The 57,671-nt window shown below is 36.7% G+C and carries 51 protein-coding genes and 1 riboswitch; of the genes, 47 read left to right on the forward strand and 4 right to left on the reverse strand.

Annotated features, from left to right (window positions below; translation table 11 throughout):
• From K332_RS0114325 to K332_RS0114335, 3 genes are all read left to right on the forward strand, one after another.
• A partial coding sequence (locus tag K332_RS0114325; RefSeq protein ID WP_211237421.1) for a hypothetical protein occupies nt 1–223 on the forward strand: 223 nt, incomplete at its 5' end.
• Nucleotides 223–423 carry a hypothetical protein gene (locus K332_RS0114330; protein ID WP_026908079.1) on the forward strand — a complete coding sequence of 67 codons (201 nt, stop codon included), beginning with the start codon at nt 223–225 and terminating at the stop codon, nt 421–423. The genes K332_RS0114325 and K332_RS0114330, both read left to right, overlap by 1 nt.
• Before the next feature lie 226 nt (nt 424–649).
• Nucleotides 650–2,152, forward strand: coding sequence for a class I adenylate-forming enzyme family protein (locus tag K332_RS0114335; RefSeq protein WP_026908080.1), 1,503 nt, complete (start codon nt 650–652; stop codon nt 2,150–2,152).
• Nucleotides 2,153–2,278: 126 nt separating this feature from the next.
• Here K332_RS0114335 and K332_RS0114340 read toward each other — a convergent pair whose 3' ends face one another.
• Nucleotides 2,279–3,109: a MerR family transcriptional regulator gene (locus tag K332_RS0114340; RefSeq protein ID WP_026908081.1), complete on the reverse strand. Its 831-nt coding sequence runs from the start codon at nt 3,107–3,109 to the stop codon at nt 2,279–2,281.
• A gap of 167 nt (nt 3,110–3,276) precedes the next feature.
• Here K332_RS0114340 and norA point away from each other — a divergent pair, with 167 nt between their 5' ends.
• Nucleotides 3,277–4,461, forward strand: coding sequence for a multidrug efflux MFS transporter NorA (norA, locus tag K332_RS0114345; protein ID WP_026908082.1), 1,185 nt, complete (start codon nt 3,277–3,279; stop codon nt 4,459–4,461).
• A gap of 293 nt (nt 4,462–4,754) precedes the next feature.
• Here the strand turns inward: norA and K332_RS0114350 are convergent, their stop codons facing one another.
• Complete coding sequence (locus K332_RS0114350) at nt 4,755–5,189, reverse strand: Hsp20/alpha crystallin family protein (RefSeq protein ID WP_026908083.1); 435 nt, start codon at nt 5,187–5,189, stop codon at nt 4,755–4,757.
• Nucleotides 5,190–5,275: 86 nt separating this feature from the next.
• On the opposite strand from K332_RS0114350, the gene K332_RS22610 reads away from it, so the two are divergent.
• The 18 genes from K332_RS22610 (at nt 5,276) to K332_RS0114440 (ending at nt 25,195) form a co-directional block, all read left to right on the forward strand.
• Complete coding sequence (locus K332_RS22610; protein ID WP_051359477.1) at nt 5,276–5,890, forward strand: DUF2179 domain-containing protein; 615 nt, start codon at nt 5,276–5,278, stop codon at nt 5,888–5,890.
• A gap of 121 nt (nt 5,891–6,011) precedes the next feature.
• Nucleotides 6,012–6,111: riboswitch (purine riboswitch) on the forward strand.
• Nucleotides 6,112–6,325: 214 nt separating this feature from the next.
• Complete coding sequence (gene purE / locus K332_RS0114360) at nt 6,326–6,817, forward strand: 5-(carboxyamino)imidazole ribonucleotide mutase (protein ID WP_026908084.1); 492 nt, start codon at nt 6,326–6,328, stop codon at nt 6,815–6,817.
• Nucleotides 6,804–7,925, forward strand: coding sequence for a 5-(carboxyamino)imidazole ribonucleotide synthase (gene purK, locus K332_RS0114365; protein WP_026908085.1), 1,122 nt, complete (start codon nt 6,804–6,806; stop codon nt 7,923–7,925). Before purE ends, purK begins: the two co-directional genes overlap by 14 nt.
• Complete coding sequence (purB, locus tag K332_RS0114370; RefSeq protein WP_026908086.1) at nt 7,922–9,217, forward strand: adenylosuccinate lyase; 1,296 nt, start codon at nt 7,922–7,924, stop codon at nt 9,215–9,217. The genes purK and purB overlap by 4 nt, the downstream gene beginning before the upstream one ends.
• A gap of 11 nt (nt 9,218–9,228) precedes the next feature.
• Complete coding sequence (purC, locus tag K332_RS0114375; RefSeq protein ID WP_026908087.1) at nt 9,229–9,942, forward strand: phosphoribosylaminoimidazolesuccinocarboxamide synthase; 714 nt, start codon at nt 9,229–9,231, stop codon at nt 9,940–9,942.
• Nucleotides 9,939–10,190: a phosphoribosylformylglycinamidine synthase subunit PurS gene (purS, locus tag K332_RS0114380; protein WP_026908088.1), complete on the forward strand. Its 252-nt coding sequence runs from the start codon at nt 9,939–9,941 to the stop codon at nt 10,188–10,190. Before purC ends, purS begins: the two co-directional genes overlap by 4 nt.
• On the forward strand, nt 10,187–10,873 hold the full coding sequence (gene purQ, locus K332_RS0114385) for a phosphoribosylformylglycinamidine synthase subunit PurQ (protein WP_026908089.1): 687 nt from the start codon (nt 10,187–10,189) through the stop codon (nt 10,871–10,873). The genes purS and purQ overlap by 4 nt, the downstream gene beginning before the upstream one ends.
• A complete protein-coding gene (gene purL / locus K332_RS0114390) occupies nt 10,857–13,076 on the forward strand; it encodes a phosphoribosylformylglycinamidine synthase subunit PurL (RefSeq protein ID WP_026908090.1) in 2,220 nt (739 codons plus the stop codon). The genes purQ and purL overlap by 17 nt, the downstream gene beginning before the upstream one ends.
• Entirely contained in the window at nt 13,061–14,470 is a 1,410-nt protein-coding gene (purF, locus tag K332_RS0114395; protein WP_026908091.1) for an amidophosphoribosyltransferase, read from the forward strand. The genes purL and purF overlap by 16 nt, the downstream gene beginning before the upstream one ends.
• Before the next feature lie 13 nt (nt 14,471–14,483).
• Nucleotides 14,484–15,506, forward strand: a complete 1,023-nt coding sequence (purM, locus tag K332_RS0114400; RefSeq protein ID WP_026908092.1) for a phosphoribosylformylglycinamidine cyclo-ligase — start codon at nt 14,484–14,486, stop codon at nt 15,504–15,506.
• Complete coding sequence (gene purN, locus K332_RS0114405) at nt 15,499–16,074, forward strand: phosphoribosylglycinamide formyltransferase (protein WP_026908093.1); 576 nt, start codon at nt 15,499–15,501, stop codon at nt 16,072–16,074. Before purM ends, purN begins: the two co-directional genes overlap by 8 nt.
• A 39-nt stretch (nt 16,075–16,113) precedes the next feature.
• The gene (gene purH, locus K332_RS0114410; protein ID WP_026908094.1) at nt 16,114–17,646 is read left to right on the forward strand and encodes a bifunctional phosphoribosylaminoimidazolecarboxamide formyltransferase/IMP cyclohydrolase; all 1,533 of its coding nucleotides are present in this window, start codon (nt 16,114–16,116) and stop codon (nt 17,644–17,646) included.
• Nucleotides 17,647–17,660: 14 nt separating this feature from the next.
• Nucleotides 17,661–18,920, forward strand: a complete 1,260-nt coding sequence (gene purD, locus K332_RS0114415) for a phosphoribosylamine--glycine ligase (RefSeq protein WP_026908095.1) — start codon at nt 17,661–17,663, stop codon at nt 18,918–18,920.
• A 178-nt stretch (nt 18,921–19,098) separates the two neighbouring features.
• Nucleotides 19,099–20,832: an adenine deaminase C-terminal domain-containing protein gene (locus K332_RS0114420; RefSeq protein ID WP_026908096.1), complete on the forward strand. Its 1,734-nt coding sequence runs from the start codon at nt 19,099–19,101 to the stop codon at nt 20,830–20,832.
• Between the two features lie 153 nt (nt 20,833–20,985).
• Nucleotides 20,986–22,041 (forward strand): DUF3048 domain-containing protein, encoded by a 1,056-nt coding sequence (locus K332_RS0114425; RefSeq protein ID WP_026908097.1) that lies wholly within the window; start codon nt 20,986–20,988, stop codon nt 22,039–22,041.
• 18 nt (nt 22,042–22,059) lie between these two features.
• Complete coding sequence (locus tag K332_RS0114430) at nt 22,060–22,356, forward strand: YerC/YecD family TrpR-related protein (protein WP_026908098.1); 297 nt, start codon at nt 22,060–22,062, stop codon at nt 22,354–22,356.
• 711 nt (nt 22,357–23,067) lie between these two features.
• Nucleotides 23,068–23,682, forward strand: coding sequence for a transglutaminase-like domain-containing protein (locus K332_RS0114435; RefSeq protein WP_026908099.1), 615 nt, complete (start codon nt 23,068–23,070; stop codon nt 23,680–23,682).
• Between the two features lie 319 nt (nt 23,683–24,001).
• Entirely contained in the window at nt 24,002–25,195 is a 1,194-nt protein-coding gene (locus K332_RS0114440; RefSeq protein ID WP_026908100.1) for a class I SAM-dependent rRNA methyltransferase, read from the forward strand.
• A 268-nt stretch (nt 25,196–25,463) separates the two neighbouring features.
• Here the strand turns inward: K332_RS0114440 and K332_RS0114445 are convergent, their stop codons facing one another.
• Nucleotides 25,464–26,342, reverse strand: a complete 879-nt coding sequence (locus tag K332_RS0114445) for a DUF3307 domain-containing protein (RefSeq protein ID WP_026908101.1) — start codon at nt 26,340–26,342, stop codon at nt 25,464–25,466.
• Between the two features lie 54 nt (nt 26,343–26,396).
• Nucleotides 26,397–27,269, reverse strand: coding sequence for a hypothetical protein (locus tag K332_RS0114450; RefSeq protein WP_026908102.1), 873 nt, complete (start codon nt 27,267–27,269; stop codon nt 26,397–26,399).
• 638 nt (nt 27,270–27,907) lie between these two features.
• On the opposite strand from K332_RS0114450, the gene pcrB reads away from it, so the two are divergent.
• From pcrB to K332_RS22630, 25 genes are all read left to right on the forward strand, one after another.
• Complete coding sequence (gene pcrB / locus K332_RS0114455) at nt 27,908–28,582, forward strand: heptaprenylglyceryl phosphate synthase (protein ID WP_425414463.1); 675 nt, start codon at nt 27,908–27,910, stop codon at nt 28,580–28,582.
• A gap of 28 nt (nt 28,583–28,610) precedes the next feature.
• On the forward strand, nt 28,611–30,896 hold the full coding sequence (pcrA, locus tag K332_RS0114460; RefSeq protein WP_026908104.1) for a DNA helicase PcrA: 2,286 nt from the start codon (nt 28,611–28,613) through the stop codon (nt 30,894–30,896).
• A gap of 15 nt (nt 30,897–30,911) precedes the next feature.
• A complete protein-coding gene (gene ligA, locus K332_RS0114465) occupies nt 30,912–32,918 on the forward strand; it encodes an NAD-dependent DNA ligase LigA (RefSeq protein WP_026908105.1) in 2,007 nt (668 codons plus the stop codon).
• A gap of 13 nt (nt 32,919–32,931) precedes the next feature.
• On the forward strand, nt 32,932–34,050 hold the full coding sequence (locus tag K332_RS0114470) for a CamS family sex pheromone protein (RefSeq protein WP_026908106.1): 1,119 nt from the start codon (nt 32,932–32,934) through the stop codon (nt 34,048–34,050).
• A 257-nt stretch (nt 34,051–34,307) separates the two neighbouring features.
• Nucleotides 34,308–35,855 (forward strand): L-glutamate gamma-semialdehyde dehydrogenase, encoded by a 1,548-nt coding sequence (gene pruA / locus K332_RS0114475; RefSeq protein WP_026908107.1) that lies wholly within the window; start codon nt 34,308–34,310, stop codon nt 35,853–35,855.
• A 299-nt stretch (nt 35,856–36,154) separates the two neighbouring features.
• On the forward strand, nt 36,155–37,420 hold the full coding sequence (locus K332_RS0114480) for a helix-turn-helix domain-containing protein (RefSeq protein WP_026908108.1): 1,266 nt from the start codon (nt 36,155–36,157) through the stop codon (nt 37,418–37,420).
• A 13-nt stretch (nt 37,421–37,433) separates the two neighbouring features.
• Nucleotides 37,434–37,583: a hypothetical protein gene (locus tag K332_RS24005; protein ID WP_156914209.1), complete on the forward strand. Its 150-nt coding sequence runs from the start codon at nt 37,434–37,436 to the stop codon at nt 37,581–37,583.
• 248 nt (nt 37,584–37,831) lie between these two features.
• Nucleotides 37,832–38,122: an Asp-tRNA(Asn)/Glu-tRNA(Gln) amidotransferase subunit GatC gene (gatC, locus tag K332_RS0114490; RefSeq protein WP_026908109.1), complete on the forward strand. Its 291-nt coding sequence runs from the start codon at nt 37,832–37,834 to the stop codon at nt 38,120–38,122.
• A 21-nt stretch (nt 38,123–38,143) separates the two neighbouring features.
• Nucleotides 38,144–39,610, forward strand: a complete 1,467-nt coding sequence (gatA, locus tag K332_RS0114495) for an Asp-tRNA(Asn)/Glu-tRNA(Gln) amidotransferase subunit GatA (protein WP_026908110.1) — start codon at nt 38,144–38,146, stop codon at nt 39,608–39,610.
• Entirely contained in the window at nt 39,610–41,040 is a 1,431-nt protein-coding gene (gene gatB, locus K332_RS0114500) for an Asp-tRNA(Asn)/Glu-tRNA(Gln) amidotransferase subunit GatB (protein WP_026908111.1), read from the forward strand. The genes gatA and gatB overlap by 1 nt, the downstream gene beginning before the upstream one ends.
• A 480-nt stretch (nt 41,041–41,520) precedes the next feature.
• Complete coding sequence (locus K332_RS0114505) at nt 41,521–42,435, forward strand: diacylglycerol kinase (protein WP_026908112.1); 915 nt, start codon at nt 41,521–41,523, stop codon at nt 42,433–42,435.
• A gap of 67 nt (nt 42,436–42,502) precedes the next feature.
• On the forward strand, nt 42,503–43,888 hold the full coding sequence (gene rlmD / locus K332_RS0114510; protein ID WP_026908113.1) for a 23S rRNA (uracil(1939)-C(5))-methyltransferase RlmD: 1,386 nt from the start codon (nt 42,503–42,505) through the stop codon (nt 43,886–43,888).
• A gap of 1,132 nt (nt 43,889–45,020) precedes the next feature.
• Nucleotides 45,021–45,422, forward strand: a complete 402-nt coding sequence (locus tag K332_RS22615; RefSeq protein ID WP_036689032.1) for a hypothetical protein — start codon at nt 45,021–45,023, stop codon at nt 45,420–45,422.
• A 136-nt stretch (nt 45,423–45,558) separates the two neighbouring features.
• A complete protein-coding gene (locus K332_RS0114520; RefSeq protein WP_026908114.1) occupies nt 45,559–46,095 on the forward strand; it encodes a GNAT family N-acetyltransferase in 537 nt (178 codons plus the stop codon).
• Nucleotides 46,096–46,424: 329 nt separating this feature from the next.
• Nucleotides 46,425–47,066, forward strand: a complete 642-nt coding sequence (locus tag K332_RS0114525) for a Vat family streptogramin A O-acetyltransferase (protein ID WP_026908115.1) — start codon at nt 46,425–46,427, stop codon at nt 47,064–47,066.
• Nucleotides 47,067–48,102: 1,036 nt separating this feature from the next.
• Nucleotides 48,103–48,705, forward strand: coding sequence for a TetR/AcrR family transcriptional regulator (locus K332_RS0114540; RefSeq protein ID WP_026908117.1), 603 nt, complete (start codon nt 48,103–48,105; stop codon nt 48,703–48,705).
• Nucleotides 48,706–48,725: 20 nt separating this feature from the next.
• Nucleotides 48,726–49,412 carry a YqeB family protein gene (locus K332_RS0114545; protein ID WP_026908118.1) on the forward strand — a complete coding sequence of 229 codons (687 nt, stop codon included), beginning with the start codon at nt 48,726–48,728 and terminating at the stop codon, nt 49,410–49,412.
• A 1,467-nt stretch (nt 49,413–50,879) separates the two neighbouring features.
• Complete coding sequence (locus K332_RS0114555) at nt 50,880–51,836, forward strand: tRNA dihydrouridine synthase (RefSeq protein ID WP_026908119.1); 957 nt, start codon at nt 50,880–50,882, stop codon at nt 51,834–51,836.
• A 301-nt stretch (nt 51,837–52,137) separates the two neighbouring features.
• The gene (locus K332_RS0114560) at nt 52,138–52,623 is read left to right on the forward strand and encodes a hypothetical protein (protein ID WP_026908120.1); all 486 of its coding nucleotides are present in this window, start codon (nt 52,138–52,140) and stop codon (nt 52,621–52,623) included.
• Between the two features lie 26 nt (nt 52,624–52,649).
• Nucleotides 52,650–53,264 carry a hypothetical protein gene (locus K332_RS0114565; protein WP_026908121.1) on the forward strand — a complete coding sequence of 205 codons (615 nt, stop codon included), beginning with the start codon at nt 52,650–52,652 and terminating at the stop codon, nt 53,262–53,264.
• A gap of 253 nt (nt 53,265–53,517) precedes the next feature.
• Nucleotides 53,518–54,420: a WD40/YVTN/BNR-like repeat-containing protein gene (locus tag K332_RS0114570; RefSeq protein WP_026908122.1), complete on the forward strand. Its 903-nt coding sequence runs from the start codon at nt 53,518–53,520 to the stop codon at nt 54,418–54,420.
• Nucleotides 54,410–55,264: a hypothetical protein gene (locus tag K332_RS0114575; protein WP_036689035.1), complete on the forward strand. Its 855-nt coding sequence runs from the start codon at nt 54,410–54,412 to the stop codon at nt 55,262–55,264. The genes K332_RS0114570 and K332_RS0114575 overlap by 11 nt, the downstream gene beginning before the upstream one ends.
• Nucleotides 55,265–55,310: 46 nt before the next feature.
• Nucleotides 55,311–55,691, forward strand: a complete 381-nt coding sequence (locus tag K332_RS24515) for a hypothetical protein (RefSeq protein ID WP_245604704.1) — start codon at nt 55,311–55,313, stop codon at nt 55,689–55,691.
• A gap of 514 nt (nt 55,692–56,205) precedes the next feature.
• Complete coding sequence (locus K332_RS22625) at nt 56,206–56,961, forward strand: hypothetical protein (RefSeq protein WP_051359478.1); 756 nt, start codon at nt 56,206–56,208, stop codon at nt 56,959–56,961.
• A gap of 29 nt (nt 56,962–56,990) precedes the next feature.
• Nucleotides 56,991–57,260 (forward strand): cupin domain-containing protein, encoded by a 270-nt coding sequence (locus K332_RS22630; RefSeq protein WP_051359479.1) that lies wholly within the window; start codon nt 56,991–56,993, stop codon nt 57,258–57,260.
• Nucleotides 57,261–57,671 lie beyond the last annotated feature (411 nt).

Genomic DNA, 57,671 nt, shown 5'->3' on the forward strand with positions numbered 1-57,671 from the left:
AGAAAAGGAAATATCAGCCGTAATGCGCGAATATCAGCCAAGAAAAGGAAATATCAGCCAAAACGCGCGAACATCAGCCAAGAAAAGGAAATATCAGCCAAACCGCGCGGATATCAGCCAAGAAAAGGAAATATCAGCCAAACCGCGCGAATATCAGCCAAGAAAAAGAAATATCAGCCATAATGCGCGGATATCGGCTGAGAAAAGGAAATATCAGCCGTAATGCGCGAATATCAGCCAAGAAAAGGAAATATCAGCCAAAACGCGCGAACATCAGCCAAGAAAAGGAAATATCAGCCAAACCGCGCGGATATCAGCCAAGAAAAGGAAATATCAGCCAAACCGCGCGAATATCAGCCAAGAAAAAGAAATATCAGCCATAATGCGCGGATATCGGCTGAGAAAAGGAAATATCAGCCGTAATGCGCGAATATCAGCCAAGAAAAGGAAATATCAGCCGTAACGCGCGAATATCAGCCGAAAAAAGGAAATATCAGCCAAAACGCTCGAACATCAGCCAAAAAAGAAACTACCAGTCATAACTGCCAAAAACCCTCATTTCCATTATTCCTACTCACGACAAATTATTTCTGTAACCCTCATGTAACTCTCCTCCACTAAACTATTCCTAGAAAGTGGAGGGATTGGGATGCATGCAAATATGGACTGGTTACAGAGTAGGGTCAATATATCTCCAGAAAGAATAGCGGTGGTTGATTCTGTAACAGGTGATTCTTGGACTTATAAAGAGCTTGATGAAAGAGCAAATAGAATAGCACATTTCTTTATGATAAAAGGTGTAGAAAAGGGTGATCGTGTTGCGATTTTGGCACCGAATCATATTGGGTATTTGGATTTCTTTTTCGCTTGTATGCGAATAGGAGCGATATTCATTCCGCTAAATTGGCGGTTAAGTAAGGATGAGTTGGCCTATGTGTTACAGGATTCTGAGCCGAAGATAATAGGAGTAGCACCTTCTTTTTTAGATAGAATGAATCAGATGGAACTGGGAGCAGTGATTATTACTATTAGTAGTAATGAGTATGAGAAGGGATTAGATTTTGAAAGACATCAAATAAAAATAAAGCTAGACGAGTCAGAGCCACTTGCTATGATTTATACCGGAGGAACGACAGGCCGTCCAAAGGGAGTAGTTCTTTCTCATAGATCCATTCTTTGGAATGCATTGAATACGATTGTTAGCTGGGACTTAGGGGCAGATGATGTAACCCTAATTACTACTCCGATGTTCCATACCGGTGGATTGAATGTCTACACATTGCCAATTCTTCTTGCGGGTGGAAAGGTTGTTCTTTCCCCTGAATTTAAACCGGAAAAGGCTGTAGAGGATTTAATTAAATATAAATGCACGGTGGTTCTATTTGTTCCAACCATGTACCATATGATCATTCAGACAAAAGAGTTTCAGCAGGCGATATTCCCTGATATAAAGGTCTTTGTTTCCGGTGGGGCACCATGCCCACATAAAATATATGATGCCTTCCGTGAAAAGGGTATTGCATTTAAAGAAGGCTATGGACTAACTGAAGCGGGGCCAAATAATTTTTACATTGACCCGGAAGATACAGCCCGAAAAATTGGTTCAGTAGGCAAGCCGATGATATTTAATGATATAAAAATAGTTAAGGCCAATGGAGAAAGTGCCAAAGAAAATGAAGTGGGAGAGCTTGTGCTACGTGGCTATCATGCATTCGAGTATTACTGGAATAAACCAAAAGAAACCGCTGAAGTCATAAAGGATGGTTGGGTCCATACTGGGGATCTTGCTAAACAAGATGAGGATGGTTATGTCTATATTGTTGGACGCAAGAAAGATATGATAATAACTGGTGGAGAAAATGTATATCCATTAGAGATTGAGCATTGGCTCGAAACGCATGATTTAATTGACGAAGCAGTTGTTGTTGGTTTACCGGATGAGAAGTGGGGAGAAATAGTAACAGGGTTTGTCTCATTGAAGGGTGAACTGACTGAAGAAGAATTAAAGAATTATTGTAACCAGAAGCTCACCCGATATAAAGTTCCAAAGAAGTTTTATTTCTTGTCTGTACTACCAAAAACCCATGTTGGAAAAATTGATAAAGCAACCTTAAGAGAAAAATATTCCATTGAGGAAAGCACTAGTTTTTGAAGAAATACTAATCCGACTTAAAAGCCATTTTCAAGTATATAAAAATTACTTAAAATAATTCAACATAAAGCTCGCTCATTAATTTCATGGGCGAGTTTTATGTGCATAAAGACGTTGAATAAATGACTAAGCCCGATGATAAACAGGAATCATAATTTTTGTGACAAATTCTTCTTCATGGTTTCTCACAATCGTATCGTAAATATATTCCTCAAAAACATAATCTCCTAAGACTAAATGTAATCGATTCATTTCCGAAAAGATTCGTTCATAGGTTTGATGTATCGTTTTATCATCGCCAACATGATAACCAATTAGGCATTCACCCTGTACGGCCTGGAAATATGGATATCCTTCTTTGGGAGTTGGTTGCTCAATATATAAATAGCTATAATTAGTAAATTCGCCCTTTAATACTTGCTCCCTCTTCGTGATAACACCTATAGGATATCCCGAATCAAGATTAGAGGTATACAATTGGTCAATGAAGTCTGATACGGCCTCTACAAATTCTTCATTTGAAAAGTTTTTTATGTCTCTACTTAAGTAAAGGGTTGCTTCTGGTAATTGAGCTAGTCTAATTTCATTAAAATCAGTACCTAGAGCCTCTTCCATTATTTCAATTTTCGCTTCAATAATTCTTTCTTTCATTTCTATTTCTTGACGCTTCTTCGCAATCTCTTCTTTCTTCTTATACATTAAATTTAAAAAGCCTTCTGGTGATTTGTTCTGTGTGTATTGTTTGATGTCTTTTAGGGACATATCGAGATCTTTGAGAACATCAATCACATTATATAGTTCCAATTGGTGGATGGAATAATAGCGGTATCCTTTTTCATTTTTTACGACTGGTGAGAGCAGGCCAATTTGGTCATAATAAATTAATGTCTGTTTATTAACATTACAAAGCTTTGCAAACTCTCCAGTACTCAAATACTTCTCTTTTTTTTCGTTCAAAATTGATCACCGTCCTTGACTATATAGTTACTATATACATTAGGATAGTGAATTGTAAATATATTATTTAAGTCTTGGTAATTTCAAGTGGTTATGATTTATAATACATTTTTAAATAGATAGCTACATGTTTCATATGGTTTTTTAGGATGTAAGGAGAATGGAAAATGAAAACATATAATGTCACCTTATGGTTATTATTAATGAATTTATTTATTGCCTTTTTAGGTATTGGTTTAATCATTCCAGTAATGCCAACATTGATGAATGAATTAGGTATTACGGGGAAAACAGTGGGTAATTTAACCGCAGCATTTGCGATTGCGCAATTAATAACTTCTCCATTTGCAGGGAAAGCTGTAGATAAATTTGGAAGAAAGATCATGATTGTCGTCGGTTTGTTTATTTTTGGTTTTTCAGAATTCTTATTTGGATTGGGTAATGAAATTGAGGTTTTATTTATTTCTCGTATCCTAGGTGGTATTAGTGCAGCTTTTATTATGCCAGCAGTTACAGCATTTATTGTTGATATTACAACAAAGGAAACTCGCCCTAAAGCATTAGGGTTTATGTCAGCTGCTATTAGTACAGGATTTATTATTGGCCCAGGAATTGGTGGATTTTTAGCTGAGTTTGGTACTCGGGTACCATTTTTCTTTGCTGGAGGACTTGGTGTAGTTGCTGCTATCCTTTCTATTATTTTATTAACGGAGCCAAATCGGGTAGAAGAACAAGTGGAACAAGATTCTAAGACTCAAGTCGGGATAAAACGTATTTTTGCACCGATGTATTTCATTCCACTTATTTTAATTTTTATAACATCATTTGGCTTAGCAGCCTTTGATTCATTTTTTGGTTTATTTGTCGATCATAAATTTCAATTTTCACCAGGGGATATTGCAATAGTTATAACTGGAGGTGCTATTGTTGGTGCCGTGGCCCAAGTTGTGTTGTTTGATCGTTTAACTAGAATGTTAGGAGAAATTAAACTAATACAATACAGTATCCTGATATCCGCAATACTCGTCTTTATGATGACTGTGGTTCAATCCTATTTATCCATATTACTTGTTACATTTGTAGTTTTTGTTGGTTTTGATTTATTCCGACCAGCTGTCACATCCTATCTTTCCAATATTGCTGGAAACGAACAAGGATTTATTGGAGGAATGAACTCCATGTTTACTAGTTTAGGTAATATTTTTGGCCCAATTGTTGGCGGCGTATTATTTGATATCGATATTGATTATCCATATTACTTCGCCACCCTTGTATTGGCTTTCGGGATAGTCTTATCTCTGTTTTGGAAACAACCGGTATATGGTAAGGTTAAAGAAGCTAATCAAGTATAGAAATCATGTTACTATGGAAAAACAGCACAAGTTCCAAATTAGGTACTTGTGCTGTCTTTGATTTGAGTTGTTTTTGTGAAATATTTAGCTTTTAACTTTCGCAGTTGATGGAATATGCGACGTAACTAATAATCTTTGGTAGAGCACCATACCCGCTCCGGAAATATACTGCTCTTTCCATGGGTGGCTGCCTGAGACCGTGCCCGTGGAAAGCGGAGTATTCTGCTGGAGCGCCTGATATATGCCACCTTCTTACCTATATAATCGATTATAAAGATAAAAAGGTGGCAAACTTATTCATCCTCCAGTAGCTCAACAGAAACTCGATTTTTTCGACTAGAACTAGAAATAAAGCGATGCAACTGTATATATAGTAGTCCATGGTTGTAAGTAGCTTTAATCTTATCAGACCGAACCGGGAATGGTAACGTAACTTTACGCTCGAAAACACCTTGCAAAATTTCTTCCTTTACAACAGTACCAACACTATGTCCAATATCAATTGTGCCACGTAGCTCCATTGTTGCATAATCTACATAAATATCAATCTTCTCTAAATCATTTATACCTGGTATATTTGCAATACACAGAATTTCATTGTCCGTTTGATAAAGATTAATTTGGGGAATAGTTGGTTTTAGGATGCCTTCAAATTGATCCCAAAACTGCTCACCAAAGAAGTGGTCCATATTCCGTTTCCAATCTGACATTTGCTGAAATGGATCCATTTTTAACACCTCATTTTATTAAGTATTTATTTATACTATATGCAAATTCTAAAAAATGGGTGAATGCCCACAAAGGAGGTTGTATTTTGCTTGAAAACGCAGTTGTAATGGTCGTCATTATATTACTTGTTAATGTTGTGTATGTATCAATGTTCACCATCCGTATGATATTAACCTTGAAAGGCCGTAGATTTGTCGCTGCCTTTGTAAGTATGTTTGAGATAGTCGTATATATCTTTGGTTTAGGATTAGTATTGGACAACTTAAATGAAATACAGAACGTAATTGCTTATGCGTTAGGGTATGGGATTGGGGTTGTTGTAGGTTCAATGATTGAAGAAAAACTGGCACTCGGTTACATAACGGTTAATGTGATATCCGGGAATCCGGACTTAAGCTTTACTCGGCAATTACGTGATAAGGGGTATGGGGTTACAAGTTGGTCTGCCTACGGGATGGATGGGGATCGTCTTGCCATGCAAATCTTAACACCTAGAAAATATGAATTGAAACTGTATGAAGATATAAAAACAATTGATCCAAAGGCTTTCATCATTTCATATGAGCCTAAGCAAATTCATGGAGGATTCTGGGTGAAACAAGTACGAAAAGGTCGATTGTTTAATCCGAAGAAAAAACCAGATGGTTCCTCTGATAACAACCCAACTAATAATACAACTTTTAGCGATAAAAGCGAATGATAGTTGGAGGTTTACACATTAAGTTGTATTACTGCGATTAAAGCCGAACGTTTTAAGAGGAAATATAAAAAATATTCGATTTTACGATTGACCCCTAGAATGAATTTTGTTATGCTAAAATCAATAATTGAATACGGATCCTCATATATTTCTTGGGATATGGCCTTGAAGTCTCTACCCGGTACCGTAAATGCCGGACTATGAGGGAAGATGAATCATTAGTAGTTAGGAAAGTATAATAACTTTCTGTACGCTTAGAATACTGGCGCATTCACTAAAGAATGAAGTCGAATACCGGTATTTCTAAACTTATGATATTTTTGGTGACCAAATATTGGGTCTATCCATCTTCTCTCTATACGTAGAGAGAAGATGGATAGACCCTTTTTAATTATTAGGATAAGTAATTCTTTTCCATGGAAGGAAGAAAGTGTAATGGCTTTAGTTGGCGTAATTATGGGAAGCATCTCTGATTGGGAAACAATGAAGCATACATGCAGTATCTTAGAGGAATTAAACATTAAGTATGAAAAAGATGTCATATCAGCACACCGAACTCCAGATGAAATGTTTACATACGCAAAAACAGCACGTAAACGTGGACTAAAAGTAATTGTTGCTGGGGCGGGAGGAGCGGCCCATCTGCCAGGAATGATTGCTTCTCAAACAACACTTCCAGTTATAGGTGTTCCAGTTCAAAGTCATGCACTTAATGGACTTGATTCACTTCTTTCGATTGTACAAATGCCCGGAGGAGTACCTACCGCAACGGTATCAATTGGCAAGGCTGGTGCAATTAATGCAGGATTACTAGCTGCACAAGTTCTAGGAGCTTTTGATGAAAATATAACTAACAATCTAGAAAACTATCGAACAGAAATGAAGGAGAAAGTGAGAGAAATGGGGGAAGACCTTGCAAAACAGTAGGGTGATTTTACCACCTCAAACAATTGGAATTATCGGCGGTGGCCAGCTTGGTCGTATGATGGCGATGGCAGCAAAATATATGGGTTATAACGTTATTGTTCTAGACCCAACACCAAATTGTCCAACAGCACAAGTGGCAGATGAGCAAATAATTGCAGCGTATGAGGACATGAACGCTATGGAAGAATTAGTCGACAAGTCTGATGTAATTACGTACGAATTTGAGAATGTTGATGTAGAAGCGGCAACAACTATCGATAATTTTGGGAAACTACCACAAGGTACCTATGTACTTGAGGTAACTCAGAATCGGGAAAATGAGAAACAGTTAATGAAAGAGCTTAACTTACCAATACCTGATTTTTCCATTGTCCATAGTGGTGAAGAATGCCAAGAAAAATTGAAGGAAGTAACATTTCCTGTTGTCGTTAAAACTTGTCGAGGTGGGTATGACGGTAAAGGACAATTCAAACTTGAATCTAAGGTAGATATTCCAGGTGCAATTCAATTTGTAGAAAAGAATAAGCACTGCATTATAGAGTCTTGGTTGACCTTTGATAAAGAAATCTCAGTGATTTTCACAAGAACAGCAACGGGTGAAATTGAATTCTTTCCAATTGCGGAAAATGTGCATCAGAATCATATTCTATTTCGTACAACAGTACCCGCAAATGTGCCTATCGAAGTTCAAGAAAAGGCATTTGAAGCAGCATGTTTACTAGCAGATAAAATGAATATTGTCGGAACGTTTGCGATTGAAATGTTTGTCGTAGGTAACGAAATCTACCTAAATGAAATGGCGCCCCGTCCTCATAATTCGGGTCATTACACAATAGAGGCATGTAATATTTCGCAATTTGCTCAGCATATAAGGGCAATCTGTGGATTACCGTTGATTCCTGTAGAACTGCTTGAGCCGGCAACAATGATTAACATCTTAGGTGAAACTATGGAACCGACCTTGAAGGCAATGCCGATAATAAATCAAGGCTTTATTCATTTATATGGTAAAGAAGAAGCTAAACCAAAACGGAAAATGGGCCATATCACTTTTATTGGCGAAAACATAGAGGAACAAGTGGAAAAACTTGAGGAGGCGAAGCAGTGATAGGACGATATACGAGAGAAGAAATGGGAAGTATTTGGACAGAAGAAAACAAATTCAAGTCCTGGTTAGAAGTAGAAATCCTTGCCTGTGAAGCCTGGAGTGAACTAGGTGTTATTCCGAAAGAAGCAGTAAAACAGCTACGAATGAACGCTTCGTTTGATATAGACCGAATTTATGAAATAGAAGAAGATACAAAACATGATGTAGTGGCATTTACTCGTGCTGTTTCAGAATCACTAGGTGAAGAGCGTAAATGGGTTCATTACGGTTTAACTTCTACAGATGTTGTTGACACGGCACTATCGTATCTTCTAAAACAGGCAAATGAAATCATTCGTAAAGACCTACATAGTATGATTGGCATCCTTAAAGATAAAGCAATCGAGCATAAGCATACTGTAATGATGGGGAGAACGCATGGAGTACATGCAGAGCCAACAACATTTGGATTAAAGCTTGCATTATGGTATGAGGAAATGAAACGAAACTTAGAACGTTTTGAATTAGCTGCTAAAACCATAGAGTTTGGAAAGCTATCCGGTGCAGTTGGAACGTATGCGAATATAGATCCATTTGTGGAACAATATGTTTGTGAAAACCTTGGTTTAACACCAGCACCGGTATCTACACAAACATTACAACGGGACCGTCATGCAGCATATATTTCAACACTTGCATTGATTGCATCGTCCATAGAAAAATTCGCAACTGAAGTTCGTGGATTACAAAAAACAGAGACTCGTGAAGTAGAGGAGTCTTTTGCTAAAGGCCAAAAAGGTTCATCAGCAATGCCTCATAAACGCAACCCAATTGGATCGGAAAATATGACTGGAATGGCAAGAGTTATTCGTGGTTATATGGTGACAGCCTATGAAAATGTGTCACTTTGGCATGAACGTGATATTTCCCATTCATCAGCAGAAAGAGTTATTTTACCGGATGCTACCATTGCTATTAATTATATGCTGAATCGTTTCGGAAACATCGTAAAGAACTTAACCGTTTTTCCTGAAAATATGAAGCGCAATATGGACAAAACATATGGTGTTATTTTCTCACAGCGAGTGCTTCTTGCACTAATTGATAACGGAATGAGCCGTGAAGAAGCTTATGATTTGGTTCAGCCTAAAGCAATGAAAGCATGGGAAACAGAAACTCATTTCAAAGAGCTTGTAAAAAATGATAATCATATTACTGTATTATTATCGGAAGAGGAAATAGAAGATTGCTTTGATTATACGTACCATTTAAAAAACGTTGATGCAATTTTTGAGCGCATCGGCTTAAACTGAGGTGTTAAAGCATGAAGGCAGAGCTATTATACGAAGGGAAAGCAAAGAAAGTTTATCGTTCTTCCACAGATTCTGAGAAGCTAGTTTTATCTTATAAAAATGATGCGACAGCTTTTAACGGAAAGAAAAAGGAAAGTTTTCTTGGAAAAGGAAAATTAAACAATGAAATATCTTCCTTGATTTTCCCGTATCTTCATGAACGTGGAATCAAGAGTCATTTTGTAAAAAGGCTAAATGAAACAGAACAGTTAGTAATGGAAACAAAAATTATTCCACTAGAGGTCGTTGTTCGAAATTTGGCAACAGGAAGCATTACAAAACGATTAGGATTCAAGGAAAAAACTCCTTTTACTCCTGCGCTAGTGGAGCTATTCTATAAAGATGATAAGTTAGACGATCCTTTGATTAATGATGACCATGCGCTGCTTTTGACGGATATAACCTTGAAGGAATTGCGAGAGATAAAGGTAAAAGCATTAGAGATTAATACGGTATTACGTGAATTCTTTTATACTAGCAATCTTAAACTAGTAGATTTTAAGCTAGAGTTTGGTCGATTACCGGATGGGAAAATTGTATTATCTGATGAAATTTCCCCGGATACTTGCCGTTTATGGGACTTAGAAACGAATGCCAAAATGGATAAGGATGTTTTTCGCCAAGGCACTGGGGATTTAGTAACCGTTTATCAACAAATACTACAGCGACTGGAGGCAAGGATATGAGGAAAGTGACCGTATTTATTACATTAAAACAGGGTGTACTTGATCCACAAGGAAAACAGGTTCAAGAATCATTGAATGTTCTAGGCTATAAGGAGGTTCAAGAGGCCCGTGTTGGAAAGTACGTGGAACTGCAAGTAGAAGATGGACCGAATATTGAAGCGCGGGTTCAAGAAATGTGCGATAAACTACTTGCCAATCCAGTAATAGAGGACTACCACTTTGATGTGGAGGAGGCTGTTCACTCGTGAGGTTTGCAGTAATTGTTTTCCCAGGTTCGAATTGTGATCGTGATATGTATCATGCGGTGAAAGATGTCCTTGGTGAAGAGGCGGATTTAGTCTGGTATCAAAATAGTAATCTAGAGAACTATGATGGAATTCTTTTACCTGGTGGATTTTCTTATGGTGATTATCTTCGTACTGGTGCGGTAGCAGCAACATCAGATGTGATGAATCAGGTGAAGAAGCATGCACGGAATGGTAAACCAATTCTTGGCGTGTGCAATGGATTTCAAATTTTAACCGAGGCTGGACTACTCCCCGGTGCATTAATGCAAAACAAAAAGCTTTCGTTTATGTGTCATCAAGAAGAGTTGGTCGTTGAAAATAACGAGACAATATTTACTAGAGGATTTGAAAAAGGGGAAGTTGTACGTTTTCCAATTGCACATGGTGAGGGGAATTACTACTGTAATTCGGAAACGTTATCCGAATTACAAACAAATGACCAAATTGTATTTACGTATCGAAATAATCCTAATGGATCGGTAGAAAATATTGCAGGAATTATCAACAAGCATGGAAATGTATTGGGAATGATGCCACATCCAGAGCGTGCAGTGGAGGCGCTTCTTGGTAGTAATGATGGATTGAAGCTTTTTCAATCACTCGTGAAAAATTGGAGGGAGTCTTATTATGTTACAAACGCATGAGATTAGTCCAGAACAAATTGAATCGGAAGGGATTTATCAAGAAATGGGACTGAGCGATTCTGAATTTGAAATGATAAAGAAGATCTTAGGTCGCCTTCCGAATTTTACAGAGACAGGTATTTTTTCTGTTATGTGGTCTGAACATTGTAGCTATAAGACTTCCAAGCCATTATTGAGGAAATTCCCAACTAAGGCTCCTCATGTACTACAGGGACCTGGTGAGGGAGCAGGGATAATCGATATTGGTGATAATCAAGCAGTTGTTTTTAAAATAGAAAGTCATAACCATCCATCAGCAGTAGAACCATACCAAGGAGCAGCAACTGGTGTTGGTGGGATAATTCGTGATGTGTTTTCAATGGGTGCTAGACCAATTGCATTAATGAACTCCCTTCGTTTTGGAAATTTAACGTCAAATCGTGTGAAATATTTATTTTCAGAAGTAGTAAGTGGTATCGCTGGATATGGAAATTGTGTTGGTATTCCAACTGTTGGTGGAGAGGTACAGTTCGATGATTCGTATGAAGATAATCCACTGGTCAATGCAATGTGTATTGGGCTAATTAACCATGACGATATACAGAAAGGTGTTGCAGCAGGGATTGGAAACACTGTGATTTATGCTGGGGCACCGACTGGTCGTGATGGTATTCATGGTGCTACATTTGCCTCTGATGATTTGGCAGAAGACGCAACGAAGGACCGCCCTGCCGTTCAAGTTGGCGATCCATTTATGGAAAAGTTACTGATTGAGGCTTGCTTGGAAGTGATACATTCTGATGCGCTAGTTGGTATGCAGGATATGGGGGCAGCAGGCCTTACTTCTTCAGCCAGTGAAATGGCAAGTAAAGCAGGAACTGGCATGGAGATGGATTTAGATTTAGTACCACAACGTGAAGAGCATATGACTGCTTATGAATTAATGCTTTCAGAATCTCAAGAGCGCATGCTATTAGTTGTGAAAAAAGGTAGAGAGAAAGAAATTATTGATGTATTTACACATTACGGCCTATCAGCAGTTGCTGTTGGTCACGTCATAGAGGGAAATGTATTCCGTATCATACAGCATGGTGAGGTACAGGCTGAAATTCCTGTTGATGCATTAGCAGAAGAAGCCCCTGTCTATTATTTGCCATCTCAAGAGGCGACGTATTACCAAGAGTTTCAGAAGATTAGGAATAAAGTACCAGTTGTCGATAATTATGGTGATACACTGAAGAGGTTATTACAACAACCAACTATCGCAAGTAAGGAATGGGTTTATGACCAATATGATTCCATGGTGCAAACGAATACGGTTAATGGACCGGGATCGGATGCGGCAGTTGTCCGAATTAAAGGAACGAATAAGTCACTTGCGATTACAACCGACTGTAATTCTCGATATATTTATTTAGACCCTGAAATAGGTGGAAAGATTGCAGTTGCTGAAGCGGCACGAAATATCGTTTGTTCCGGTGCCCGTCCACTTGGAATAACCGATGGCTTGAATTTTGGAAATCCAACCAATCCTGAAGTGTTTTGGCAAATGGAGAAAAGTGTGGAAGGAATAAGCGCAGCTTGTGACGCACTCGGTACCCCAGTAATTAGTGGAAATGTGTCGCTATATAACCAATCTAAAGGAAAAGCAATTTTCCCAACTCCTATCGTAGGTATGGTTGGATTACATGAGTCACTGGAGCATATTACACCGAGCTTTTTCCAGTCAGCAGGTGATTTGATTTACGTAATTGGAGAAACAAAGCATGAGTTTGGTGGAAGTGAACTTCAGAATATGCTAGAAGGAAGCTACCAAGGCAGAGCACCTGAGATTGATTTAGCGATAGAGGCAAATCGTCAAGCACAATTGCTTCAAGCAATCCAGCAAGGCCTAGTCGTTTCGGCGCATGATCTTGCAGAAGGTGGACTTGGAGTTGCCTTAGCTGAGAGTTTATTTTCAAACACTTCACTAGGGGCAGACATTCAGCTAGATGGAGATACGACTACTGCATTATTTAGTGAAACACAATCCCGTTTTTTAATTAGTATAAAGGCGGAAAATCAAGTAGCTTTTGAAAAGGCTGTTGATGATGCAGGTGCAATTGGTGTTGTAACGGAAGAAGGTAATTTAACAATCCGAAATCAAGAGGGATTTATTTTGACAGAGAAAGTAGCAGATTTAGAGAGCCTTTGGAAAGGGGCAATCCCATGCTTGCTGAAATGAGAGGCTTAAATGAAGAGTGTGGTGTTTTTGGAATTTGGGGTCATGAAAAGGCAGCAGAGTTAACATACTATGGGTTGCATGCTCTACAGCATCGTGGTCAAGAAGGTGCTGGTGTTGTGACGTCAGATGGCCATGAACTAAAGCTTCATAAAGGGCAAGGGCTAGTTAATGATGTGTTTAAGCGATTTGACTTTTCGAAACTACAGGGAAATGCAGCAATAGGTCATGTTCGATATGCAACACAAGGGGAGAGAACCATTGATAACGTGCAACCACTCCTTTTTCGTTCCCAAACTGGAAGTGTCTCTCTAGCGCATAACGGTAACATCATGAATGCTTATAAGTTACGTGGCGAACTAGAAGGCGCAGGTAGTATTTTACAGACTTCCTCGGATTCAGAGGTACTTGCTCATCTATTGAAAAGGAACGGAAATATGGATTTTATTTCGGCATTAAAAAATGCTTTACAACAATTGGTAGGAGCGTATGCCTTTGTACTACTATTGGAAAACAGTATGCATATTGCACTTGATCCTAGAGGTTTAAGACCGTTATCGATTGGTAGATTAGGAGATGCCTATGTTGTAGCTTCAGAGACTTCTGCCTTTGATATTATTGGTGCCACGTTTGAAAGGGAAGTTTTACCGGGTGAGCTGATAACAATTACGGAATCCGGACTAGAATCGACTCGATTTGCCATACAGGAAAAACGTGCATTATGTGCGATGGAATATGTGTATTTTTCGCGTCCAGACAGTAACTTGAATCATGTAAATGTTCATGCTTCACGCAAGAAAATGGGAATAGAACTGGCAAAAGAAGCACCTGTAGAAGCAGATGTTGTGACAGGAGTTCCGGATTCTAGTATTTCTGCAGCAATTGGCTATGCGGAACAAAGTGGAATCCCATATGAAATTGGCTTAATCAAAAATCGGTATATTGGTAGAACATTCATTCAGCCTTCTCAGGAACTTCGTGAGCAAGGAGTAAAAATGAAGCTATCCCCGGTTCGAGGGATTGTGGAAGGAAAACGAGTTATTATGATTGACGATTCCATCGTTCGTGGAACGACTTGTAAGCGAATTGTTCGAATGCTAAAGGATGCTGGGGCTAAAGAGGTCCATGTGAGGATTGCCTCACCGTCCATAACGAATCCATGTTATTACGGAATTGATATGTCGACGAAGAAAGAATTGATTGCTGCTAATTTTTCATTAGATGAGATATGTGATTTGATTGGTGCGGATAGTTTGGCTTATTTATCAAGTGTTGGTCTTGAGAGGGCTATTGTATCGGATGATTCCATTAATCAAGGTATTTGTATGGCATGTATGACTGGAAATTATCCCGTTACAGAAGAAGGACAATTAGAAATTTCCTATTCGAGGTGTTAAGGAGAGTGTCAAAGTGACGAATGTATATAAGGCAGCTGGGGTCAATGTAGAGGCTGGTTACGAAGCGGTAGAACGAATGAAAAAGCATATCTCCAAAACAACTAGACCGGAAGTATTAGGAGAAATAGGCGCTTTTGCAGGACTATTTGAACTAACCGCTTTTCAGTATAACGAACCAGTGTTAGTTTCTGGTACAGATGGAGTTGGCACAAAGTTAAAACTTGCATTTGAGATGGATAAACATGACACGGTAGGCATTGACTTAGTTGCAATGTGTGTCAATGATATTGTGGCTCAAGGAGCTGAAGCTTTATTTTTCCTTGATTATATAGCTTGTGGAAAAAATGACCCTGCTCGCATAGAACAAATTGTTGCTGGTGTTGCTAAGGGCTGTTCCTTGTCAGGAGCTGCACTGATTGGCGGAGAAACCGCTGAGATGCCTGGAATGTATGGGGAAAATGAATATGATCTAGCAGGTTTTGTAGTTGGAATTGCCGAGAAGTCAAAGTTGGTGACTGGTAAGGCGATTCAGGCGGGAGATATCGTGATTGGTCTTCCGTCAAGCGGTATCCACTCGAATGGATATTCTTTAGTAAGAAAGCTTGTTGCTGGAATGGAATTTAATGAGGTTTATCCAGGGCTAACAAAGTCACTTGGAGATTGGTTACTAGAGCCAACACGAATTTATGCTGGGCAGATAAAGCAATTGATGAATAAGGTGTCTGTAAAAGGAATCTCCCATATTACAGGTGGTGGATTCTACGAAAATATTCCAAGAATGTTACCGGAAGGGCTGGGTGTTGAAGTTAAAGTAGGAAGTTGGAAAATACCTGAAATTTTTTCTTTCTTACAAACTATAGGTGAATACTCACATGAAGATATGTTTGGTGTTTTTAATATGGGCATTGGTATGGTAGTTGCAGTTGCAGAATCAGATGTTGATACAGCTTTGTCAGTATTAATCGATTCAGGAGAAAATGCAACGGTCTTTGGGAAAGTTGTAGATAAAAGAGGGGTACATTTGTGTTATGACTAAACCAAAAGCAGCTGTTTTTGCTTCAGGAACGGGAAGTAATTTTGAAGCGATGATGACTTGTGAAAATCTAGCTTGTGAGATTGTTTTGTTAGTTTGTGATAAGCCTGGTGCTAGTGTTATAGAAAAGGCAGAATGTTTCGGTGTACAAACGTTTGTTTTAAATCCTAAAGACTTTGATTCAAAAGGGGATTACGAGGCTAACGTACTTCAATCTGTACTTGATGCGGGAGTTGAATGGATATTTCTAGCGGGCTATATGCGACTAGTTGGTCCTACCATATTACATACATATGAAGAGAAAATATTGAATATCCACCCATCATTACTTCCAGCTTTTCCTGGTAAGGATGCAATTAATCAGGCATATCTAGCTGGTGTTCATCAAACTGGTGTAACGGTTCACTATATTGATGAAGGGATGGATACTGGTCCAATAATCGCACAGGAGCAAGTAGAAATTTTACCGGGAGATACTATTGAAGCTTTGAAAGACCGTATCCAGAAGGTGGAGCATATGTTGTACCCGGAAGTTATTAATTCTGTAGTAATGGAATGGTTGAAAGCATAAGCCCGATACCATAACAACAAAATACAAAGGAGTCCAATCATGAAAAAACGTGCATTAATTAGTGTTTCAGATAAAAAACATATCATAGAATTTGCGCAAGGTTTAGTGGAACTAGACTTTGAGATTATTTCAACTGGTGGAACATTAAAGGTACTTCAAGATGCTAGTATTCCTGCAATTGCCATTGATCAAGTTACAGGATTCCCAGAAATTCTAGATGGACGTGTAAAAACACTGCATCCGAATGTACATGGTGGGTTGTTAGCTAAACGCTCGGATCCAGACCACCTAATGCAACTAGAAGATAATCATATTGAACCTATCGATATGGTTGTCGTGAATCTTTATCCTTTCAAGCAAACACTTGCCCGTGAAGGTGTATTAAAGGAAGAGATTATTGAGAATATTGATATTGGTGGTCCAACGATGCTGCGTTCTGCTGCAAAGAATTATGCTGACATAACAGTAGTTGTCGATCCAAATGATTACGATTCTATTATCAAGGGATTTAAGACAGAGAGAATAGACCTAGAATTCCGACAAAAATTAGCTGCGAAGGTATTCCGACATACTGCAAATTATGATGCGATGATAGCAAATTACTTTCTTACGCAAATAGAAGAAAAATTTCCTGAAACCTATACTGTAACTTATGAAAAAGTTCAATCCCTACGTTATGGAGAGAATCCTCACCAGGAAGCAGCGTTTTACAAAAATCCAATTCAAAATGGCATGAGCCTTGCTACTGCTGAGCAATTGCATGGTAAAGAACTTTCATATAATAATATCCAGGATGCAAACGCTGCTGTTGAAACTTTAGCTGAGTACAGCGAGCCTACAGCTGTAGCGGTGAAGCATATGAATCCTTGTGGTATTGGTATGGGTGAATCTATTGCGGATGCGTTCCGAATAGCGTTAGATGCGGATCCTGTTTCTATTTTTGGTGGTATTGTTGCATTAAATCGTGAAGTAGATTCCTCTACTGCGGAGCAATTAAGTGAAATTTTCTTAGAGATTGTCATTGCACCAAGTTTTTCTAAAAAAGCATTTGAAATTCTTACTAGTAAGAAAAATATTCGATTAGTAACAATGGATATGTCTCGTCCACATGAGGCATTGTATAAGCTGACAACCGTTGATGGTGGGGTGCTTTTACAAAATAAGGATGATGGTGTTATTGAAGGAAGTAATCTAGAGGTTGCAACAGAAAGAGTGCCCACTGATGAAGAAATGAAAGATCTCCTTTTTGCATGGAAGGCAGTTAAGCATGTGAAATCAAATGCGATTGTTTTGGCAAAAAATAAGCAAACAACTGGAATTGGAGCAGGGCAGATGAATCGTGTCGGTGCAGCTAAAATTGCTATAGAGCAAGCAGGTAAGAAGGCTTTTGGATCTGTTATGGCATCTGATGCATTTTTCCCAATGCCAGATACAGTTGAGGAAGCTATCAAATCGGGTGTTACTGCCATTATTCAGCCGGGTGGTTCAAAACGTGACCAGGAATCTATTGATGTATGTAATCAACACGGAATTGCAATGGTGTACACAGGTATGCGTCATTTCAAACATTAATAAGGGGGCTAATAATGAACGTTCTTGTTGTTGGACGTGGTGGTCGTGAACATAGTATTGTAAAGAAACTTTCCGAAAGTGTGAAGGTTGATGAGCTTTTTGTTGCACCCGGTAATGCTGGAATGGAAAGTCATGCAACATGTGTACCAATTGAAGAAACGGAGCGTACTAAGCTCATAGATTTTGCGAAAAATAATCAAGTATCCCTTACCATTATTGGACCTGAGAATCCTCTATTGGATGGGCTAGCTGATGCTTTTCAGGCAGAAGGATTGCGTGTGTTTGCACCTAGAAGAGAAGCGGCATTAATTGAAGGAAGTAAAAGTTTTGCAAAGGAATTAATGATGAAATATCAGATTCCTACAGCAAGCTATGAAACATTTACCGATCCAATTGCGGCTAAGCAATATGTAAATGAAATTGGTGCTCCAATTGTTATTAAAGCGGATGGTCTAGCTGCTGGAAAAGGTGTAATAGTTGCTGAAACAAAGGAAATTGCTTTTCAAGCAATTGATGACATGCTAGTTTCCAAGACCTTCTCGGATGCTGGTGCTAAAGTTGTAGTGGAAGAATTTTTAGTTGGTAGTGAATTTTCCTTGATGGCCTTTGTTAACGGAGATAATGTTTATCCAATGATTCCAGCGAGAGACCATAAGCGTGCGTTTGATAATGATGAGGGTCCGAATACAGGTGGAATGGGTGCTTATGCTCCAGTAGCAGATATTACCGAAGATGTTATTGTTTATGCTACAAAAGAAATTTTGCAAAAGGCAGCATCTGGAATGGTGATGGAAGACCGTTCATTTACAGGAATACTTTATGCAGGACTGATCATGACAGATAACGGTCCAAAGGTAATTGAATTTAATGCTAGATTCGGAGATCCAGAAACACAAGTAGTATTACCACTTATGAAAAATGACCTATTACAAGTCCTATTAGATGTCCTTCACGGGAAGGATCCACAATTAGAATGGGAAGAGGAAACTTGTTTAGGTGTGGTGTTAGCTTCTTTTGGATATCCAGATGCGTACCGAAAAGGTGTAGTATTACCAGATATAGATGGTGATTCGTTTATTGTCTATGCAGGTGTAGAAGAATCTGATAATAGATTTGTTTCTACTGGTGGGCGTGTGCTGTTAGTAGGTGCGAAGGGAAAGACTTTGGGAGCTGCCAGTAGGTTAGTATATGAATGCATCCCATCAAATGAGGAGTTAGATGGTTTTTTCTATCGTACAGATATTGGAAAGATTGAAGAAGGCGCTCCTGGCTAAGGGCGTCTTCCTTCTGCTGGTGTAGGCTAATATAAACCATTTACTGGTACATCAACCGTTCCCTATCTCCCGAATGTTTCCTGTCACAATTTTTTCACTTTAATTAACAATAACTTTACAGTAATAAAGCGTGAATTGTGGTACAATTGGAAAAAGAAAAAATTTGGAGAGTTGCCCTATGTTAGAGAATAGATATTGGAGAAATTATGAGCTGAGAAAGCATGTGAAAGTGGTAGAGGGGAAGTTTGCGCCAACTCTTGTATTAAAGAATGCAACCTATTTAAATATGTATGTTAATCAATGGTTAACAGCAAATATTTGGGTGTATAATGAAAGGATTATTTATGTTGGTGATAAGCTTCCAGACCAATCTACAGAAATAATTGACTGTAAGGGTAAGTTTGTTGTTCCTGGCTATATGGAGCCACATGCACATCCGTTTCAATTATATAATCCAGAAGTTCTAGCGACCCATGCGGCAAAATTTGGAACAACAACATTAGTTAATGATAATTTATCATGGCTTTTTTTATTAGATAAAAAGAAAGCGTTTTCTATCATGTCCGATTTTAATAAATTACCAATTTCGATGTTTTGGTGGAGTAGATTTGATCCACAAACAGCACTTCTAAATGAGGAAAGCTTGTTTAACACAGAGGATATGTTGGACTGGTTAGCACATCCTTCTGTCATTCAGGGGGGAGAGCTAACAGGTTGGCCAAGCCTGCTTAATGGTGATGATCGATTACTATACTGGATGCAAGAGGCAAAGAGAAAAGGAAAGCCTATTGAAGGACACCTACCCGGTGCTTCTGAAATTACATTAACAAAACTAAAGTTACTAGGTGTATCAGCCGATCATGAGTCAATTAGTGGAGAAGATGTTCTGAAGAGACTACGGCTTGGATATCAAGTAGGGTTACGTTATTCTTCTATTCGCCCTGACCTTCCTAAAGTTTTAGAAGAATTATTAGAAGCTGGATTAACAAACTTTGACCAGTTGACGATGACAACGGACGGTGGTACACCAGGATTTTATGAGAATGGATTAATGAATGTATGTATCGATATTGCAATTCAAAAGGGTGTACCTATAGAGGAAGCATATCGCATGGCATCGTTTAACGTAGCGAAACATTTCCATTTAGATGAACTTCTAGGATGTATAGCGCCTGGTAGGATTGCTAATATTAACATATTACAACGGAAGGACAATCCACATCCAGAGGGTGTCTTAGCAAAAGGAAAATGGATTGTAAAAAATGGCAATGTACAGGAGCTACCATCTTATATTAGCTGGGAAAAGTATCATATTAAACCACTTCAAGTTAATTGGGATTTGGGAATAAATGATTTACAATTTTCCACACCGATTGGGCTAGACATGGTTAATGATGTCATTATTAAACCATATGCAATTCAAACGGATATTACTGTAGAAAAGCTACCGGAAGAACGTGACGAGGCATTCCTTTTACTTCTTGATAGAAATGGAGAATGGCGTGTTAACACAACAATTCGTGGATTTACAAAGAACCTTGGTGCGTTAGCAAGTTCTTTCTCACAAACAGGTGATTTTATTTTTGTCGGAAAAAATAAACAAGATATTTTACTAGCATGGAAGCGTCTAAAGGAGCTAGGTGGTGGAATTGTACTTGTTCATGAAGGCGAAATAATTTCTGAACTTCCATTACGTTTAGCGGGTAAAATGTTTGCTGGAAGTATGGATGAGTTAATTGTAAAAGAACAGGAGCTTAGAGGGAAATTACAGGAGTTTGGCTATCAATTTAATGATCCAGTTTATAGCATCTTATTCTTGTCATCAACCCACTTGCCATACATTCGAATTACCCAAGAAGGTATTATGGATATTAAAAAACGTGATGTACTCTTCCCAGCAACCATGCGTTAACATATAATAGTAGTAGGACTTTTGTTGGTAGTTTAGAAAGTATAAAAAACTTTCTGCCGACATAAGAAAAACTAACACATTCGCTAAAGAACGAGCGAATGGGAGTTTTTCTAATAGTTGTACTAAATTGAATAGTTAAAAGGTGTTGGGATTATGAAAAAGTGGATTTTGCTAGTAGTAGCAAGTGTTCTGTTTCTTTTAGTAGCTTGTAGTGATAAAACGGATAAGCAAAAAGAATCTAATGAGGGTACTGAAGTAGTTACGGAACCAGAAAAAGTAGAAGAACCGCAATTTACAACTGTTTATCCATTCACAGGTATTCAGACAAATGAAGAAGTAAATCATCGTGCTGTCGGTGTGATGGTTAACAACCATACGAAAGCTCGTCCACAAACAGGACTTACGCAAGCAGATATGGTATTCGAAATTTTGGCTGAAGGTATGATCACCAGATTTTTTGCCGTTTTTCACAGTGAACAACCAGAAGTAGTTGGACCAGTTCGCAGTGCTCGTGAATATTATTTTGATTTGGCTGAACGCTATGGTGCTCTTTATATCTATCATGGAGCTGCCGGTTTTGTGAATGATATGCTTGATAATCGAGGCATTGATCATCTAGACGGGGCCATTTATGACAATGATGGCCATTTATTTAAAAGGGAGTCTTTCCGTGTTGCTCCACATAATTCTTATCTATTATTTGGAAATGTACATGAAGTGGCGAGTGATATCGGTTATGAAATCACTGCTGAACATCAACCAATGCCTTTCTTATCAAATGAAGAAGTAGGAGAAATTACTGGAGATAATGCAAATCATGTGGAAATTGTTTATTCAAATCAACCAATGAATATTGTGGAATATGACTATGATCCTACTACAGAGAAGTACAATCGCTATAATGATGGTGAAATGACAGTTGAATTAAACACGAATGAAGCCGTTCAAGTAGATAATGTATTTATAATAGAAACCTATCATGAGGTGATTGATGATGCCGGACGCCGTGCGATTGACTTTTATGCTGGTGGTAAGGCATATCTAATTCAAAAAGGGAAAGTGCAACAGGTCGAGTGGCAAAACCTTGATGGACAGTTAGTTCCAGTTAAAGACGGTGAAGTGATTGGATTTGTACCAGGTAAGACTTGGATTAATGTAGTTCCAACTAACCCAGGCATGGATAAATCTGTTACCATTACTAGTGAGTAGGGAGTAGGAGGTTGCGTTATGCAAATAGATAAATTACGCGGGGAAGAACTGGACCATTTATTTGATGCCATCTTATCGTTAAAGAACCGTGAAGAATGCTATCGATTTTTCGATGACATCTCGACAATGAGTGAGATTCAATCTCTTTCTCAAAGACTTCAAGTGGCTAGAATGCTTACTGAGGGATATACGTATAAAACGATTGAAAAAGAAACAAAAGCATCTACTGCTACCATTTCTAGAGTAAGACGTTGTATTGACTATGGTAGTGATGGGTATAAGATGGTCTTAGAGCGGACACTAACGAAAGAATGAAATCCATTATATATTAAAGTTTCAAAAGACCTGTACTCTCAAATCAAGAGTGCAGGTCTTTTTGTTAAGCTATTTTCTAAAAGAGTGTTGTTAATTACACAATTTGTATAGACTGTGCGGTAACTACTGTTTATAGAGCATCACTATTAATGAATGCAGAGAGGTGAACTGCTATGCTACCGCTCCGGCAGAATACTCCGCTTTCCACGGGCACGGCCTCAGCCTCCTCGCGGGAAAACCACCGCTGCGGGGTCTTCGGACACGTGCTGTTCCCGTAGGAGTCTCCGTATTCTGCCTACGCTAGTATTAGTTTTCTAATTTAAAGATAGTTTAAAAACACATTTTAGGTGACAAGTGAAGTCATTGTATTCAATCTACACTAGCTCCGGAAATACACGGAGACTCCTATGGGAGGATAGGCATAGGTGAGACCCCGCAGTGCGTTAGCACGAGGAGGCTCACCAGCCGCCCATGGAAAGCGCAGTGTATTTCCGGAGCGGGTTTGATGCACTACCAAAGATTATTAATTGCCGCGTAGTTTACATCAATTGTGAAATTCAAAAGTAATAAACTATACGAAAACAGCCTTTTGTTAAGCTTTTTTAAATACAAAATGTCACGAAATTTTCCTATTCATATCAAGTTGGATAATTAATTAACAGTAAAATAGAAGGAGAGGAAAAATAATGTTCATATTGTGAGGTGGAGTTAATGGATTTAATGATTATGGATGACAGACTGACAGCATATTTGGAAGAAACATCCGTCATAAACTACAGCCATCCAGCAATTCAAAAGCAAGTGCAATTTTTTAAACAAACTGGGAAAACGAAACTAGAACAAATTGACCTAGCTTTTCAATTTTCCCGTGATAGAATTCAGCATTCTTTTGACAGTGAGGAAGTTTGCCCCGTAACGATTACAGCTTCTGATGCTTTGGAGCAAAAGGAAGGAATTTGTTTTGCGAAGGCACATCTATTAGCTGGATTCTTAAGAGCTATGAATATTCCTACAGGGTTTTGCTACCAAAAAGTAACCCGTAAAGGAACTGTGGAATCTGGCTATGCTTTACATGGATTGAATGCAGTGTATCTTGAAGAATTGGGTAAATGGGTCCGATTAGACCCTCGTGGAAATAAACCTGGAGTTTATTCTGAATTCCGTGTTGAGGAAGAAGTGTTAGCCTATACAATCCATTCAGAATTAGGGGAGGTAGATTATCCGTATGTTTTTGCAAGTCCACTAGATTCTGTTGTATATGCAATGGAGAATTCCAATGATAGTAGTGAATTATTTTTTAACCGCCCTGAGAATATTAACGCATAGAACTGGAAAGGCATGGATGTATTTGTCCATGCTTTTTTCTATATTTAAGAAAATATAAAAATTTGGCTTTGTTAAGTTCTTGTGCAGGAACAGCCACGTCCAGCTCCAGCGCCCAGGGACTAGCGAGACTTCCCTCACCTCCGTACGATAAGTCAACATCGACTCCCTACGGTCGTCGTGTTTCCTTTATCTCCTACGGCTCAGTCCAGTCCGTAGTCCCTAACCGGGCGCTTGCGCTTTTGTTCATATTTTAATTGTATGTAGATATTATGGTACAATCAAGAGAACTTTAAATTACATAAAGATTGGGCTGGAATTAATGTCACAGGACGTGCGATTAAAAGTTAAAACAAATTTTATAAAAAAATACCGAAATGGTTTTCCACTGATTTTATCAGAAGCGATCATCAATCATAAGGACTTACGAGAAGAAGGGACGATTGTATCACTGATTGATGAGAAAAATTCATTTATTGCTAAAGGCTACTATGGAAGACAAAATAAAGGCTATGGCTGGATTCTTTCTAAAAATGAGCATGAGAAGTTCGATAAAAAGTTCTTTAAAAATAAAATAATTGCTGCCATAAATAGAAGAGAGTCATTTTTTGCTGACGAAAGTACGAATGCTTTTCGAGTATTTAATGGTGAGGGAGACGGCGTTGGTGGTATCACCATTGATTATTTTGATGGGTATTATCTAATTAACTGGTATAGTAAAGGGATTTATCATTTTCGCAAAGCGATTCTTGATGCACTTGGAGAGTCTGTCGAGTTTAAAGGAATTTATCAAAAGAAACGATTTGATGTAAAAGGCCAGTACGTTGAAGAGGATGATTTTGTAGCAGGTGAACGTGGTGAATTTCCTATTATCGTAAAAGAAAATGGTGTTCAGTTTGCTGTGTATTTAAATGAAGGTGCAATGGTTGGGGTATTCCTAGACCAAAGAGAAGTACGGAAAACAATAAGGGACAAGTACGCTGAAGGAACCAATATGTTAAATACATTTTCCTATACAGGAGCATTTTCCGTATTTGCAGCATTAGGTGGAGCAACAAAAACAACGAGCGTAGACCTTGCTAACCGAAGTAAACCAAAAACTATCGAACAGTTTAGTCTTAATGGAATTGATTATGAAGCACAAGATGTTATCGTAGAGGATGTATTCCAGTATTTCAAATACGCAGGAAGAAAAAATCTAAAGTTCGATCTAGTAGTCTTAGACCCACCAAGCTTTGCAAGATCTAAGAAAATAACATTCAGTGCAGAAAAAGATTATACAAAGCTATTGAAAGAAACAATCGCAATAACCGAAAACAACGGAGTCATCGTTGCCTCTACTAATAGCAGTGCATTTGGAATGGGTAAATTCAAAGGGTTTATCAAAAAAGCATTCGAAGAGACTGGTTATAACTATCAAGTATTAGAAGAATTTTCACTACCTGAGGATTTTCGCACAATTAGAGAATATCCTGAAGGTAATTATTTGAAAGTAGTTTTTGTTAGAAAGGTATAGAATGAACAAAAGCGCAAGCGCCCGTTTAGAGACGTACGGACTGGACTGATCCGTAGGAGATAAAGGAAACACGGCGACCGTAGGGAGTCGATGTTGACTTATCGTACGGAGGTGAGGGAAGTCTCGCTAGTCTCTGGGCGATGGAGCTGGACGTGGCTGTTTATGCGCAAAAACTTAACAAAGCCAAATTTTATACTTTCTTACCTCAAGAAGAATGTGTTCGAAAGGTCCTCCTTCCCATAGGATGGACCTTTAAGTGTTTAAGCTATTATTTTAATATTATTCGAGTTGCGATACCAAGTAAAATTCCAATCAGCATGGACAAAATTGTACCTAATAGGAAGTATTCAGCCCAAGACCTTTCCTCCATTAATTTAAATCTAGCGATGGACTTGGCAGCTATAATAAAACCAATAGCTGAATAAGCAGAATAATAGGTTAGTATTAATACGATGAGTCTTTCAATATATCCTATTACTTTACCGCGATTATAATTGTTTTCATTGTATATAGTATAGTTATACTCTTCCAGCATTTTTTGGGCCCTTGGTATGGTTTGGTTTTGATGTATATTACTTTCATCAGTTTTAAAAGAAAACTTACCTTCAAAAGTTGAAATGTGTTTTGGAAGATTTCCAATAACCTTATTAATAAAATGACCACTAACTGTTGTTGCCAACATAATAATTATAAATAAAAATAGAATAGTACTACCTGTACCTAACGAAGTAGTTGTGTTAATTAATCGTATGCCTTTATCAAAAATATAGGAAATAGGGATATCAAAAAATAATGATGATGATAGGATTAAAATGGCAATATGGGCAACCTGATCCAGACAAAACAATTTAGCTTCAACATATTCTCCTAAACGTTTTCTAGTATTGGTAGATTTAGAGAGTTCAATTTTTAGTCTATCAATTACATAATGAAAAAATAATATAAATAGAATGGGAAAAATAACCTGTCTTAATACTTCACTAACATTGATTTCTCTTAACCAAAATATCATCGTAACGATAAGAAGACATAGAAAATGATGAAATAAGTGCTTTATTAGAGTTTGTTCTTTGTTTTTTGCCATCTCATCTGTCTGCATATAAAAATCAGCAATAAGATGTGCCGTTATTAGTGATAGTACAATCATCAAGTCTTCTCCTTCTTAAATAAATTATATGAAAAGCATTGGAGGCTCAAAACTTTAAATATTGGAAAAGTCAAAGTAGGTACTTATATTATTTTTTAAATGTTGTTTAATCTTTTCATTTAGTTTATTAGTAATTTCATAAGGGTTTTGTTGGTTTAATTGATTATCTATAGCTGTAATTTTATCTGCAGAAGTTAAAGATTCTAATCTTAAATTCGTAATTTGGAAAGAATTTAATGATTCTGTGATGTTGTTAAATGTTTTTATAATCTCTGTACCCTCCCCTTTATTTAAATGATTTGAAATGGTCGATGGGGATTTTTTTAAAAGAACTGCTATGTTTCTTTGCTTATCAATAATTAACTTCAAGGTTGAAATTATTTCTTGTAAATAGGTTTGTCTACCAAAATATAAGTTTTGTGTATCAATTAACGTATTAATCAAAGTCTCAAAAACTGTAAATAGATTTCCTGATGGATCAGTTTTTAACAATTCCTTTAAACTTGTACTATTCACATTATTATCTAGTTCAAATCTAAATGGTGGTCTATTTTTTTTTATTTCCTTTAATTTATTATTGGCAATTCTTGCTTGTTTAACGAGAGGGTGAATCCAAGTTTCTAGATTAATATCCTCAATATTTTTGTTAATGTTACCAAAGCTTAAACCAAAATAAGGTTTATTATTCCTAAATTTCCAAATACGAGTTATATAGAAGGCTATAGTATACGCAGTAGTATAATTTTCACTAATGAAAATTATTTCATCTCCCCTTCTAGCTGAAACTTTCACACTTAAAACATCTTTTGTCCAGCTTTTAACCAAACAAGAAATTTCCTCTAAATAGGTCTCAAGTGTATCTCCAAAATCTGAACTATAGGAGCTATTACTGACATCCATAATAAAGATTGAAACTGGTTTAATCATTACAATCCTCTTTTCTAGAACGTAATATGTATTGTAAATGAGTTGTATTTAGAAAATACTTATTATATGTATAGTTATTTCCTAAATTATATCATGAATAAATTAGATTAAAAGATGAAATTTATAATAAATTCGATTGTTTAATCGAATATAAATTAAGTTTCATATAATGAATGAATTAATTGTCTGAAATTACCGGATTTAGTTCAAAGCTGACTCCATGAAGGAGGGATGAATAAATAATATGATATTGACGAACGTATATTCGGTTATGTATAATTTAGGTATAGTTATTCCTATGGAGGGAGTAGTGGATTATACGTAAAAGTAACCATAGATTAATATCCGCACCTTTCAAGCGATCCAATATAACAACATAACGATACCCACAAAATGAAAAAGTTCTACCAACGTTGAACTTCTATCTAAAAAACATCCTGTTCAACATGACTTATATAGTTTACAAAACTGAGGAAACTTTGTAGGCTTCTAATAAGTACATGGGAACTCCACCCCTTTAGGGGGAAGTAATTAGACTAACCTAAAATTCTCACCATATTATTAAATTCCCACCACTTTTTTTGCTATAATATACAAATGGAAAACTATAATGGAGGATTAGACCTTTGTATACAAATATGAAAGAATGGAAGCATGTATTTAAGCTTGACCCAGCAAAGGAAATTTCAGACGAGGACTTAGAATTAATCTGTGAATCAGGAACAGATGCAATCATAGTAGGTGGTACTGACAACGTGACCCTAGATGGTGTATTGGATTTATTATCAAGTGTGCGCCGTTATACAGTACCGGTTGTCTTAGAGATTTCGGATATGGAAGCAATCACCCCTGGATTTGACTATTATCATATTCCAATGGTTATGAACAGCAATGATAAAAAGTGGATGATGGATATTCATCATGAAGCGATAAAAGAATTTAAAGATATTATGAATTGGGATGAGATTTTTGTAGAAGGCTATTGTATCTTAAATCAGGAAGCAAAAGTATTCCAGCATACAAACTGTAAACTCCCAACAGACGACGATGTAGTCGCTTATGCTTATATGGCAGAAAATATTTTTCATCTTCCAATTTTTTATGTCGAATACAGTGGGAAATATGGTAATCCTGAATTAGTGAAGAAAGTAAAAGCAGAGCTAAAGGATACACTTCTTTTCTACGGTGGTGGAATTGAAACTGCTGAACAGGCAAAAGAAATGAAAGAACATGCAGATGTAATCGTAGTTGGTAATAGCATTTATACAAATATTAAAGAGGCGTTAAAGACTGTACAAGCAGTAAAAAGATAACCCTGAGTTTATAGGAAGGTGTTTTGATATGAGTCGTACAATTGATGACTTAATCAATGGATTGAACAAACAGCAACAAGTAGCTGTCAAACATACAGAAGGACCATTATTAATTATGGCCGGTGCTGGTAGTGGAAAGACTCGTGTGCTAACACATCGAATTGCATATTTAATGGAGGAAAAAGGTGTTTCGCCTCGTAATATTTTGGCGATAACATTTACGAATAAAGCGGCACGTGAAATGAAGGATCGTGTGAGTAAACTTGTAGGACCAGCGGGTACGGATATGTGGGTTTCGACTTTTCACTCGATGTGTGTACGTATTTTACGTAGAGATATTGACCGAATTGGCTATAGTCGCAACTTTACGATTCTAGACAGTGGTGATCAACTATCCGTTGTAAAGCAGGTTATAAAGGATTTAAATATTGATACAAAGCAATTTGAACCCCGTGCAATGCAAAATCAAATTAGTAGTGCGAAAAATGAGCTTGTCACTGCCGAAGAATACAGTAATAAAGCGGGTAATTTCTATGACCGCCAAGTAGCACGTGTATTTGAAGGTTACGAAAAAGTACTCCGTAAAAATCAGTCACTTGATTTTGATGATTTAATTATGCAAACCATTCACCTATTCAAACGAGTGCCAGAGGTGTTGGAATACTATCAACGTAGATTTCAATACATTCATGTGGATGAGTATCAAGATACAAACCATGCACAATATACGTTGGTTAAGCAATTGGCAAATCGATTTCAAAACCTTTGTGTTGTTGGAGACTCTGATCAGTCGATTTACCGTTGGCGCGGTGCAGATATCGCTAATATCCTTTCCTTTGAAAAAGACTATGCTCAAGCAAAAACGGTTTTCCTTGAGCAAAACTACCGTTCAACGAAATCTATTCTTGAAGCGGCAAATAAAGTTATTGCTAATAATCCTGGACGTAAGCCAAAGAACCTTTGGACAGAAAATCCTGATGGCCAGAAGATTATGTATTATCAAGGCGCAACAGAACAAGATGAGGCTTTGTATATAACAGATAAAATTAATGAGTTGGTTCGGAAAGAAGGATTTACACCAAGTGATATCTCGATTCTTTACCGTACCAATGCACAATCCCGTGCTATTGAGGATACGTTGGTGAAATCTGGCGTTTCCTATCAAATGGTTGGTGGTATGCGATTCTATGATCGTAAAGAAATTAAAGATATGATTGCCTATCTTCGTTTAATTACGAACCCCGATGATGACTTGAGTTTTGAAAGGGTCGTGAATGAGCCGAAGCGTGGAATTGGAAAAACTTCAATAGAACGATTAAGAGCATATGCGGCAGAAAATGATATGTCATTCTATCAAGCGGTGGAAGTTGTAGACTTTACCGGTGTTCCGAAAAAGGCAGCAATAGCTTTAGCAGAATTTGGAAACCTAATAAAAACATTAAACCAACAACAAGAATTTTTAACAGCAACTGAAATGGTTGAACAGGTACTGGAACGGTCAGGTTATGAGGAAATGTTGAAAAATGAACGTTCCATTGAGTCGCAAAGCCGTTTAGAAAACTTAGAAGAATTCATGACCGTTACACAGGATTTTGAGGAAACTAGTGAAGATAAAACATTATTAGCCTTCTTGACTGATTTAGCATTAGTTGCCGATATTGATCGGGTTGACGAAGAAGACCCGGACAACGAGGAAAAGGTAACGTTAATGACGTTACATGCTGCAAAAGGACTTGAGTTCCCGGTCGTATTCCTAATCGGGATGGAGGAGAATGTTTTCCCTCATAATCGTGCGATGTTTGATGAGGAGGAAATGGAAGAAGAACGCCGTCTTGCATATGTAGGTATTACTCGTGCTGAAAAACAACTGTACTTAACAAATGCAAAGATGCGTACACTTTATGGCCGTACAAACATGAATCCAATGAGTCGATTCATCAACGAAATACCAGAAGAGTTAATTGAAGGTATAGAACAAGCGAGAGCTTCCATGTTTGGTTCTTCTCCATTTGGAAATAACTTCGGTGGAAGAGCAGAGCGAAGTCCGTTTGGGAATCCAAGGACTCAAGCAAGTACTACACAAGCTACGCCAACTTCTCAACCTCGTCGAAGTGCACAACGCACACAACAAACAACAGGTGCCGAAAATGAAACCTGGAAACCAGGTGACAAGGCAGAACACAAGAAGTGGGGAACGGGTACAGTAGTGAAGGTTCAGGGTGAAGGAGATAAAATGGAACTCGATGTTGCCTTCCCAGCACCAACTGGTATAAAAAGACTACTTGCAAAGTTTGCCCCAATTACGAAACCATAGGGAGGTGCTTGATGCATGGAAAAATCCCAGGCACAGGAAAAAGTGGAATCCTTAAGAGAATTATTGAATCGCTATGCATATGAATATTATGTTGTAGATAAACCAACAGTTCCTGATTCAGAATATGATCAAAAACTAGAAGAACTTCGCAAATTAGAAGAGGAGTTCCCAGAACTAATTACTGATGACTCCCCAACTCAGCGTATTGGTGGGCAACCGCTTGAAGGGTTTCAGAAGGTACAACATTCTATCCCAATGCTGAGTCTTGGAAATGCATTTAACGAGCAAGATCTACGTGATTTTGCTCGTCGTGCAAGCCAAGGAACAGATAAAGAATTATCTTATGTTTGTGAGCTCAAAATTGATGGACTTGCCATCGCGCTTACTTACGAAGATGGTAAATTAGTTCGTGGTGCAACACGTGGTGATGGTACAACTGGTGAAGATATCACAAGTAATTTACGTACCATCAAGAGTATTCCTCTTTCTATCACAGAGAAAAGGAAAATCGAAGTTCGTGGGGAATGCTATATGCCGCATAAATCCTTCCTTGCACTTAATAAACAGCGGGAAGAAAATGGGGAGGAGCTTTTTGCTAATCCAAGGAATGCTGCGGCAGGATCATTAAGACAATTAGACCCTAAAATTGCAGCTTCTCGTAACTTAGATGTTTTTTTATATGCTATTGGAGAATGGGAAGCTGACAGGGTAGCATCTCATAGTGATCGACTTAACCAGTTAAAACAACTGGGTTTCAAGACAAACCCAGAATGGAAAAAATGTAATTCTATTGAAGAAATTTTAGAATATGTGGAGTACTGGACGAAAGAGCGTCCTAATCTACCTTATGAAATTGATGGGATTGTTATTAAGGTTGACGATTTAGCTCAACAAGAAGAATTAGGCTTTACAGTGAAAAGTCCACGCTGGGCAATTGCTTACAAGTTCCCAGCAGAAGAGGTAGTGACGAAGCTTACGGATATTGAATTAAGTGTAGGACGTACTGGTGTCATCACCCCAACTGCAATATTAGATCCTGTTCGGGTTGCAGGTACAACCGTTCAACGGGCATCCTTACATAACGAAGACCTCATTCGGGCAAAGGATATTCGAATTGGTGATACAGTTGTTATTAAGAAGGCTGGAGATATTATTCCAGAAGTAGTCCGTGCTATTACAGAGCAACGTACTGGAATAGAAGAGCCGTTCCACATGCCAACCGAGTGTCCAGCTTGTGGAAGTGAACTTGTGCGTTTGGAAGAGGAAGTGGCTTTACGTTGTATCAATCCAAACTGCCCGGCACAACTTCAGGAGGGACTTATTCACTTTGTATCGAGAAATGCAATGAATATTGATGGACTTGGTGAAAAGGTTATTAACCAGCTTTTTAATGAAAGATTGATTCATACAATAGCTGATATTTACCGATTAGAGAAAGATGAACTATTAAAGCTTGAACGTATGGGTGAAAAGTCGGTAGATAATTTACTAAAAGCAATCGATGCATCAAAGGATAATTCCTTAGAGCGATTATTATTTGGTTTAGGGATCCGTTTTATTGGAGCAAAAGCAGCAAAGACACTTGCAACAGAATTTGAAACGATGGATAAGCTACAAAAAGTAACCTATGAGGACTTGATTGCCGTCGACGAAATTGGTGAAAAGATGGCCGATTCTGTCGTCCAGTATTTTGCTGAAGAAGAAGTAACAGACTTGCTTCAAGAATTAAAAGATCTTGAATTAAACATGGCGTATAAAGGGCCAAAACGTGTAATAGTAAGTGAAGAAGATAATCCATTTGCTGGAAAAACTGTTGTATTAACTGGGAAAATGGAGCAATTATCTCGCCCAGAGGCAAAAGAACGTATTGAAGCTTTAGGTGGAAAAGTAACTGGGAGTGTTAGTAAGAAAACAGACATAGTAGTTGCTGGAGAAGATGCCGGTTCAAAATATGATAAAGCAGTAGAACTCGGGATTACTATATGGAATGAAGAAGAATTCTTAAAAATGCTTGAAGGATAAGGAGGGCTTGGATATGAAGAAATTAAATATTGTATTACTAAGCACTCTCCTCTTACTTACGAGCTGTGCACCGAGCATGCAAAAAGATGATCAGGATGAAGTAGTACAAAAAGAAGAAGAACCAACTGGTCAGCCTTCTATTGTACCTACTTATAAACTATCGGAAGATGATTATCGTGTCGTCTTACCATACCGAACTAGTGCAGCAAGAGGAGCCACCACAAGACAAATTGAAAACCGTTTAGATATTGATGAAGTGGAACAGGGACTTATACGCCATTCCAAGGAATTCTTTGATCCAAATAAATTTTATTTTGAAGAAGGGCAGTACTTGGAACAATCCAAAGTTTACGAATGGATCGATGAATTGAATCCAGTTGTTAAAGAGGGTTCTAAGAAAGAAGAATATGAGAAAAATCCAAGAGTCCTATCTCATATTTTAGAACAAAATTTTATCAAGCGAAATGAAGATAATACGGTTGAATTAGTTGGCGTTTCCATTGGTCTAGCATTAAAATCACAATATCGTTTTCAAACGGAAATAGGCGGTCCATATTATTATGAGCAAATTCCTAAAGGGGAAATGTTAGAAAAGGGTCGGGAAGTAGCTCAGGTAGTCCTAGAAAAGCTTCGACAAATCGAAGGCTTACAAAATGTCCCTATCATGTTTGCAATATATCGAGAAGAAGCACAAGGGGCAGCAGTTCCAGGTAATTTCGTTGCTAAAACCTATGTCCAAGAAGGGGACATGAGTATTGATGAGTGGGAAGGTGTAGAAGAGGATTACATTCTATTTCCTTCAAATGAAGCAGAGGACAAGTACTTTGATGATGCTCAGATTGTCAATACTTTCGGGGTAGAAATTGCAGAGTTTTTCCCAAATTATGTAGGATATATTGGTGAAGGATTTTATGTTAATGAGCAACTTCAAAAGCTAACAATTGAAGTACCAATAGAGTTTAATGGAAAAGCAGAGATTATTGGCTTTGCCCAGTATACTTATGGATTGGTAAAGGATAGATTCCCTAATGATTATGATATTGAAATTCAAATAAGTTCTAGCCAAAGATTAGAGGGATATATTTATCGAGAGGCAGGTAAAGAAGATCCTGTAGTTCATCTTTTTGATTAGACAAATCGTATTCTCTGGTCCTAATAGGGGATGTGTTAGTTATTCCTTTCATATGGAAGGTCTTATACTATCCTAACTACGTAGAAAAAATTAAGATGTTTGAAGAGTTTTCAATCTTAAGTTAGAATAAGGAGTGGATATATTCCACTCCGTTTTATATTGCACTTCATTGTAGTTGGTTTAACATAATTTTTCGAAACCTTTGAAAGCGGAGCCATATGTAATATATTGCATATTATTATAGGGAGGTTTTATTTATGGTAGTACCGTACACGCACGAGCCTTTTACTGATTTTACAGTAGAAGAAAACAAACAGCTAATGTTAGAAGCAATTAAGAAGGTTAAAGCAGACCTTGGTAAAGAATATCCACTTATTATTAATGGTGAACGTATTTTTACGGAAGATAAGATTGTTTCCGTAAACCCTTCTAATAAGGAAGAAGTAATCGGTTATGTATCGAAAGCAAATAAAGAACTAGCTGAAAAGGCTATGCAAGTTGCAGATGAAAAGTTCAAAAATTACTGGAGAATTTCTGATCCTAAACTCCGGGCAGGTATTTTATTCCGTGCTGCAGCAATAATTCGTCGCCGCAAACATGAATTTAATGCTCATCTAGCATTAGAAGCTGGTAAGCCATGGAAGGAAGCGGATGGAGAGACAGCAGAAGCAATTGACTTTTTAGAGTTTTATGGTCGTCAAATGCTAAAAGTTAAAGATGGTATGCCGATTAACAGTCGTCCAATTGAGGATAACCGTTTTGATTATATTCCATTAGGAGTAGGTCTTGTCATTTCACCTTGGAATTTCTCATTTGCGATTATGGCAGGAACAGCAGTTGCAGCTATGGTAACTGGTAACACTGTATTACTAAAGCCTGCAAGTGTAACTCCGGTTATTGCATATAAGTTTATGGAAGTGCTAGAGGAAGCTGGAATGCCTGCTGGAATCATTAACTTTATTCCGGGACCAGGTGCTGAAGTTGGGGACTATTTAGTTAATCATCCACGTACTCGCTTTATTAGCTTTACTGGATCACGTGAAGTTGGTCTGAATATCTTTGAACGTGCAGCAAAAATCCAACCGGGCCAAATTTGGCTTAAACGTACCATCCTAGAAATGGGCGGTAAGGATACAATTGTTGTCGATAAAGAAGCAGACCTAGAATTAGCAGCACAATCAATCGTACAATCTGCATTCGGTTTCTCAGGACAAAAATGTTCTGCATGTTCACGAGCAGTTATTCATGAGGAAGTTTATGACCAAGTGAAAGATCGTATTGTAGAGCTAACAAAAGAATTAACAGTTGGAGACCCAGCTGATAACTTATACATGGGTCCAGTTATTGACCAAGCATCCTATGATAAGATTATGAAATACATTGAAATTGGTAAAGAAGAAGGTAAAGTGCTAATTGGTGGAACTGGTGACGATTCTAAAGGTTGGTTTGTGAATCCAACAGTAATCGCTGACCTTGATCCAAAAGCACGTGTTATGCAAGAAGAAATCTTTGGACCAGTTGTTGGTTTGACAAAAGCAAAAGATTTCAATGAAGCAATTGAAATTGCGAATAACACAGAATATGGTTTAACAGGTGCGGTTATCACGAATAATCGTGAGCACTTGGAACAAGCGCGCAGAGACTTCCATGTTGGAAACCTATACTTTAACCGTGGATGTACAGCTGCAATCGTTGGTTACCAACCATTTGGTGGATTCAATATGTCCGGTACAGATTCAAAAGCTGGTGGTCCAGACTACCTAATCCAACACATGCAAGGAAAAACAACTTCAGAAATGCTATAAAATTAAATAGAAAGCCTCTTTCCAATTTTTTGGAAGGAGGTTTTTTACATTTCTATGAAAGATAGGAAAAAACCACGCAATTAATGATAAAGCTTCGACAAAAATCTACATTATTCTACAAAGAGTAAGTTTATTTTCTATCAAAACTTTCCTACTTTCCTCATTTTAGGAAAGTAGGAAAGTTTTTTGGGCTTTATTAGTACTTATTGCCCCCAACTTTCCCAATATACAAGGTGAAAAAATATGCTATCATATAGTTAACAAATAGAAATAGAGGCAAATAGTAGGAGGAAAGTAATATGGAAATTGGCTCCTTTATAAAATTGCAACGTGTTAAAAAAGGAATGACACAAGAAGAACTAGCAGAAGGCATTGTTTCTATGAGCTATTTGTCTAAGATTGAAAACCTTCGCACAGAAGCAAGTCCTGAAGTAATAAGTATGCTTTGTACTCGTTTAGGAATTGAATTGGATAGCGAGACGAACATTACAATCAAGGAAAAATGTGAGCAATGGTTTAATTTACTTTTTGAAGTGAATGATAAAGAAGAGCTAATTGAAATGTATAATGAACTAAGTGAACTTATGGCATTAGTTCGGTCAGACAGCTTGATGTTATTTGAGATTCATAAGATAAGATATTTTCTTGTTTTAAAGCAATTTGATAATGCACTGGAGCAGATTAATAGTTTAAATGAAGTATCTGGTACATTCGATAATCTTCACTTGTTTTATTGGTATAAGTTTAAAGGAAACTATGCATTTTTTAACAATGAATATAACCAGGCAATGAAATCGTTTAAACTAGCAGAAGATAAAGTCAACCAGATACATTTATCAGATTCTGAACTAGCTGATTTGCAATATACTATTGCGGTAACACATAGTAAATTGCTAAACACCTTAGAAGTAATCGAATACTCTAATAAAGCTATTGACATCTTTCAAAAAGAGTATAACTTTATACGCTGTGCACAATGCCATATTCTTTTGGGGATTTCCTACAGAAGAATAAAAATGTATGAAAAAGCTATTAAACATTATAATCTAGCAAAGCACTTAGGTGAACTTAACAAGAATAACACAATTATTCAGTTAACGAACCAAAACCTTGGCTACCTCTATTCTGCAATTGGTGATTCTAAAGAAGCAATAAAGCATTATCTTGATGCGATAGATTCTGAGGAAGTTGGTCTAAACGAGAGGTTAATAGCTACAACGAATTTAATTAAAGAATATTACAGAATATATAATTTTGAAAAGGCTTTAGAAGTAATTGAAAAAGCTAAGAAATTATTGGATTTAGCGAAAAATAATGTTTTTTATGAGTTATATTACTATATAGTTCACTCATATATATATGCTATTAATGAGCAGTACGAGCAATTTACTACGTTAGTAATAGAGGATCTTATCCCCTACTTGAAAAAACATAAGGATCATGGAAACTTAATTCTATTTTCCAATATGTTAGCAAAGTATTTTGAATCAGTAGGGAAGTATAAGGACTCTGTTAAATACTATAAACTTGCAAACCTCACCTATGAGGAAATAGTTAACTTGTAAAGGGGGGATAAACTTGAAAAAACTATTCGCTTCAGTAGCTTTAGGAACAATTCTTATGGGAGGATTTTTATTCATGCAAGAAAATCAGCCAACTGATGTGGCACATGGTGAAGCAGAACCTAGCATCTTAAAGATGTCAGTTTCATCAGTAGTCAACATGTAATCGAATCAATTTACTTAAGCTTGTCAGTAATCTATGTTTTTTACCCTATTACAATATATGATAGACTTTGCCTGAAGTGGTGTGGAAACTACTTCAGGTCTTTTTTTTGTTGTAAAGGAATTCATTTTGGAACAGGTACTGGATAAGTTGCTATGAACGAAGGTTTTCTGCTATTATCAATAGTATTGTGGATGCTTTTTAATCAAAATAATTAATGATAAAATTATAAAATTGTGGAGGTGCATAAAATGGCAGAAATCACTAAAGAACAAGTTAAACATGTTGCGAATTTAGCGCGTCTTGAAGTAACAGAAGAAGAGGCGGAAATGTTTACCAAGCAATTAAGCTCTATTATCAAATTTGCTGAACAGCTTAATGAAATAGATACGGATGGAATCGAACCAACCACTCACGTATTAGACTTAAAGAACGTGATGCGTAAAGATGAGCCTAGAGAATGGATTACAAGGGAAGAAGCATTAAAGAATGCTCCTGATCACAAAGATGGTCAATTCCGTGTACCATCAATACTTGAATAATTGAATAAGGAGGGAAATCTTATGTCTCTATTTGACCATAGTATTAAAGAAATAGAAGCAAAATTACATAATAAGGAAATTACTGTTAGTGATCTTGTTGATGAGTCCTATAATCGTATACATGAGGTGGACGATAAGGTCCATGCGTTTTTAACATTAGACGAAGAAAATGCACGAAGAAAAGCTAAAGAACTGGATGATTCAGAAGACACTGAGGGAAAGCTATTTGGTATCCCCGCAGGTATTAAAGATAATATCGTTACAAAGGGATTGCGTACTACTTGTGCAAGTCAATTTTTAAGGAATTTTGATGACCCACTATACGATGCAACCGTTGTAGAAAAGTTACATGCAGAAAAGATTGTAAACATTGGAAAGTTAAACATGGACGAGTTTGCTATGGGTTCTTCTAATGAAAACTCAAGCTTTACACCAACTCGAAACCCATGGAATACTAATCATGTTCCAGGAGGATCCAGTGGTGGATCGGCAGCGGCAGTTGCTGCAGGAGAAGTTCTTTTCTCACTCGGCTCTGATACTGGTGGATCCATTCGACAACCAGCAGCATTCTGTGGAGTGGTTGGTTTAAAACCTACCTATGGACTAGTATCCCGTTTTGGATTGGTTGCTTTTGCATCTTCCCTTGATCAAATTGGACCTCTAACTCGTACGGTGGAAGATAATGCACGTGTGTTAGAGATTATTGCTGGCCATGACAAAATGGATTCAACAAGTGCAAATGTAGATGTACCATCTTATACTGAAGCTCTAACGGGTGATGTAAAAGGTCTAAAGATTGCTGTTCCAAAAGAATACCTAGCTGAAGGGGTAAACCCGGAGGTAAGAGAAGCTATTTTAGAAGCACTAAAAGTATATGAATCATTAGGCGCAACTTGGGAAGAGGTTTCTTTACCGTATTCTAAGTATGCTGTTGCTGCTTACTATTTACTCTCATCTTCTGAAGCATCTGCAAACCTTGCTCGTTTTGATGGAGTGCGCTATGGGGTTCGCTCAGAGAACGCAGAGAACATGGTTGATATGTTTAAGAAGTCTCGTAGTGAAGGATTTGGCGAAGAAGTTAAGCGTCGTATTATGCTTGGAACCTTCGCATTAAGCTCTGGATACTATGACGCTTATTATAAAAAGGCACAAAAAGTACGTACCTTAATCAAAAATGACTTTGATAAGATTTTTGAAGAATATGATGTAGTAATTGGTCCAACAACACCAACCCCAGCATTTAAAGTTGGCGAGAATATTGATGATCCATTAACGATGTATGCTAATGATATTTTAACGATTCCAGTAAATTTAGCTGGGGTACCAGGAATATCTCTTCCATGTGGATTTTCTTCTGAAGGACTTCCAATTGGATTGCAAATAATTGGTAAGCATTTTGACGAAAGTACGGTTTACCGTGCTGCACATGCATATGAACAGGCTACGGATCACCATACAAAAAGACCTCAACTTGGAGGTGCAAACTAATGAACTTTGAAACAATTATTGGTCTTGAAGTACACGTTGAATTGAAAACTAAATCGAAAATATTTAGCCCAAGCCCAAATGCTTTTGGTGCTGAGCCAAATACGAATATAAATCCGATTGATTTAGGATATCCAGGTGTTCTTCCAGTATTAAATGAAGAGGCAGTAAACTTCGCAATGAAGGCAGCCATGGCGCTGAATTGTGAAATTGCAACAGACACTAAATTTGATCGTAAGAACTACTTTTATCCGGACAATCCAAAAGCCTTCCAAATTTCTCAATTTGACCAACCAATTGGTGAGCATGGCTGGATTGAGATTGAAGTAGGAGGTAAGAAGAAGAAAATTGGTATTACTCGTGTTCACTTGGAAGAGGATGCTGGTAAGCTGACTCATGGTGATGATGGGTATTCTTATGTTGACTTTAACCGTCAAGGTACACCATTAATTGAAATTGTATCCGAACCAGATATGCGTACTCCTGAGGAAGCATATGCGTATCTTGAAAAATTGAAAACAATTATCCAATATACTGGTGTTTCTGATGTAAAAATGCAAGAAGGTTCACTTCGATGTGATGCAAACATTTCTCTTCGTCCATATGGACAAGAAAAATTTGGCACAAAAGCTGAACTTAAAAACTTAAACTCTTTCACGTTTGTTCAAAAAGGACTTGAGTTTGAAGAAAAACGCCAGGAAAAAGTATTATTATCCGGTGGAGAAATTTTACAAGAAACACGCCGATTTGATGAGAAAACAAAAGAAACAATCTTAATGCGTGTTAAAGAAGGTTCTGATGATTATCGTTATTTCCCAGAGCCAGATCTTGTGCCGCTTTATATTGATGAGGCATGGAAAGAAAGAGTTCGTAATGAAATTCCAGAACTTCCAGATGCTCGTAAGCAACGCTATATCGATGAATTAGGTTTGTCAGAATATGATGCAGCAAACTTGACCAGCTCTAAGGAAATGGCTGATTTCTTTGAAGAGACAGTGAATAATGGGGCAGACATTAAACAAGCTTCTAACTGGTTAATGGGTGAAGTTTCAGGTTATATGAATAAGCATTATAAAGAACTTCATGATTTAGCGTTAACACCTGAATCATTAGGGAAAATGATTAAACTAATTGAAGATGGTACAATTTCATCTAAGATTGCGAAGAAAGTTTTTGCGGAATTAGTTGAAAAAGGCGGAGATCCTGAAACAATCGTTAAAGATAAAGGCATGGTTCAAATTTCAGATGAAGGCCAATTACGTGAGATTATCACAGGTATTCTAAATGAAAATGAACAGTCTATTATCGACTTTAAAAACGGGAAAGACCGTGCACTTGGCTTCCTAGTTGGACAAGTAATGAAAGCGACTAAAGGTCAAGCAAACCCACCAATGGTGAATAAAATATTAGTAGAAGAAATGAATAAAAGATAAAAATGCCCTAAGGGGGAGAGTCCCCCTTAGGCATTTTTTTGTATTCTGTCTATGTTGTAAGTTCTAGGTCGCATGCTTTGGTTGAACGGGTACAAGGTCCGAGAGTTTGGTCGCATGCTCTGTGTGGACGGTCACAAGGTCCGAGTGATTGGGCATATGCTCTATGTGGACGGGCACATGGTCTGAGGAATTGATCGCATGATTTAGTTGAATGGTCACAAGGTCCAAAGAATCGGTCACATCCTTAGGTTGAACGGACAAATACGCCAAGTTATCTAGTACATGCTCACAAACCCGCAATTCCTATAATTAATCTAATTCCTCAAAGTGTGAATTTCCAATGTATTTAGCCCAAAAACTTTTCAAAATCATGAATTATGGCTAGAATAGATATGCATGAAAAAATATCCAACTAATTAATAGAGATACTAATATAAACGTATTTGAGTATAAAGTAGCATTGGAGAGGGGATATGTTAGATGAAAAGGGCCCGTATTATATATAACCCAACTTCTGGTCGAGAGGCATTCAAGAAGGAATTACCTGCAGTACTAGAAAAACTAGAAAAAGCGGGATATGAAGTATCAGCACATGCCACAACTGGTGAAGGTGACGCAATAAAAGCAGCGCGAATTGCCGTTGAAAGAAAATATGATATTGTAATAGCTGCTGGCGGTGACGGTACCATCAATGAAGTAGTAAATGGTCTGGCAGAACAGGAATATCGCCCAAGACTAGGGGTTATTCCAGTAGGGACAACGAATGACTTTGCTAGAGCTTTAACTATTCCTAGGGATAGTATTCAAAAAGCTGTAGATGTCATAATTGAGAACCAATCAATGCTTTTAGATATTGGTAAAGTAAATGACCAATATTTTATAAATATAGCAGGTGGCGGGAAGCTTACGGAATTAACTTATGAAGTACCGAGTAAACTGAAAACAATGCTTGGTCAGATGGCTTATTATTTCAAAGGCATTGAAATGTTGCCCTCTTTAAAACCAGCTGGTGTAAAAATAGAATATGATGGAAATGTTATAGAGGAAGATATCATGCTTTTCTTAATTTCAAATACGAATTCGGTTGGTGGATTTGAAAAGCTAGCTCCAGATGCTTGTCTTGATGATGGTTATTTTGATTTATTGATATTGCGAAAAACTAATTTAGCAGAGTTCATTCGCATTGCTAGTTTGGCATTAAGGGGAGCACATTTAGAAGATAAACACGTCATCTATTCAAAAGCAAAACATATTAAGGTAACACCAGTTGAAAAAATGCAATTAAATATTGATGGAGAATATGGCGGCCTCTTACCAGGGGAATTCCGTAATCTCAGGCAGCATATTGATATTTTTGTTCCAGAATCCTATCTAAATAGGGAGACTACTGACTAATTGGTAGTCTCCTTTGTTTGTGATAAGATTATAAGCAGTAAATTAGATCATAAAGGAAGATACATATATGGCAAAACAGTCTGCTCCAGTTAAAAAGAATGAAACAGTAACGCTTTCGTTTGAGGATCTAACCCATGAAGGAAACGGTGTTGGTAAAATAAATGGCTATCCACTATTTGTACCGTATGGATTGCCGGGTGAAGAAGCCACTGTAAAAGTGGTGAAGGTGAATAAAAACTTTGCATTTGGAAAACTTCTAGAAGTGAAAAACCCTAGCCCTGAACGTGTCGAACCACCATGTGATGTGTTTTACAAATGTGGTGGATGTCAAATTCAGCATATGAGTTATAATCTTCAGCTTTCAATGAAGCAACAGCAAGTGAAAAATGTGATGCGAAAAGTTGCTCATTTGGATCATGTCCCTGTTCATCCGACGATTGGAATGGAGGACCCTTGGAGATATCGTAATAAGGTAGCTATTCCGGTTGGTGAAAAGGATGGGGAACTGATTACAGGCTTTTATCAAATGCGTAGCCACAATATTATTGAGGATATGGATACTTGTGTTGTGCAAGAGGATTTGAATGACCGGATGGTGGAAGCGGTTCGTCGAATAGCTAGCAAGCTAGGAATTGAAGCCTATGATGAGAAAAGTCATTCTGGTGTTCTACGCCATGTTATGGTCCGAACCGGTCGTGAAACAAAGGAAACGATGATCGTATTAATAACAAGGACGAAGGAATTACCTTATGCGAAAGAATTCATTCGTGAGTTAACCGAGGCATACCCAAGTGTGAAGTCTATTATTCATAATATAAATCCAGCTAAGACGAATGTCATTCTTGGAGATAAGACCAAGGTACTTTGGGGGCAGGAATATATTTATGATTCCATCGGTTCTATTCGGTTTGCAATCTCAGCGAAGTCATTTTATCAAGTGAATCCTACTCAGACAAAGCGGTTATATGATAAGGCTTTGGAATATGCGGCTATTAATGAAAATGATACTGTAATTGATGCGTACTGCGGTATTGGGACGATTTCACTTTTCTTAGCGCAAAAAGCCAAAAAGGTCTATGGTGTTGAGGTAGTACCAGAGGCAATTGAAGATGCCCGTGTTAATGCAAAATTGAATGGAATCACTAATGTGGAATTTGAAGTGGGTACTGCTGAAGAGGTTATGCCGAAATGGAAGGAAAACGGGTTGAAACCAGATGTGATTGTTGTAGATCCACCGCGTAAAGGCTGTGATGAAGGGCTACTAAACGCGATGATTGAAATGGGACCCAATCGGATTGTATATGTTTCTTGTAACCCATCAACATTAGCACGAGATCTACGAATTTTAGAAGATGGTGGGTTTGGGACAAAGGAAGTACAGCCTGTTGATATGTTTCCTCAGAGTATGCATATTGAGAGTGTGGCTTGGTTGGAGAAGCGGGTGTGTAACTAAAAAATACATTTGCTCGTTAAAATAAACATTTGCTAATCCAATCCCAATTTCGTTAAAATAATCTTTTGCTTTTTCAATATCAATTCCAATAATTTCTCGGGTTTTTTCCAATAAGAACCCGGGATTTTTTGTGTCTTTTTCAATGCAAATCAATATCTTTTCAATAGTCTTTTTATAAATTAATTATCTTCCTAACCCTTGTCATGACTGGACTTGTCCAATATCTCACTCTATATTCAATTCAATACAAAATCCAATACTCATTCAATATGGCCTATCTCTCTTGGTTCTTCAATCTCCCGTTATTTATTCATTATTTTTTTAGCTAAACTTTTTTTAAAAGGAAACAGTGGAATGCGGGTTGGAGGTGGGAGAATTAGCAGGAGTTTATTATAACATTACAAAAATTGTAGAGACTGTTTGTTCCTAAAAATATATTGTCTTCAACCAACTTGGCAGAAGAGATTAATAAGCCTCAAGACTTAACATGAAATACTTCCCAGGCTCCTTACTAGGAGGACTTTGCAGAAAAGTGTAAATTTATTGACTGTACGCATACGAATGAGCCAAAATGTGCTGTACAAAAGGCAATTCAGGCTGGGACCTTGTCAATTGAAAGGTTAGAAAGCTATCGAAGACTAGAAAAAGAAACAAAGTAAGGCTTAAATTCTAAAATGCTAGAAAAGAAAAGCTAAATAATGTGTTTAGTGGATGGGCGGCATGAAGAATGCCAGGAAATTTTTAAATGAACAAAAGAGAAAAAAAATAGATAAAATGAGAGGTTGAATCTAAAACTAGATTCAATCCTTTTTTGTTATTTTACATCTAACACTATGTAGAAAATATTGTGGAATTATAGAGATAATGTAAAAGAATTATTAAATACCAAATTTGATAGCTAATTTGAAGTAGATTATAGATGAAAGAGAGGAAATGATCGAGCTTGATTTATTCCCTTTCATATAATAATTCTTAAACTTGCTGGGTTATCCAATGGTCCACTCAACATAAAAAATCAAAATTCTTTAATTTTGTAAACACAATGCATCACCTTTGTGAATACAATGTATTGACTGTGTAAACACGTTTGGTTATAATTAACTTATTCTATGAAGGAGGCATTATCTTAAAAATGGATACGAATTTGAATTTACGTATATCGAAGGAACTAAAAGAGAGTTTCCAACAGATCGCAAAGGAAAATAATAAAGATGCTTCTTCGTTAGTGCGGGATTGGATTTCTAACTATGTAGCTGAACACCAGAAATCAGATGAAGATCTTGCTACTGAATTGTATAGGGCAGGCTATCAGTTGCAACAAGCACTTGGTGGAAGGGAAAAAGTTAGTAAACAGTTAGTAAAAGAATTGCAGGAAAGTGCTTTAACGAATCAGAAAGAGTTTACACAGCAAATTTTAAACACCTACTTGGATTATGGTTTGACAATTCCATCAGTTGTTTCAAAAATTTACAATAAGTATGCTTTCTCTCAAATGTTTTTGTTTGGCTTAATTGGAGATAAGCCCAAGGAGTAATCCGAAAATAAACAAGTTTTCTATGGTAAGTGTAATTATATAAAAAGAATGAGAAAAATAGGGCTACATCATGAACTTTTTCGAGAAGAGCTGCATGGATAAGTAAGATTTGTATTGGAACAGGAGCTATAAAGAAATGAATATAATAATTAAACAAGAACAGGAAGAGGACTATAAAATTACTGAAAAAGTAGTAAAATGTGCATTTGCTAATGCAGAACACAGTGATGAAAATGAGCATAATCTGGTGTGTCGACTTAGAAACTCAAATGTATTTATACCGGAATTTTCTTTAGTGGCAATGGATAATGATGATAATCGAATAGTTGGCCATATTCTATTAACCAAGATAAAAATCAATAATGAAGATCAAGTTGTAGAGTCACTCGCTCTTGCACCTGTATCTGTATTACCGGAATATCAAAACCAAGGCGTAGGTAAGTTATTAATTACTAAAGCATTGAAAAAAGCAAAAGAACTTAAATTTAATTCAATTGTTGTCTTGGGGCATCCTGAATATTATCCGAAGTTCGGGTTCAAAAAAGCATCCATTTGGGGAATAAAAGCACCTTTTGAAGTATCAGACGAGGCATTTATGGCAATGGAATTAGGTGAAAATACCCTTGATAAAGTTTCAGGATTTGTTGAATATCCTAGTGTGTTTTTTGAATAAATGTAAGTTAAAATCAAGAATATGACCATAAATGAATTCTCTTTCAACTGGTGTTTAAGTATGATTTTTTCTGAATAAGTTCTAGAATTGGAACTGATGCAGTTGTTCCGATTTTAGAACTATTAATAGTATATCTTGCGTGGTAGCTGGATCATATATCTTAATTGATTCATACTTCTAGTAACATTATAAAGCATTTTTTGACAATAAAGAAATAGCCAGTTAGTAGGAAATGGAAAGTACACGCCGCTGCCTCGGTCCGTGTCAAATAATATATTGTGATTAAAACAGTAAGTCATCTTTAAACAATGATATAAAGGAGTGAGTTTATGTCTGCTAAAAATTCTCCTGGACCTAATCCACAAACTCCATTTCCATTAGAAGGAAATAAAAATGTTCAATTTATCAAGCCAACTATAACAAGAAAAAATGTTTCTGTTGGGGATTATTCGTACTACGATAGTAAACATGGAGAGTCATTTGAAGAACAAGTTCTATATCACTATGAAGTAATAGGTGATGAACTGATTATAGGAAAGTTTTGTTCGATAGGTCCAGGAACAACCTTTATTATGAATGGAGCGAACCATCAAATGGATGGCTCTACTTATCCATTCCATTTGTTTGGCAGTGGGTGGGATATGTATGTACCTACCTTAGACGACCTGCTGATTAAAGGAGATACTGAAGTCGGAAATGATGTATGGATAGGAAGAGATGTAACAATTATGCCTGGAGTCAAAATTGGAGATGGAGCAATTATTGCTGCACAATCAGTTGTTACAAAAAATGTAGCCCCCTATACAGTTGTTGGAGGAAATCCTGCGATAGTTATAAAAAAACGTTATTCAGATAAAGTAATAGAGGATTGGCTAACAATAAAGTGGTGGGATTGGGATTCTAAGAAAATTAGTGATAATCTCGAGTTCATAATAGGTGGACATATAGATAAATTGAAAAAGAACAATTAAATTAAGATCGGACTGGATGCTTAATAGGTTCTTCTGATCTTTATTCTAAAATACTTCACTCTCGAAAAGTAGTGTGGATGATGACTTACTTGGTGGGTTTTGTACCAAAAGGTTAAGAAAGTAATTTAAGTAGAAAATCTATTTTCTTATATCTGAAACTCTTTTTCTACTATGTAGATCAATAATAAACACCTGACTGTCAAAATAAACATCTGCTACTCCCACCACCGATTTCGTAATAATAAACATTTGCTTTTTCAATATAGATCCAATAATTTCTCGGGTTTTCCTCATCAGGAGCCCGAGTTTTTTCATGTCTTTTCCAATATCATTTCAATGCAGTTATGTTCCTAAATCCTTGTCATTACTGGGTTTATCCAATATCCAATTCAATAATAAATCAATACTCATTCAATATTTTCTCTTTATTTTATCCCTCTTTTCTCCACTATCTTTTCTAGAATTTTTCCTTATTCCATTCCCAAAACTTTATTCCAACTCCGAAAAAAAGGTGAAAAAACAACCGAAAAAAGCTCGAAAAACGGTCATTTTTGAACCAAAAAAGTGTGAAAATAGGGGTTCCGTAGCAAAATTTTATTTTAACGGCAACGGTGGAATGCGGGTTGGAGGGAGAGGATTTAGCAGGAGTTTATTTTGGTTGTACAAGAAATTGTCTAGTTAAAATAAACAATTGCTAATGAAAATAAACATTTGCTAATCCAATGCCAATTCCGTAATAATAAACATTTGCTTTTTCCAATACAGATCCAATAAATTCTCGGGTTTTCTTCAATAGAATCCCGAGTTTTTCATGCCTTTTTCAATACAAATCAATATCTTTTCTGGTAGTGTTTTTTATAGTTCAAACCATTGTCATTAATGGTTTGAACTTGATATTAGCTTCAATAGGAAATCAATATTCATCTATTCCACCCTACTTAATTTGACAATAATTGAGAAAGTAATATAATAAAATTAATTGTACATACAATCAAAAAAATGATTAATCAATTAAATTTATGAGGTGTGAATATAAATGGAAGATAAACAATCCTTTATAGCAGAAGCTAGGAGAGAACAAATAATAAAGGCTGCAGTTGAGGTTTTGAAAGAAATTGGGTATGTAAGTACAAGTCTGGCTAAAATAGCAAAAAAGGCAAAAATAAGTACAGGGCTTATTTCATATCATTTCTCTGGTAAAGAAGATTTGATGAACAATACATTAATGTATTTAGTTGAACAAGAGTGGGAGTTTATTAATGAGTGTGTGATACAAAAACAGACAGCCACAGAAAAGTTAAAAGCATTTATTGAAGCAAGTCTAGCTTATCAAATAACAAATAAAACAAATAATATTGCTTTGATTGAAATAGTTTCTAATGCTCGTACACCTGATCACACACCCTATTATTTATTAGAGGAAGAAGAAGATTTAAAAACAAATTTATTAGAAAAAATACTTCGTCAGGGGCAAGAGTCAGAGGAATTTGGAGATTTTCCACTTCAAGTTATTTCAACGATAATCCAAGGGGCCATTTCTGAATCTATGCTAACCTTTCAAAATAAATTAAGTGTAGAGGAATATAATGAAGAGTTGATAAAAAGTATATTAAAAATAATTAAGCGAGTAACTATTTGAAATAGGGAAGGACGAGCTTTATGAGAGAAACTGAGACAGTTCTAGGATTGAGTAAACCGGAAAAAACACTTATCATTTTAGTTCCTATGATATTAGGTGGTTTAATTGGTTGGTTTATACCTGTTATTGCAGATTGGCTTTTAAATCTTCCTGTAGTCCCTTGGGAAAAACTTATCGAATTCATAGCATCATTGAATAGCCTATGGATCTCCATTGTAGCTTCCATTATTGGAATTATTGCGGGGATATTATTGACATTGATTATTTTTGAGGAGAGTCTTGAGGTTACAATAACCTATGAAAATTTGCTTTTAAAATTAGGAGATAAGGTAGATACCCTAGATAAAAAAGATATTTCTACTATTTATATAGAAAATAAGCAGTTAATTATTCTTGGGAAAAATAGCAATGAATTATACAGAGAAGTTTTTGAAACGAAAATAGATACCGTTCGGGAAACATTTAGGAATTATCAATATCCCTGGAAAGAGAAAGACCCATTTGAAAAAGAGTACCAACGATGGGTGTTAGGTCATCCAGACTTTCCAGAAAAGGTAAATGCCCTACTATATGCAAGGGAACACGCTTTAAAAGAAGATAAAAAGAAGGATGCTAAATATCTACGTGAGGATTTAGCAAAATTAGGAGTTGTCATTCGAGATGAAAGAAATAGTCAATATGTTAGGATAGTTAAAGATACCAATTAAAAAAGGAAATGCCTTTATCTAAGAGTCATTTCCTATTTGTTTAAGTAATTCTATAAATTAGTATAAGTAATGTGCCCCATGAAGGTGTTGCTCAATTTGATAGTCCATATATGCCAATGAATCCAATGTAATTTTTCTTATCTCTTAAACTCTTCTTTCTACTATGTCTAGTTAAAATAAACAATTGCTAATGAAAATAAACATTTGCTAATCCAATGCCAATTCCGTAATAATAAACATTTGCTTTTTCCAATACAGATCCAATAAATTCTCGGGTTTTCTTCAATAGGAACCCGAGTTTTTTGCGTCTTTATCAATACAATACCACATCTTTTCAATAGTTTTTTCATTAATTAATTACTGCCCTAATCCTTGATATAACTGGTTTTGTTCAATAATCCATTCCGATTGTGGTACAATAAGAAAATCAATTGTTATTCAATATTTAATCGTCTTTTATTCAATAGTCTTTTCTCGTTTTTCTCTTCCTTCCACTATCAAAATTATTTTCCAACTCCGGAAAAAAGGTGAAAAAATGAGCGGAAAAACACCCGAAAAACGTCCATTTTTGATTCGAAAAACCTTCAAAATGGGGGTTCCGTAGCAAAAATTTATTTTAACGGCAACGGTGGAATGCGGGTTTGAGGGGCGGGATTTCCTAAATGTTTAATTTTACGGTACAGCGGGTGTCTAATTAAAACAAACATCTCTTATTTAAAATAAACATTACCGACTCCGACACCATTTCTGTTAAAATAAACATTTCCGATTTCGGGGTCTGAACCAATAATCTCTCGGGTTTCTTTCATTAAGAACCTTCTACTGACAGGTGTTTATTATCTTGATCATCAGTTGTTCATTGTTCGGTAATGTATCTTACAGGTTCTAGAATCAATTTGCCTATATGTATAAAGAAGGAGAAATACCCTTTTTGTTGAATAATGCAATAGGGGCAGAATAGCGATAGGGAGTACTGTAAGATGGTTTCAAACTTAACTAGGTTTTAGGTTTGACAATACTTTCACATAACTTGATAGCCCTTTATATTAAAGTAATCCTATATCCTTAACCATATCGATATTGTCAACACGTTATTTCTAAACAAAATAGCGTGTTTTCTATGCAAGGAATAGCTAATCATCTCCACCTAAGAGGAAGGAGTCTTCTAGCTAAGATGATTATTAAAGTGGGGGTAAGTGCTTGATTATGGCTTATTATTTCTCCCCTAATAAATCAATCTTTTTAAGAAATATAAAGTAATATAATAGAAAAATAACTATAGTTAACTTATTTTTAGTTTTTGTTATATCCAATACCAACTTCGATTTTCAGATATAACTTTTCTAATCTGTTTGATAAAAAGTACTTAAGCATGGTATAAGTATAAAGGGAGCAAGGATATTTTTGCTTTTTATTTTTGGGATGCGTTTGATCCGGTATCCCATAATGAGAGGATTGAATTTTTTTATGACAGATAATTTTTGGCGTGATTTACCACGACCGTTTTTTATACTAGCACCAATGGAAGATGTGACGGATGTTGTTTTTCGCCATGTAGTGAGCGAAGCTGCGAGACCGGATGTGTTTTTTACTGAGTTTACAAATACAGTGAGTTATTGTCACCCAGAGGGGCAGCAAAGTGTACGTGGACGTTTGACTTATACTGAAGATGAACAACCAATTGTTGCCCATATATGGGGAGACAAGCCTGATTACTTTCGGCAAATGAGTATTGGTATGGCGAAGGAAGGATTCCGTGGTGTGGATATTAATATGGGTTGTCCTGTACCTAATGTAGCATCTAAGGGTAAAGGTGCCGGTCTTATTCGCCATCCGGAAGTTGCTGCAGATCTAATACAAGCAGCGAAAGCAGGTGGACTACCCGTAAGCGTGAAGACAAGGCTTGGTTACACAGAAATAGAGGAATGGCGTGACTGGCTAACACACGTATTGAAACAAGACATCGCAAATCTTTCCATTCATCTGCGTACAAGAAAAGAAATGAGTAATTTTGATGCTCACTGGGAATTAATTCCGGAGATTAAAAAACTTCGAGATGAAGTAGCACCATATACACTTTTGACAATCAATGGGGATATTCCTGACCGGGAGACCGGCTTAGAACTTGTTCAAAAATATGGTGTGGATGGAGTGATGATAGGGCGTGGTATTTTTAAAAACCCATTTGCCTTTGAAAAAGAGACGAAAGAGCATAGCAGTCAGGAATTGCTTAATCTCTTTAGAGTACATCTAGACCTTTTTGATAAATATTCACAAATTGAGCCACGCCATTTTAAACCACTACGTCGCTTTTTTAAGATATATGTCAAAGGATTTCGTGGGGCCAGTGAATTAAGAAATGAATTGATGACGACAGAGTCAACAGATGAAGTGCGTGCATTACTTGATAATTTTGAAGTGTGATGTTAAATACAAGTACCCCGAAAGCTTAGCAAGCAACAATTTAAAATAGGATGCTTAATTTCTGGTTATAACGAATAATTTCCCTGGTTTCTTATTGAAGCTAGGGATTTTTTTGTCCCTTCCAATAAACTAAACAAGGAAATAGAAAATAAAATAAGGACTTTGGTTATGTGAAACAATTTCGAAATGGAAGATATGTAGGATAATATGACTATCTCTTTCTGTCGACTACTACTTTGTGTTTATGGAAAAGCACAAATTCCTGTGATATGTTTTATTAAAGATGGGAAGGAGGATAAGTATGAAGAAAAAATATGGTCATATGTTGTTCCTAACTCTAATGCTTTGTATGCTAGCTGCTTGTGGGGATAGGAATATGGAAGGTGATTCAGATAAGCCTGATGAGCTGGATAAGGGGGAAATCGAGTCTGAAATTTATTCTGCGTTAGTAGGGGGTTCTGAAACATACTCTATTCAAAACAATGGTGTCGACATTCAAGATAAATCATCTGTCCATAGTAGATTAACAGTAAATTTAGAAACTAATAGTTTGGAATATAGTGAGATGGTCAGTATTACAGAGAAAGATACCGAAATAATTGCTAATCTTCTTAGTGAAATAGAAGTGATAACAAGTGTAGAGGTAAAATGGCTTTACAATTATAATGGCATTTATTATACCTTCAACCTAGAGCGAGATGGCGATCAATTAGTTGTTCAAGGGAAAGAACTAGATGAAGAAACATTAAATCGTCATATTGGCAACAATTCTTCAACATCGGAATAGGATTAGAATAAATTATTAGAATGAGGATGATTAGGATTCGAAATATTCGTATACTGTTAGTTAGTTTAATACTTTCACTTGTTTTACTTAGCGCATGTAGTGATAACGAAACTTCACATAAGGAAGATGAACAGCAATCGGATATTAATCAAGCAGAAGTGAGCAGTGTAGATAAAAGGGAAACTAATCAAAAAAGTGAGCTAAAGGTCCAAATCCTACCATCTGATTTGGAAGATGGTACTGCTGAGACGCAAATATACGAAGTCTTAGAAATTCTCCCAGAAATTGAACCAAACATTGGAAAAAGTGATGCATTTAGTTTTGAAATTGTTGGACTAGCCTTTGCTCAAAATGATGACATTGTTTTTTTAATTGCTGGTATAAATCGATTGCCACATGCTATTAAAGATTTCTCTCTAGATTTTTCTTTAAGTACACCAGAGGGAGAGTATATTTGGAAGGAAAAAAGAATTAGCTTAAATGATACGGAGAGCAATCCTATTGAGGAAAATAGAATCGTTCCAATCGTAATGGAGCTTTCCGAAGAAGAATTTAATCAGATAGAAGAGATATCTTTTGAATATGATTACAATGAACTTAATTTGGAAGTTCATGATATTACTTATCATAAGGTAAAATAGAAAGAAAACGGCATGGGAATCTTAGGCATCTGTAATTGAAGGTTTATTCGTATCAGTAACTGTATGGATGTCTAGATACCATGACATATAAAGTGCAAGTTATATTTTGACGTGTGGTAAAAGAAAGAAGGACATAAGAAATGGATATTCAGTGATGTTCCCATAATTAAAGGATAACAAGATAAGCATTTATAAATGATTTACTTTAGGTAATAAGTAAAGATTTAAGTAAAAAACAAAAGGAGTCCTTTTCATGAAAAATTACCTCCTAATCCTTTCAACCCTTATGATAATTGGGTTAATTATAGGTACATACTATTATCAAAATCAAGATTACTACAACACGCTTCCGCAACTAACTCAACCAAATAACCTCCAGGAAGATACAACAAATGAACCTCAAGTTGCACCTTTACAACCAGTCACCAATGAAAAAGTCAGTTACTCACTACAAAATGATGAACTAAATATTACATATAATAAGGGAATTGATTGGATACAGGTTCCAATACAAAAGGATCTATTATTCAATGGAGAATATCAAGGCAACCAACAAGAATTAATTGATGGGAGCTACATGCTAACAGAAGAACGTGCAGTATTCCTGTATAAACAAGCTGGGATAATGTTGAAATATTCTCTTGATCAGGGGAAAACATGGAAAGAAAGTGTTGTAGCGGAAACATTTCCAACACTTCGTTTTCGAAAAGTAGAATTGCTAAATGATGAGTTTGGATATGTTATCGCATCGGGTGACCGTACGATGTCCTCGGAGTATTCAACTGCCTTTTTAACTTATGATGGTGGAGAAACTTGGGAGGCTACTGCAGACCCGCCGACACTCAGATTAATTGCATATGGTGGTTTTGTGGATGAAAAGACAGGATTTCTATCATATGGAACAATTAATCCTGAAGAACCAGATGTGTATGTGACACAGGATGGAGGGGATTCCTGGAGTAAAGCAAATTTCCATCATAATAAGCGCTTTGTTCAGGCAGAGGTTCCATTTAAAGAGGAAGATCATTTGGCTGTTTTAGTTAATCAAGGTCCGAATGGTGATTATAAAGGTGGACTTGTAAAAGGGAAATTTATTTCTACAGATAACGGTCTAACCTGGGAGTTTCAGGAGGAGGTAGATCCTGATGGAAGATAAAGTAAAATGGAAGAGAATACTTGGCTGGGTACTATTTCTTTTTGCCATTGGATTTTTCAGTGTGCAGATGGGGTATTTACTTTTGCATGAACGTTATCAAGTGGAATATATTGACAACCAGTTATTTTATATTATTAATATGCTATGCGTATTTTGTTTGGCACTATCCTTGTGGTTATTACTAAAACTCAGGCAAAAACAAAAAATAATAATTACTAGCATCGGGTTTGTATTCATCATGGTTAACACTGCCCTACTTGTTAATAGCAACCAGCAAATTAACAATATAACAAGCATTTCCCCTAATTTAAAACATGTTTTCTCTGTGAAAGAAAATGTTACGAGTGGGGAAGCCATATATTATCAATCGTATTATGGTATTTTAGCACGTCCAAAGGAAGTTTTATCAAATAGGATTGATGGGGAATATAAAGTGGAATGGTTGGCAGATGATGTTGCGGTTCTTACCTATCTCGCAGCTGGTGGTACCATACAACAGTTCATAGGTACATACGGGGATCGCAAAGATGGTATGTCCTATTATTATGTTGGAGCCGAAATCCACGGTGATTGGCAAGGGGATCATGTTGAGGTAACAAGTAGCCCAGAAGGAATCACGGTTACAGAGAATAATCAAACAGAATTGTTTCCATGGGAGAATATACATCAATTTGGAACGCTTGCAATTATATTAAAGAAGGATAATGAAGCGGTTTGGACCATTGTGCTAAAGGAAAACTTTGAGGTACATTCCGATGCTTCAAAACCAACTGTTGGTAATATTAGTTTGTATAAAGCAACTATGGACGAAAATCAGCCGATAATGTTGAACTATAAGAAGTAAAAGTTAAATTGAATGCTTCAACCTGAAAAAATAGGATGTGTTTAATTTGTATGAAACGTTTGAAGAGTTTCTTCCGGCTATAAAAAAGCTACATCCTTCTGACTCACTTACAAAAAAGGACTTATTAGTTGATCAATTTATGATTGAAAAAGAGGAGCATTTAAGTATGTTTTATGCTCCTCATAATGAATATATTAACAACAAGGCAAAGATTGTTATCGTAGGGATTACTCCTGGATGGAGTCAAATGAAAACAGCTTATGAGCAATTAGTAAGAACGATAGATAGTCACCATAATATAGAACAAATCCTGAAAGATGTGAAAAAGGCTGCGAGTTTTTCAGGATCCATGCGTTCCAATCTAATTCAAATGTTAGATGAGTGCGGTGTACATGTTGCCTTAAAATTAGATAGTTCATCCTCTTAATTTAAAGATTGTAGACACTTACTACACACCACATCTTTAATTAAATACCCTGTTTTCTACAAAGAAAGAAATTACACCGGACATCAGCCTAGCATCAAAAATAACTTACTGCTAACCAAGTATGCTTTTGACATTTTTCCTGAGGAAATTAGTCAAATTCAACATCCTGTACTTATTATTCCATTAGGAAAGACAGTAGAGCAAATCTTCAGGGAGTTGCTTAGAAAGGGGAAACTATCCGAGCAAAATTCCTACCTCTTAGGTTTCCCTCATCCCTCAGGGGCAAATGGACATAGGAAACAGCAGTTACACCAGAAAGATTTACTTGTTTCAGAAGTTTTGGCATGGAAGAATGCCAAAGCATAACCATGTTTTTTAGATACTAAGATATAAAGAGGTTTTCCTATTACGTAAACAAGTTTTGTGAATCATTTAAAAGTACTAAAGACCCAACTTCATCATAGAATTACAGCAGACAGTTTTACTGGGTAGAAATGATAAAGGAGGCTGTAATATGAAGAAACGGGTATTTCTCTTCTTTTTAATATTAGTTGGAGTTCTTTTAATTGCTGGATGTTCAAAGGATGATAAGGAAACAAGTGGGACGGAAGAAGTAGATCTTGACGCACCACTAAGTCTAGAGAATTTAAACGGTATGTTTTATGGTTTTCGGGATGACTTTGGTGGAAGTGAATGTGGTGGTATTTGTTGGGATATTTATACCTTTTTAGAAGGGAATACATTATTAATTGGTGCACCTTCAAATGGTGGACCTGAAACTATTGATTGCGCCATTGATCCATGTCAAGCGTACACGATTAGTAATGGACAACTTGAAATAAGTGGGGAAGATGCATTACCGATTGAAATCATCAATGACAACTTGAGTATTAACAATGTTAAATTATCGCGTGTCGTTCCAGTCCCTGAGGAAACGATATTTAATAACAACTACAAAAATATAAGCTACTCTGGATTAATTGGAATTACTGGGGGAGCCAGTTCGAAAACACGATTCCTAACTCTAAATGCAGATGGTACATTTGAACTCGATGGAGTATCGCTAGCCAGTGTTGGTGGTTCAAGTGGTACAACAACATCAGGTAATTTTACTGATGAAACGGTTTTTGGTACGTATAAGATAGAGAAAAATACAATTGAGTTAACCAGTAGTGATGGAACGATAGAAAATCGATTGTTTTTTATTCATGATGGGGATGTAACGGATATCCAGCTTGGAGAGAAAAATTATTATGTGGATGATGAGTAGGTTACCCTAATTAATGGGTGGTGACAAAGATGCAAAAGGAGTCCATTCAAACTGCAATGCAATTTGATGAAACTAGATTTACTAAGATAAATATCATTAAGGCAAAGCGAAGTGTTGCTTTTATGCTCAACTTTCTTCCAGGGCAAGAAATGAAACCCCATAATCATCCCAATCGCGAATTGTATTTATATGTTGTTGATGGAAAAGGTATTTTAGCAATAGATGGAGAGGATTTGGAAGTAAAAGTAGGGGATGTAATACTTATGCAATGCGGAGGAAGAAATCGGCTTTCAAAATAGTAGTGATAAAAGCGTTTTAATATATGCACCAATGACAAAGTTAAGTGAATAGCTGTCCAGTATTGAGCATATATTGATATACAAGTAAAGAGGCTGGGACATAACCAAAATAATCAACTGTAAAAACGGACGATCAACTACATTAGCTCCGGAAATATACGGAGACTCCTGTGGGAGGATAGGCATAGGTGAGACCCCACAGCGCGGTAGCGCGAGGAGGCTCACCAGCCGCCTTAGGATGCGCGAAGTATATTTCCGGAGCGGGTCAATACGCAAAAAATTTGATGTTCGGATTTAATCTGATTAAAATACTTTTGTCCCAGCCTCTTTTTAGTTTTGTTTTACCTGAATATAAAATACATATTAAAATATAAGACCAGATGACAAAGTTCAACATGTATTTGACAAATT

Origin of the sequence: Paucisalibacillus globulus DSM 18846 (assembly GCF_000482485.1) — a bacterium.
Lineage (GTDB): Bacteria > Bacillota > Bacilli > Bacillales > Amphibacillaceae > Ornithinibacillus > Ornithinibacillus globulus.

What these genes read in the sequence shown, in the direction of transcription:
- purN (WP_026908093.1), top strand. Translation starts at nt 15,499, where the DNA reads ATGACTAAACCAAAAGCAGCTGTTTTTGCTTCAGGAACGGGAAGTAAT.
- gatC (WP_026908109.1), top strand. Translation starts at nt 37,832, where the DNA reads ATGGCAGAAATCACTAAAGAACAAGTTAAACATGTTGCGAATTTAGCG.
- K332_RS0114330 (WP_026908079.1), top strand. Translation starts at nt 223, where the DNA reads ATGCGCGAATATCAGCCAAGAAAAGGAAATATCAGCCAAAACGCGCGA.
- rlmD (WP_026908113.1), top strand. Translation starts at nt 42,503, where the DNA reads ATGGCAAAACAGTCTGCTCCAGTTAAAAAGAATGAAACAGTAACGCTT.
- K332_RS0114335 (WP_026908080.1), top strand. Translation starts at nt 650, where the DNA reads ATGCATGCAAATATGGACTGGTTACAGAGTAGGGTCAATATATCTCCA.
- norA (WP_026908082.1), top strand. Translation starts at nt 3,277, where the DNA reads ATGAAAACATATAATGTCACCTTATGGTTATTATTAATGAATTTATTT.
- K332_RS0114350 (WP_026908083.1), bottom strand. Translation starts at nt 5,189, where the DNA reads ATGGATCCATTTCAGCAAATGTCAGATTGGAAACGGAATATGGACCAC.
- K332_RS22630 (WP_051359479.1), top strand. Translation starts at nt 56,991, where the DNA reads ATGCAAAAGGAGTCCATTCAAACTGCAATGCAATTTGATGAAACTAGA.
- ligA (WP_026908105.1), top strand. Translation starts at nt 30,912, where the DNA reads ATGGAAAAATCCCAGGCACAGGAAAAAGTGGAATCCTTAAGAGAATTA.
- K332_RS0114470 (WP_026908106.1), top strand. Translation starts at nt 32,932, where the DNA reads ATGAAGAAATTAAATATTGTATTACTAAGCACTCTCCTCTTACTTACG.
- pcrB (WP_425414463.1), top strand. Translation starts at nt 27,908, where the DNA reads ATGAAAGAATGGAAGCATGTATTTAAGCTTGACCCAGCAAAGGAAATT.
- K332_RS0114425 (WP_026908097.1), top strand. Translation starts at nt 20,986, where the DNA reads ATGAAAAAGTGGATTTTGCTAGTAGTAGCAAGTGTTCTGTTTCTTTTA.
- K332_RS0114450 (WP_026908102.1), bottom strand. Translation starts at nt 27,269, where the DNA reads ATGATTAAACCAGTTTCAATCTTTATTATGGATGTCAGTAATAGCTCC.
- purD (WP_026908095.1), top strand. Translation starts at nt 17,661, where the DNA reads ATGAACGTTCTTGTTGTTGGACGTGGTGGTCGTGAACATAGTATTGTA.
- purS (WP_026908088.1), top strand. Translation starts at nt 9,939, where the DNA reads ATGAGGAAAGTGACCGTATTTATTACATTAAAACAGGGTGTACTTGAT.
- purE (WP_026908084.1), top strand. Translation starts at nt 6,326, where the DNA reads ATGGCTTTAGTTGGCGTAATTATGGGAAGCATCTCTGATTGGGAAACA.
- K332_RS0114565 (WP_026908121.1), top strand. Translation starts at nt 52,650, where the DNA reads ATGATTAGGATTCGAAATATTCGTATACTGTTAGTTAGTTTAATACTT.
- K332_RS0114435 (WP_026908099.1), top strand. Translation starts at nt 23,068, where the DNA reads ATGGATTTAATGATTATGGATGACAGACTGACAGCATATTTGGAAGAA.
- K332_RS0114505 (WP_026908112.1), top strand. Translation starts at nt 41,521, where the DNA reads ATGAAAAGGGCCCGTATTATATATAACCCAACTTCTGGTCGAGAGGCA.
- purC (WP_026908087.1), top strand. Translation starts at nt 9,229, where the DNA reads ATGAAGGCAGAGCTATTATACGAAGGGAAAGCAAAGAAAGTTTATCGT.
- gatA (WP_026908110.1), top strand. Translation starts at nt 38,144, where the DNA reads ATGTCTCTATTTGACCATAGTATTAAAGAAATAGAAGCAAAATTACAT.
- K332_RS0114420 (WP_026908096.1), top strand. Translation starts at nt 19,099, where the DNA reads ATGTTAGAGAATAGATATTGGAGAAATTATGAGCTGAGAAAGCATGTG.
- K332_RS0114570 (WP_026908122.1), top strand. Translation starts at nt 53,518, where the DNA reads ATGAAAAATTACCTCCTAATCCTTTCAACCCTTATGATAATTGGGTTA.
- K332_RS0114430 (WP_026908098.1), top strand. Translation starts at nt 22,060, where the DNA reads ATGCAAATAGATAAATTACGCGGGGAAGAACTGGACCATTTATTTGAT.
- purF (WP_026908091.1), top strand. Translation starts at nt 13,061, where the DNA reads ATGCTTGCTGAAATGAGAGGCTTAAATGAAGAGTGTGGTGTTTTTGGA.
- K332_RS0114575 (WP_036689035.1), top strand. Translation starts at nt 54,410, where the DNA reads ATGGAAGATAAAGTAAAATGGAAGAGAATACTTGGCTGGGTACTATTT.
- pruA (WP_026908107.1), top strand. Translation starts at nt 34,308, where the DNA reads ATGGTAGTACCGTACACGCACGAGCCTTTTACTGATTTTACAGTAGAA.
- K332_RS0114540 (WP_026908117.1), top strand. Translation starts at nt 48,103, where the DNA reads ATGGAAGATAAACAATCCTTTATAGCAGAAGCTAGGAGAGAACAAATA.
- K332_RS0114520 (WP_026908114.1), top strand. Translation starts at nt 45,559, where the DNA reads ATGAATATAATAATTAAACAAGAACAGGAAGAGGACTATAAAATTACT.
- K332_RS0114445 (WP_026908101.1), bottom strand. Translation starts at nt 26,342, where the DNA reads ATGATTGTACTATCACTAATAACGGCACATCTTATTGCTGATTTTTAT.
- purL (WP_026908090.1), top strand. Translation starts at nt 10,857, where the DNA reads ATGTTACAAACGCATGAGATTAGTCCAGAACAAATTGAATCGGAAGGG.
- K332_RS0114545 (WP_026908118.1), top strand. Translation starts at nt 48,726, where the DNA reads ATGAGAGAAACTGAGACAGTTCTAGGATTGAGTAAACCGGAAAAAACA.
- K332_RS0114525 (WP_026908115.1), top strand. Translation starts at nt 46,425, where the DNA reads ATGTCTGCTAAAAATTCTCCTGGACCTAATCCACAAACTCCATTTCCA.
- pcrA (WP_026908104.1), top strand. Translation starts at nt 28,611, where the DNA reads ATGAGTCGTACAATTGATGACTTAATCAATGGATTGAACAAACAGCAA.
- K332_RS0114560 (WP_026908120.1), top strand. Translation starts at nt 52,138, where the DNA reads ATGAAGAAAAAATATGGTCATATGTTGTTCCTAACTCTAATGCTTTGT.
- purH (WP_026908094.1), top strand. Translation starts at nt 16,114, where the DNA reads ATGAAAAAACGTGCATTAATTAGTGTTTCAGATAAAAAACATATCATA.
- K332_RS0114555 (WP_026908119.1), top strand. Translation starts at nt 50,880, where the DNA reads ATGACAGATAATTTTTGGCGTGATTTACCACGACCGTTTTTTATACTA.
- K332_RS22615 (WP_036689032.1), top strand. Translation starts at nt 45,021, where the DNA reads ATGGATACGAATTTGAATTTACGTATATCGAAGGAACTAAAAGAGAGT.
- K332_RS22625 (WP_051359478.1), top strand. Translation starts at nt 56,206, where the DNA reads ATGAAGAAACGGGTATTTCTCTTCTTTTTAATATTAGTTGGAGTTCTT.
- K332_RS0114440 (WP_026908100.1), top strand. Translation starts at nt 24,002, where the DNA reads ATGTCACAGGACGTGCGATTAAAAGTTAAAACAAATTTTATAAAAAAA.
- K332_RS0114480 (WP_026908108.1), top strand. Translation starts at nt 36,155, where the DNA reads ATGGAAATTGGCTCCTTTATAAAATTGCAACGTGTTAAAAAAGGAATG.
- gatB (WP_026908111.1), top strand. Translation starts at nt 39,610, where the DNA reads ATGAACTTTGAAACAATTATTGGTCTTGAAGTACACGTTGAATTGAAA.